A 57,671-nucleotide genomic window follows, 5' to 3' on the forward strand; every position below is an offset into this window, starting at 1 on the left:
GCGGCCGGGCGGTCAGCAGCGTGCGCAGCAGGACGTCGGAGTGCGAGGCGGGGACGGCGAGCGTGTGGGAGCCGGGGCCGGTCTCCTCCACCGAGGCGGCCGTCCGGCGCGCGTCGGCGGGCAGGACGGCGCCGGGCGGACCCTGCACCCGGACCACGACCCGCGGCCCGGCCGCCACCGGTTCCGGTGCGGTACGGCGGTGCAGGGCGCCGTCGCGCACGGTGTACACGGCGTCGGCCGTTCCGGCCAGGCGGCGCGGATCGTGGTCGACGAAGACGACGGCACCGCCGGCCGCGGTGCGTTCGGCCACCGCCCGTTCCAGCTCCCCCCGCGCGTCGGTGTCGAGCCCGGTCCAGGCCTCGTCCAGAACCAGCAACTCGGGCTCGGCGAGCAGCGCCTGCGCCACCGCCACCTTCTGGCTGCTGCCCTTGGACAGCCGGGAGAGCCGTGTGTCGGCGTACCCGGCGGCCCCCAGCCGCTCCAGCCACTGCCCGGCGGCCCGGGCCGCCGCCCGCCGGGACAGCCCGTGGACGGTGCCGAGGTGGGTGAGGTACCGGGCGGCCGTGAAGGGCAGGGCGGGCGGGAAGCGCTCGGGGACGTAGGCGGTGCGGGGGCGGCCGGTGACCCGGCCCTCGGTCGGGGCGTCGATCCCGGCGAGCAGGCGCAGCAGGGTGGACTTGCCGGTGCCGTTGGCTCCCTCGACGCGGACGAGGACGCCGGGCGGCACGCCCAGGTCGACGCCGCGCAGTACCCAGGGGCCGCGGACGCCGTAGCGGCGCCCCACGCCGTCCAGCCGTAGCTCGCGTTGCATGGGGCCATCCTCTCGCGGGCGGGCGGCTTGGCAGACTGTAGGGCGTGAGCAACGACCCGACGGCACCCGTCCCCGCGCCCGTTCCCGTCCCCGACAGTCCCTTCCGTTCCGAGCCCGGCGACCGGGACCTCGCGCCGCAGTTCGTGCTGCCGCTGGTCGTGCGCATCGAGCGGGCGGCTCCCCCGGCCCGTACCGACGCGCTGGAGACCGCGGCCCGGGCGGTGCTGGTGATGCTCGGCGACGCGCGGTCGACCGGTGACGGCGAGTGGGCGCAGGCGATGCGGGACTGGCAGGACGCCCGCATCCGCAAGGTCGTCAGGCGGGCCCGGGGCGCGGAGTGGCGGCGGGCCGAGGCGCTGCCCGGCATCACGGTCACCGGCAAGGGTGCCGAGGTTCGGGTCTTCCCGCCGGTGCCGCTGGACGGCTGGCCGAAGGACCTGGCCCGGCTCCAGGTCTCCGGCACCGACCTCGACGACCCCGAGCCGCCGGCCGACGCCGACCCCACCGCGCCGGTGCTCTGGCTCAACCCCGACCTGGACATGTCGGCGGGCAAGGCGATGGCCCAGGCGGGCCACGGTGCGCAGCTCGCCTGGTGGGAACTGTCGGACGGTGAGCGGACGGCGTGGCGGGACGCGGGCTACCCGCTGTCGGTGCGCACCGCGGATCCGGACCGCTGGGCCGATCTCACCACCGGCGGCCTGCCCGTGGTGCGCGACGCCGGCTTCACGGAGATCGCGCCGGGCTCGTGCACGGTGGTCGCGGACCATCCGGCACTGAGGCGGTAGGAACCTCAGATGTTGCTCTGAACAGTCCCCGCCCGGGGTTCGGCCCGGAGCGGGTGGGCCATACCCCCGACATGTTCGCCGGAGGGGAGGCAACCATGGAGCGCATGGATCGCATGGCGCGACTGGGCACCGGCATCGGATGGCGGCCGGAGATCGCGGACGTCGTCGAGTCGATGCCCGGCATCGAGTGGGTCGAGGCCGTGTCCGAGAACCTGTGTCCCGGGCATCTGCCCGACTCGCTGCTGCGGCTGCGCGAGCGCGGGGTGACCGTCGTGCCGCACGGGGTCTCGCTCGGGCTCGGCGGCGCGGAGCGGCCGGACGCGGGCCGGCTGGCGGCGCTGGCCGAGCGGGCTCAGGTGCTCGGGTCGCCGCTGGTCACCGAGCACATCGCCTTCGTACGGGCGGGCGGCGCGCTGACCGCCTCGCCGCGGCTCGAGGCGGGCCACCTGCTGCCCGTGCCGCGCACCCGGGACGCCCTCGACGTGCTGTGCGAGAACGTGCGCGTCGCGCAGGACGCGCTGCCCGTGCCGCTCGCCGTGGAGAACATCGCGGCGCTCGTCTCCTGGCCGGACGAGGAGCTGACGGAGGGGCAGTTCCTGTACGAGCTGGCGGACCGGACCGGGGTACGGCTGCTGATCGACGTGGCGAACCTGCACACCAACCACGTCAACCTCGGCGCGGATCCGGCCGAGGCGCTCGCCGAGCTGCCGCTGGAGGCCGTCGCCTACGTCCATGTCGCGGGCGGCTTCGAGCGGGACGGCGTCTGGCACGACAGCCACGCCCACCCCGTTCCGCGGCCGGTGCTGGACATCCTGACCGACCTGGCCTCGCGCGTCGCACCGCCGGGCGTCCTGCTGGAGCGGGACGAGAACTTCCCCGACGGCGACGAGTTGCGCGGTGAGGTGGAGGCGATACGCGTCGCCGTGGAGAAGGGGCGGGCGTCGCGTACGGCGGCCACCGTGGGCCGGGCGCCCCGGCCCTCGGGTTCCGGTTCCGCCGCCGACGACGGCGTACTGCAGCGGCTCGGGCTCGCGCAGGCCGCGCTGCTGTCCGCGCTGGTCGCGGGGACACCGGTGCCCGAGGGCTTCGACCGGGTGCGGCTGGGTGTGCAGGCACGGGCACTCGCCGGGAAGCGGGCCGACGTGGTCGGCAAGGTCGCGCCCGAGCTGCCGGTGATCCTGGGCGCGCGGTACCGGCCGGCCTTCCTCGCCTACGCGCAGGGGTGCCCGATGACCGGCGGCTACCGGCGGGACGCCCTCGACTTCGTCGCGCACCTGCTGCGGACGGCTCCGGGGGAGGACGAGGACCCGGGGGTGCGGCGAGAGTTGCGGGAGTGGTGGCTGGAGCGGTCGGGGCCGGCGCCGCGGTCGACGCGTGCGGGGGCGCGGCTGGCCCGTGCGACCAGGCGTGTTCTGCTGCGCCGCTGAGCCCGGGTGCGCCCCGGCGGGACATCACCAAACGGAACGTCACATACCCACAACACCGTGTCCCGGAATGTGAACAGGGCATGGCGCCGGCGAAAGCCTTTGGCATAGAAGTACGGCATGTTCTGGGTCCTATTCCTCCTGTCGGCCTGGGCCGTCGCCGGCCTCGCGTGTCTGCGGCTGTGTCTGGCCGCCGTGCGCGCGGCGGCCGTCGACCCGCACGCCGCCGTCCGTGAGCACACGCTGACGCTGTACGAGGCGGCGTTCCTGTCCGGCGGCCCGCGGCGGGTGGCCGACCTGACGCTGGTCTCCATGGCGCGCCAGCGGCGGCTGCTGCTCGCCCACACCGGCTGGGCGACGGTCGTGGACCCGTGCGGCCGGGACGAGATGGAGCGGTCGGTCATAGGGGCGATAGGGCCCGGGGGGCAGTCCCGGATAGCGCCGGTGCGGGCCGCCGCGGCCGCCGCCGACGCGGTACGGAGCCTGGCCGACCGGCTGGTCGGGGCGGGCCTCGCCGTGCCCGAGGGCGGTGCCGACGGCGTCGCGGCCGGTGTGCGGCAGGTGAGGGCGGCCGCGGTGGCCGTGTGCGCGCTCGGCGTGGTCGCCCTGGCACTGCCGCTGCCCGCCACCGAGCCGCGCCCGCTCATCGCCCTCTGGTTCGCGCTGCCGCTCACCCTGACGCTCGGGTGCCTCGCCATCACGCGCGTGGAGATCCACCCGTACGCCCGCTGGGCCTCCCCCGCCGGGCAGCGGCTGGTCGGCGCCCTCCTCCGGCAGGCCGACGGTACGGCGGACGACCGGACCTTCCTCACCTCGGTCGCCGTGCGGGGTGTCCATGCGGTCGGCGAACCGGACCTGCGCGCGGCCTTCGCCCACCGCGAGAAGTACGCCGGGGACCGCTGGGAGCGCCAGGCCTGACCCGCCGGGGGCGTACGGGGGCACTCGGCGCCGACACCCGCGGACGGTGCTTGCCCCGCCCGGCCGCCGCACCAAACATCCCTTGTGTCACACCGTGCACCGAAGGGATACGCGATGCGAGCTGCCGCCCTCTACTCGGCCGCCGGGTCCTTGCTGCTCACCACTCTCGCCACCGCACCGGCCCAGGCGGAGCCCGCGGCCGGACCCGGGTCCGCCGAGGCGCACGGCACCGCCGTGGCCGCCCGGCGCGCGGCGGCGGCCGGGATCGAGTTCGGGGCGTGCCCGAGGGCGGAGGAGCTGCCGGACAGCATGCGCTGCGGCACGGTCACCGTGCCCCTGGACTACGCCCACCCCGACGGGAAGCGGATCGAGCTGACCGTGAGCAGGGTGCGGGCCACCCACAAGGACCCGGACGACGGCGGGCGCGAGGTGGCCGGCCAGGGCGCCCTCCTCTACAACCCGGGCGGCCCCGGCGCCTCCGGGCTCTACTTCCCGCTCGTGGGCATGGTGCCCGAGTGGAAGCGCATCGCCGCCGCCTACGACCTCGTCGGCTACGCCCCGCGCGGCGTCGCGCCCTCGGCGCCGCTGTCCTGCCAGGACCCCGGGGACTTCTTCAAGGGGCCGCGGCCCGCCCCCACGCAGCCCTCGGACGCGGACAAGGAGCGGCGCGCCGCCGAGGCCGAGGCGTACGCGCGCGACTGCGCGAAACGGGGCGGGGAGGGGCTGCGGCACTACCACTCGCTCAACAACGCCCGGGACCTGGAGGTCGTCCGCGCCGCGCTGGGCGAGCGGCGGCTCACCTTCATGGGCGCGTCGTACGGCACCTACCTCGGGGCGCTGTACGCCGAGCTGTTCCCCTCGCACGTACGGCGGATGGTGTTCGACGCGGTGGTCGACCCGGACCCGGAGCAGATCTGGTACCGCAACAACCTCGACCAGTCGGAGGCGTTCGAGGACCGCTGGGACGACTTCAAGGAGTGGGTCGCCGAGCACGACGCCGTGTACGGGCTCGGGGACACCGCGAGGAAGGTGCAGGACAGTTACGAGGAGGCGAGCGCGCGGCTGGCGGCGGAGCCCGCGGGCGGGACGGTGGGGCCCGCGCAGTTGCAGGGCGCGATGCTGAAGGCCGGGTACTACGACGACTACTGGCCGCATCGCGCCGAGGCGCTGTCGGCGTACCTGAAGGGCGATCCGCGGCCGCTGATCGACCAGGCGGGGACGCGGACCGAGGAGGGCGCCGTCGCGGCGGAGAACTCCAACGCCGTGTACACGGCCGTCGAGTGCAACGACGCGCCCTGGCCCACCGACTTCGAGGTCTGGGACCGGGACAACACGCGGCTGGCCCGCCGGGCGCCGTTCGAGACCTGGGACAACGTGTGGACGAACCTGCCGTGCGCCTACTGGCGGGTGCCCCGGCAGCAGCCGCTCGACGTGCGCACCGCGCCGGGTGAACTGGCGCCGACGCTGATCCTGGCCGCCGAACGGGACGCGGCGACGCCGTACGAGGGTGCGCTGGAGCTGCGGCGGCGGCTGTCGGGCTCGGTGCTGGTGACCGAGCGGGACGCGGGGACCCACGGCGTCGCCGCCGGGCCGAACGAGTGCGTCAACGGCCACCTGGAGGCGTACCTGCTGGAGGGCCGCCTCCCGGCGCGGGACACGTCGTGCGCCCCGCGCCCGGAACCGGAGCCGAGGCAGGCCGCGGCACCGAGGGCCTGACTAGGCGAGCCCGGCGACCAACTCGCCGATGTCCTTGCGACGCCCGGTGAAGAACGGGATCTCCTCGCGGACGTGGCGGCGGGCCTCGGAGCCGCGCAGGTGGCGCATGAGGTCGACGATGCGGTGCAGCTCGTCGGCCTCGAAGGCGAGGATCCACTCGTAGTCGCCCAGCGAGAAGGAGGCGACCGTGTTGGCGCGCACGTCCGGGTAGCCGCGGGCCATCTTGCCGTGGTCGGCGAGCATGCGGCGGCGGTCCTCGTCGGGCAGCAGGTACCAGTCGTAGGAGCGCACGAACGGGTAGACGCTGATGTAGTTGCGCGGCGTCTCGTCGGCCAGGAAGGCCGGGATGTGCGAGCGGTTGAACTCGGCGGGGCGGTGCAGCGCCATGTTCGACCAGACCGGCTCCAGCGCACGGCCCAGCTTGGTGCGGCGGAAGAGGTTGTACGCCTCCTGGAGCTGGTCGGCGGTCTCGGCGTGCCACCAGATCATCAGGTCGGCGTCCGCGCGCAGCCCGGACAGGTCGTAGGTGCCGCGGATCGTCACGTCCTTCGCGGCGAGCTGGTCGAACAGCTCCTGGACCTCGTCGGCGTACCCGGCGCGGTCCTCGGGGAGCGTGTCCTTGAGCTTGAAGACGGACCAGAGGGTGTAGCGGATGACCTCGTTGAGGTCCTTGGCCAGCTTGCCCTTGTTCGGGATCCGCTCGGCGGCGGGGGTGGAGGCGTCGTCACTCATGGCCCTATTCTCCCGCTCCGCCGTGCAGGCTCTGCACCGGGTGGGCGGTGAGCTCCTCCACACCGCGCAGGTCGCCCCGGATCTGGTCGACGGCGGCGTACGCGCTCGCGATGCTCGCCGGGATGCCGACGCCGTCGTAGGCCGCGCCGCACACCGCGAGGCCGGGGAGTTTCGCGACGTGCTCGCGGACGCGGGCCACGCGCGCGTGGTGGCCGACGGGGTACTGCGGCAGGCCGTCCTGCCAGCGGGTGACGCGGGTGGCGACCGGCGCGGCGGTCAGGCCGGTGGCCTCGGCGAGGTCGTGCCGGGAGACGGCGACGAGGCCCGCGTCGTCGCGGCCGAGGATCTCCGTGTCGCCGTACCGGCCCACCGAGGTGCGCAGGACGATCAGGTCGGGGTCCTCGTCGGCGATCCAGCCCCACTTGCGGGAGGCGAAGGTGGACGCCTTGATGGTGTGCCCGTCGACCGGCGGTACGAGGAAGCCGCTGCCCTCGGGGAGCGCGGCGGCCTCCGAGCGGCGGTAGGCGAGGGTGATCAGGGCCATCGAGGCGTACTCCACCGCCGACAGCTCGGCCGCGGCGGCGGGGGCCTCGGCACGCAGCAGCTCGGCGGCGGGGCCGGCGGGGACGGCGACGACGACCGCGTCGGCGTGCAGCTCCCGGCCCCCGGCGACGATCCGCCAGCCGTCGGAGGCGGTGCGGCGCAGCTCCGTGACGGGCGCCTGCGTGACGATCTCGCCGCCGCGCGCGCGGACCGAGTCGGCGACGGCGGGCGGGAGGGTGCCGATGCCGCCCTCGATGCCCATGAAGACCGGGCCGCTCGGCGGTGACGTGGCCGTGCGGCCCTGGAGGGCGCGGACCGCCTCGGTGAGGGAGGTGTGGGTGCGGGCGGCCTCGAAGAGCTGGGGCACGGCCGAGCGGAGCGAGATGCGGTAGGCGTCGCCCGCGTAGACGCCGCCCAGCAGGGGCTCGACGAGACGGTCGACGACCTCGCGGCCCAGGCGCGCGGCGACGTACTCCCCCACGGCCACGTCGTCGCCGACCTCGGTGCGGGGCAGCTCGGCGTCGCGCTCGATGCGGGCGAGGCCCTCCTCGGAGAGGACGCCGGACAGGGCGGCTGCGGTGCCGGGAACGCCCATGACGTGGCCCTTGGGCATGGAGCGCAGGGCGCCGCGGGTCCACAGGGAGGCCGTCGCGGTGGACGGCGGCTGGAGGCGGTCGGCGAGTCCCACGGCGCGGGCCAGGCCGACGGCCTCGGGGCGGCGGGCCAGCATCGACTCGGCGCCGAGGTCGACGCGCACGCCGGCGATCTCGCCGGGCAGCAGCTTGCCGCCGACGCGGTCGGACGCCTCCAGGACGGTCACCTCGGCGCCGCGCTCCAGGAGGCGGTGGGCGGCGGCCAGTCCGGCGATGCCGGCTCCTACGACGACTACGTGTCCGGGTCCCTGTGCCGGGGGGAACCCACCCGCCGGTGTCTCGCGTGCGCTCATGACCCCAGCGTCTCAGACGCCGCCGGCACCGCCCGTGGCCGGACGCCCCCGGCACCGGGACCGCAGCTCCCGCCCACCCCGCCCCCCACCCGACCGCCGCCACCCACCCCGACCGGCCCCGGCACGCACCCCGCCACCCACCCGGGCACGCAGCCCCACGCCCGCCCCGAACCACGAGAAGACCGCCCACCCCCGCCACACACCCCGACATCCGCCCCACCCGGCCCCGGCACGCACCCCGCCCTCCGCACCGCCTCGTCGTCCAGCCCCGCGTCGGCCCGGGGTGCGTACCCTCACCCGGACCCAGCACGCACCCCGCCACCCACCCGGGCACGCAGCCCCACGCCCGCCCCGGACCACGAGAAGACCGCCCGCCCCCGCCACGCACCCCGACATCCGCCCCGCCCGGCCCCGGCACGCACCCCGCCCTCCGCACCGCCTCGTCGTCCAGCCCCGCGTCGGCCCGGGGTGCGTACCCTCACCCGGACCCAGCACGCACCCCGCCACCCACCCGGACATCCGCCCCGCCCGGCCCCGCCATGCGCCCCGGCGACCGCCTCGTCGTCCAGCCCCGCGTCGGCCCGGGGCGCGTACCCTCACCCGCCCCGCATCGGCCCGGCGCGCGTCGCGGCGGCCAGGCATGTGTACGTCCTCCGCCTCCGCCCCGCGAGTCCGGACCGTGATCTCTTCGGAACCGTTCCGCGCCGTCGTGTGCGCCCCTGCGCGCGTCGTAGAGGCATCAGGCCCGACACAGCCCCGGGGGGACCCACGATGCAGGCACGACGAGCGACGACACGACGAGCGGCGGCCCGGAGCGCTGCCCCACCCGCCCGTGCCCTGGCCGGCCTGCTGCTGGTCACGGCGCTCGCCCTCACCGGCTGCAGCGCCTCGGACGCCGGCTCCGACGCGGGCGGCAAGGCCGAGGCGGCCGCGCCGCAGCAGGGCTCGCAGGGCGCCGGGTCCCAGGCCGACGGCCGGGCGGGCGCCGCCGGTGAGGCCGGGGCCGAGGGCGCCGGGGCGAGCGCGCCGCCGAAGCTCGCCCCGACCCACATCATCCGCACCGTCTCGCTGAGCGTGCAGGTCGAGGACACGCCCAAGGCGCTCGACGCGGCCCGCACCGCGACGGAGAACGCGGGCGGTTACGTCGGTGACGAGAGCACCACCCGGGACTCGGAGGGCCACGAGCGGACCGAGGTGACGCTGCGCGTGCCCGTGGAGCGTTACGAGGACGTGCTGGACGAACTGGAGGGCGCCGGGAAGCTGCTCAGCCGCAAGGCGAAGGCCGAGGACGTCACCGACCAGGTGGTGGACGTGGACAGCCGCGTAAAGTCGCAGCGCGCCAGCGTGGCCCGCGTCCGCGAGCTGATGGACCGGGCGACGGAGCTGGACGACGTGGTGACCCTGGAGGGCGAGCTGAGCACGCGTCAGGCGGAGCTGGAGGCGCTGCTCGCCCGGCAGGCGGCGCTGAAGGACCGCACGAGCCTGGCCACCGTCACCCTCTCCCTGTCGGAGACGCCGGTGAGGCATGTCGAAAAGACGGAGGACGAGGACCCCGGGTTCGTGGACGCCCTGGCCGGCGGCTGGGACGCCTTCGTGACGATGCTGCGCTGGCTGGCGGTGGTGCTCGGCGCTGTGCTGCCGTTCGCGGCGGTGGCGGCGCTGCTCGCGCTGCTGTGGCTGCGGGTCGTACGCCCCCGGCTGCCGCGCCGTCCGGTGGCGGCCCCGGCCCCCGCGGCGCCGCGTGCGCAGGCGCCGCACGGTGAGGAGCCCGGCGGACAGGACTGAAATGCCCCGCCCCCGTAGCGTGTTCGCATGAGCATGGGCATGAGCGAGGGCGCCGCGGGCGGTAGCAGGGAACGACTGGTCGTCATCGGCGGCGACGCCGCGGGGATGTCCGCGGCGTCGCAGGCGCGTCGGATGAAGGGACCGGACGAGCTGGAGATCGTGGCGTTCGAGCGCGGGCACTTCAGCTCGTTCTCGGCGTGCGGCATCCCGTACTGGGTCGGCGGCGACGTGACCGACCGGGACGCGCTGATCGCGCGCACGCCCGAGGAGCACCGCGCCCGGGACATCGACCTCAGGATGCGCACCGAGGTCACGGAGATCGACGTGGCCGGCGGGCGGGTACGCGCGCGTGACGTCGATTCCGGCGCCGAGTCCTGGACGTCGTACGACAAGCTGGTGATCGGGACCGGGGCGCGCCCGATCCGGCCGGAGCTGCCGGGCGTCGACGCGCCCGGTGTGCACGGGGTGCAGACGCTGGACGACGGGCAGGCGCTGCTCGACACGCTGGCACGCACGCGTGGCCGTCGCGCGGTGGTCGTCGGTGCCGGGTACATCGGCGTGGAGATGGCCGAGGCGCTGATCAACCGCGGTTACGAGGTGACGGTCGTCAACCGCGGCCGGGAGCCGATGGCGACGCTCGACCCCGACATGGGCCGCATGGTGCACGCGGCGATGGAGGGCCTCGGCATCACCATGGTGAACGGCGCCGAGGTCACCAAGGTGCTGACCGGCGACGACGGCCGGGTCCGTGCGGTGGCCACGGAGGACGCCGAGTTCCCGGCGGACGTGGTGGTGCTCGGCATCGGGGTGCGCCCGGAGACGGGGCTCGCCCGGGCCGCGGGGCTGCCGCTCGGCGCGCACGGCGGGCTGCTGACCGACCTGGGGATGCGGGTGCGCGGCCACGAGAACATCTGGGCGGGCGGCGACTGCGTGGAGGTGCTCGACCTGGTCTCCGGGCGGGAGCGGCACATTCCGCTGGGCACGCACGCCAACAAGCACGGGCAGGTCATCGGCACCAACGTGGGCGGCGGCTACGCCACCTTCCCGGGCGTGGTCGGCACGGCGGTCAGCAAGGTGTGCGATCTGGAGATCGCGCGGACCGGTCTCAGGGAGAAGGACGCGCTGCGGGCGGGGCTGCGGTTCGTGACGGCGACCATCGAGTCCACCAGCCGTGCGGGCTACTACCCCAACGCCTCCCCCATGACGGTGAAGATGCTGGCGGAACGGCGCACCGGGCGGCTGCTGGGCGTGCAGATCGTCGGCCGTGAGGGCGCGGGCAAGCGGGTCGACATCGCCGCGGTGGCCCTCACGGCCGGGATGACGGTCGAGCAGATGACCGCCCTGGACCTGGGCTACGCGCCGCCCTTCTCCCCGGTGTGGGACCCGGTGCTGGTGGCCGCCCGCAAGGCGGTGCGGGCGGTCGAGGAGCAGCGCTGAGCGATGACGCCGAGCAGGGTGCCGGGCCCTACGCCGTGCCGTTGATGCGGTCGATGGCCTGCCGTGCCTGCTCGGCCGGGGGCCGGGACGGCAGGGAGGACACGGAGGCCGGGCCGGTCGCCGGCACGGGGGCGCTCACCGCGGGCGGCTGCTCACCGGCCGGCCTGGCGTGGGACGCGGCCCGCGCGGAGCGCAGCCGGTGGCTCACCGCCTCGTCCAGTGTCACCGGCCGCTGCGTCTGCGCGGCCAGCCGTCCCGCCTCCTGGCCGAGCCGGGCGACGTCCTCCCAGGGCAGCCGCAGCACGAGGGCGACCTCGGCCTCGCCGTCGGGCAGGGCGTGCAGCGCCGGAGCCGGTGTGACCCGTTCGTTCATCGCCTGATCCTCACGTCGTCCCCGCGCCCCGCCTTGCCCGGGCCGCGGGCGGTTGAGAGGGCATACGTACACACGGACGGGGGCGTTCAACGGGGCGGACCGATTCGCCGTCCGCGGGGCGGGCAGTAGTGACTCGTGGTCATCCCCGTCCATGACGTGAACCCGGCGCGCCGCACCCCGTGGGTGACGTACGCCCTGATCCTCGCGAACGTGCTGGTGTTCCTGTTCACCCCCGGCATGACCGGGTCGGCGACGGGCGACGGCAGCCTGGCGCAGATGTGCGACCTCCAGGCGTTCCTGGACCACTGGGCGGCGGTGCCGCAGGAGCTGCTCCAGCACCGGATGCCGCGCCTGGTGCCCACCGGCGCCGTGGGGGTCGGCCCGCGGGGTCCGGGCTGCGTGGTCGCGCCGCCGGGCTACGACAAGTCGCCGGAGCTGAGCGTCCTGACGGCGATGTTCCTGCACGGCGGCTGGCTGCACCTGCTGGGCAACATGCTGTTCCTGTGGATCTTCGGCAACAACGTCGAGGACCGGATGGGCCACGTCCCCTTTCTGCTCTTCTACGGCGTCTGCGGCTACGCGGCCACCTACGGCTTCGCCCTGCTCAACGCAGACTCGGGCGCCCCGCTGATCGGCGCGTCGGGCGCGATCGCCGGGGTGCTCGGCGCCTATCTGGTGCTGTATCCGAGGGCCCGCGTCTGGGTCCTGGTCCCCTTCCTGATCTTCCTGCCGCTGCGGTTGCCGGCCTGGCTGGTGCTGGGCTTCTGGTTCGCGCTCCAGGCGGTCTACTCCTCCGGCGGCGCCGTCTCCGACGCGGGCACCGTGGCGTACGTGGCCCACGTCGTCGGCTTCGTCGTCGGCATGCTGATCGCCTGGCCGCTCCGGCGGGGCACCCCTCCCCCGCCGGAGCCGCGCGGGCTGCTGTTCGGCAGGCGGGCGCGGCCCGGGTGGTGAGCGGCGGGCACGGCGTGCCGCGTACGGTCAGGCCGGGGCCGCCTCGCTCTGCGCGACGGGCGCCGGGGCGGTCCAGCGGATGCGGGTGCTGCACAGCGCGACGGCGCCCGCCGAGGCGGCGACGGCGCCCATGCCCCAGGCCAGGCCGCTCGCGCCGGCGATGAAGCCGATGAGGGGCGGGCCGGCCAGCAGCCCCGTGGTGCCCATGGCGGCGACCAGCGTCAGCGCGTCCGAGCCCTGCCGGGCGGCGGCGGCGTAGACGCAGGGGGTCACGGCGGCGATGCCCAGGCCCATGCAGGCGAAGCCCGCGAGGGCCGGTGCGACGCCGCCGCTGACGAGCGCGACGGCGAGTCCGGTACCGGCCACGGCGCTGCCGAGGAGAACGACCCGTCCGTCGCCCCAGCGGCTGCGCCAGCCGTCGGCGAAGAGGCGGGCGACGACCATCATCCCGGACACCACGGCGATGCCGAGCGGGGCGAGTTCCGCCGACGCCTTGGCGACGTCCTTGAGGTAGAGGGCGGACCAGTCGTTCATGGCACCCTCGGCGACCGTGCCGAAGACCATGGCACAGCACATCCACAGGGTCAGGCGGGAGGGGACGCTCCAGCGGCGCCGTTCGGGCTTCGGCTCGGCGGGAGTCTGCGCGGGGGCCGGGTCCGTCCCGTCGGGCGCGGTCTCCTCGTCGAGGAGTCCGGTGCGTGCCGTGGCGCCCAGTACGACGAGCAGGGCGACGGCGACCGCGAAGTGCGCCGTGACCGATTCGGTGGCGGCGGTCATGCCGGAGGCGAGCAGGGCCGCGAGCAGGGAGCCGGCGCTGAAGACGGCGTGCAGCCTCGCCATCGTGTTGCGTGCGTGCCGTGCCTCCAGGGCCGCTCCCTGCGCGTTCATGGCCACGTTCAGGCAGCCGACGAGGACGCCGTCGACGCACATCACCAGCAGGGCCACGGGGTAGTCGGGAGCCGCCGCCAGGGCGAGCAGCAGCAGGGCCAGGCCCAGTTGGGACAGCAGCGCGAGCCGGCGGGAACCCATGCGGCGCATCAGCCAGGCGACCGCCGGGAAGGACACCGCCGCGCCGATCCCCGCGGCCATCAGGAGCACCCCCACCTCGGCCGCGCTCAGGTCCAGGTCGGCCTTGACGGCCGGGATGCGCGCGGCCCAGGTGGCGTACTGGAAGCCGAGGGACAGGAACAGCGCGGCGATGGCCAACTGGCCGCGCAGGAGGGGGTCGTGGAGTCTGAACACGCGCAATCAGCTCACTTCGCGCAGGGTGGGTTCGGGCGGGGAGAGGGACGGGCGGGCACGGGCCCGGGGGGCGGCCGCCACCGGTTTGGACATGTAGACGGCGCCGCCTCCGTACGCGTCGCCGGGCACCACGCCCGGCTCGGGCACGAAGCCGCGCGCCGACCAGAAACGCTCGGTGCCGCCCACGGCGACCAGGGAGATCCGCTGGTCCCCGCGGGCCCGGGCGGTGCCGGTGAGGTGGTGCAGGAGGTGCCGGGCGAGTCCTTGGCGGCGCAGGCCCGGGGCGACGACGATGTCGTGCAGGTGGAGGTTGCCCGGCGGGAAGGCGGACGGCTCTCCCGGCGGTCCCTCCGGCCGCGCCAGGTCCGGGTAGCGGTGCGGCGCATACGGCAGCGCGAGCACGTAGCCGGCCGTACGGGCGCCGACGTCCACGACGAAGCAGGTGTCCGGCGACACCGCCGCCCTGGACTGCAGCGCGGCGCGGCCCTCCGACAGGCCGAGGCCGGTGTAGGCGTCCCGTTCCAGCGCCGCGACCGCGTCCCAGTCGCCGTCGGCGAGGGGGCGTACGCGTACGGGGTCAGTCATCGGCGCCGGCCCCCTCCGGGCGGTCCGCCCAGGCGTGAGGGAGCGGGGCGAAGCCGTTGAAGCCCAGGGTCGTGTAGCTGGTCGCGTAGGCGCCGCAGGACAGCACCCAGACCGGGTCGCCGGAGGCCAGCGTCGCGGGCACCGGGACCAGTCCCTCCTCGTGGGAGTAGGCGTCGTCGCTGTCGCAGGTGGGTCCGGCGACGACGGCGGGGACGTACGGGCCGTCGGGGTGGTGGCCCGGGAAGACCAGCCGGTACTGCAGGGCGTCCATCTCGTACAGGCCGTTGAACTTGCCGCAGCTCAGGTACAGCCAGTGCTGCCGTTCGCCGCCCGCCGCCCGGCGTTCGGTGAGGCGGGTGACGTGGGCGCGGATCGCGCCGTGGTCGGCGACGAGGTGGCGGCCGGGTTCGACGACGAAGTCCAGGGGGCCGCCGTGGATCCGGCGCAGCTCGTCCATGCCCTCCCGGATCACCGCGAAGATCTTGTCCAGCGGCGGGTCGAGGGGGGTGCCGCGCCGGTCGCGGTAGCCGAGGGCGGGCAGGCCGCCGCCGAGGTTGACGTGGTCGACGCGGATGCCGCGCCGGCCGAGGGCGCGCAGCACGTCGCCCAGGTCCTCGGCGGCGGCGTGCCACCCCTCCCCGGTCATCTGCTGGGAGCCGACGTGCACGGACAGGCCCGCGGGCACGAGCCCGGCGTCGCGGGCCGCCTCCAGCACCCGGACGGCGTCGCCGGGCGGGCAGCCGAACTTGTCGCTCAGCCCCCACACCGCGCCCGCGCCCCCGGTCGCCACCCGGCAGAAGACGCGGGCGCCGGGGGCGTGTTCGGCGAGGGCGGCCACGTCCTGGACGCTGTCGGTGGCGAAGGTGCGCACGCCGATCCGGTACGCCTCGGCGATGTTCCGGTCGGACTTGACGGTGTTGCCGTAGTGCACGCGGCCGACCGGTACCCCGGCCCGCAGTGCCTGTTCGACCTCGCCGGGACTGGCCGCGTCGGCACCGGCGCCCCGGCGGGCCAGGGCGGTCAGGACCTCGTCGAGCGGGCAGGCCTTCATCGCGAACCGCACCTGTACACCGGGGAGTTCGCGGCGCAGGGCGTCGTGGCGCGCCTCGATGCCGGCGAGGTCGTACACGAGCCGGTCCTCGGTGGCGGCGGCAAGGGCGGCGGCGAGGGGCGCGCTGAGGCCATCGGCCGTCGGCGCGCTCACCGCGGGTGTCCCTCGGGCAGTTCGACGGGGGTGGCTTTGGCGGCGGTCACCATGCCCTCCCACGCCTCCGTGAGCAGGGCGAAGTCCGCCATGTCGTCGCGTGCCTCGTCGAGGAGGCGTGCGCGGCGGGCGGCCAGGTGGTCGGCGACGTCGGCGTATGCGCCGCCGAGCCGTCGGTGGGCGGTGTCGAGGGCGTCGAGTCTGCGGACGTTCTCGGCGGGGTCGAGGCCGGTGCTCTCGCGGGCCAGGGCGGCGACGGCAGCGGGGCGGGCTCGGCCGTGCTCGTCCAGCAGGGTGTCGCCCGCCTCGGCCATGCGGTCGTAGACGTGGTGGAAGTAGAGCATCGACAGCAGGAACTTGGCGAAGCGGGTCTGGTAGGCCAGGAAGCCGGTTCCCGTCCGGCGTTCCCCGGTGTAGTAGTTGACGATGTTGCGGTTGTGCAGCACGCCGGGCAGCCGGGCGTCGTGCACGAGGTGGATGAGGAAGTAGTCGCTGCCGATGGTGTCCCGGGCGGGCGGCAGCGGCACGCGTTCGGTGACCGTCGCGGCGTGGAAGGCGATGTTGCACATGTCCACGCGCATCGGGTCGACCACCGTCAGCGTCGCGCGGTCGGCCGTGAAGGGTTCGGTGCCGGCGCCGGTGAACGACTCCTCGACCAGCTCGCGTTTCCGTTCGGCGGACCAGTGCTCGGGTGCCCAGAGGGAGACGACGTCGCGGTACACGTCGGGGTCGGCGTCCCGTATCCGGGCGATGTCGACGGAGAGTTCGCCCACGAAGGAGCTGCCGACCATGGCGACCCGCCGCTCCATCAGGTGCTCCGGCAGCGCCGACTCCGTGACACCGGCCACCGCGTCGGCGGCGCGTGCGCCGAGGGACAGCAGCTCGTGGTGGACGGGGAAGACCGTACGGCCGTCGACGCGCTGGTAGCGGCTGTCGGAGTCCCTGCGGTGGACGGAGTCGCAGCCGAGCGCGGCCGCGATCAGGAAGGCGCGGTTGGTGCAGGCACCGTAGGACAGCCCGTCGGGGAGCATCAGGTCGAGGAGCAGTTCGGGCTTGGTGCTGCCGGAGCGTGCCGTCACCCGGGTGAGGAAGTCGCGCTGGGCGGCCTCGTCGAGGTGGTGGGCGGTGATCCGGGGGTGGTCGGGCAGTCGCCGCAAGGCGTCGGTGTGGGCGGCGCGGTCCTCGGGCGGGCAGGAGTCGAGGACGAGCAGGTGGACATCGATGTCGAAGTGGCCGGCGGCGTAGGCGGCTTCCTCGCCGAGGGCCGTGATCGTCTCCGGGCAGTGCCGGTTGGTGGGGAGGGTCAGGCAGATACGGCGCATGCGGCGTCCCCGGTGCCCTCGTCGGTCGCCTCGTTCGTGTCGCCGCCGTTGGTCGCGGCGTCCGCGTGCCAGGACGTGAGGCCCAGCAACTTTGCGCCGAGCTCGGTCAGTTCGGCGGGGCCGTACCGCTCCGACTCGGGGCGTCGGGCGTCGCCGAGAAGGGTGGCGTTCCAGTCCGGGGTGGCGAGGGTGCGCCAGGAGTCGACACGGGAGTCGCGCAGGGTGCGGTGGGTCTCCAGGGCGGGCATCATCGACAGGTACTGGACCGCTCGGACGCCCTCGCCGGAGACGTTGGGTGCGACGCCGTGGGCCAGCAGGCCGTTCCAGATGAGCAGGTCGCCGGCCTCCAGGTCGGGCCGTACGACGGGCATGTCCTCGCGGTCGATCGCGGGCCGGATGGGGTCGCGGTCGTCGGGCTGGAGGGCCTTCCAGCGGTCGAAGCGGCGGAACAGCTCGGGGCAGCACTGGAAGCCGCCGTGGTCGGGCTTGGTGTCGTTGAGCGCGATGATGCCCTGGACGCGCTGCGGCAGGACGCCCTGGGAGGTGTCGACGTCCCAGTGCAGTTCGATGTCGAAGCCGCGGTCGGGCTTGTCGATGAGCGCGCGGTCGCGGTTGCCGACGTTGGGCGGGTTGAGGTTGAGCCGGTCCAGGGTGACCCACAGCTCCTCGCAGTCCCACACGTCGACGAAGGCGTCGTAGACGCGCTGGGTCTGGCGGCTGTCCCAGATGAGCTGGTGGTGGTAGGCCTCGACGAAGCCGTAGATGTGCAGCTCGCGGTCGAGGTCGGAGCGGTACTCGCGGTCCTGGTACCAGGTGTCGGGACGTTCGGGGTCGAGTCCCTGGAACTCCCAGGCGAAGTCGAGCAGTCGGCGCGCGGAGTCGGCGGGTATGGCCTCCTTCACCACGACGTAGCCGTACGTCTGCCAGTGGGCGAAGTCCTCCTCGGACAGCACCCGCAGCGGCCGTGTCTTGCGGAGGTCGCGCAACTGGGTGCGGGCCAGGTAGGTGTCGGCGTCCGCGCTGAAGTAGGGCAGGTCCGACGGGGCTCGGTGGAGGTAGGAATCGGGCGTCGCCATGTGGTGCTCCAGATCCTCGCCGTCGCCCCGTGCGGGCAACGGCGGTGCGTGCGACGGTGGTCGGCCGTCGCACATGAGGTCGGTGGTGGCAGCGGGAGCCCGCTCGCGGCACGGGGCGGGAGCGGGGGGACGGGGCGGCTGGGACGGGTGGTTCCCGGCCCGCGCTCCCGTCCGGAATGGTCGTCTCGTCCGGGGTGGTCGTCACGGAAGTCGTCGCCACGGCAGCGGTCTGCGCAGTCCGGCCGCGGCTGGTGTCCGGCGTGGAAACAGGAGTCACATGAGCCCCTCGCCGAACTTGCGCCTCACAATGGACTAGACCAAGGGAAGGTGTCAACACCCCTTCGGACTAGGCAAGTTGTTACTTCCGAGTTGGCTTCAGGCGCCCTTGACACGTCTGGTTAACCTGAACGCGCACCCCCTTGGTCTATACCAAGAAGCCATCCGAAAGGCGCGGCCGATGTCCTCAAGCAAGCACAGCAGCGCGTTGCGTCGGCTCGCGCTCTCCGTCCTGCAACCGGGTTTCGTGGGCACCGAGGCCCCCGACTGGATCCTGCGCGACATCGGCGACGGGCTGGCCTCCGTCGTCCTCTTCTCCCGCAACATCGTCTCCGCCGAGCAGGTGGCCCGGCTGACCGGCCGGCTCCGCGCCGAGAACCCCGACCTGATCGTCGCGATCGACGAGGAGGCCGGCGACGTCACCCGCATCGAGTCCGCCACCGGCTCGTCCCGGCCGGGCAACTTCGCCCTCGGCACCGTCGACGACGCGGAACTCACCGAGGCCGTGGCCGCCGACCTCGGCCGGCAGCTGCGCGCCGCCGGGGTGAGCCTCGACTACGCGCCGAGCGCGGACGTCAACTCCAACCCGGACAACCCGATCATCGGGGTGCGCTCCTTCGGCTCGGACCCCGACGTGGTCTCCCGCCACACCGCCGCATGGATCCGGGGGCTCCAGTCGTCCGGCGTCGCCGCCTGCGCCAAGCACTTCCCCGGCCACGGGGACGTCGCCGTCGACTCCCACCACGACCTGCCCTCCTACCCGGCCGGGCGTGAGGAGATCGCCGCCCAGGCGCTGCCCCCGTTCCGGGCCGCCGTCGCGGCCGGCGTGCGCGCGGTCATGAGCGGCCACCTGCTGGTCCCGGCCTACGACCCCGACCTCCCGGCCACGCTGAGCCGTCGGATCCTGCACGGCCTGCTGCGCGAGGAGCTGGGCTTCGACGGCCTGGTCGTCAGCGACGCCATCGAGATGGGCGCGGTCACGCGGCGCTACGGCATCGACGGTGCCACGGTGAAGGCCGTCGCCGCCGGGGTGGACGCCGTCTGCGTGGGCGGCGAGAGCGCCGAGGAGGCCACCGTCGCGCTGCTGGTCGAGGCGCTGACCACCGCGGTGACGGGCGGGGAGCTGCCCGAGGAGCGGCTGGCCGGGGCGGCGGACCGGGTACGGGAGTTCGCCCGCTGGTCGGCCGGGCTGCGGGCGGCCGGGGACGCCGGGACCGTCGGGACGACGGCCGGGGACGGCATCGGGCACGTCGCCGCGCGCCGGGCCGTGCGCCTCACCGGCGCCGCGCGGGCCGTCCTGCCGCTGACGGCCGCCCCGCATGTGGTCGAGCTGGCACCGGTGACCAACATGGCCATCGGCAAGGAGACCCCGTGGGGCGTGGCCGGCCCGCTGCGTGACCGGCTGCCCGGTACGACCTCGGTGCGGGTGCGCGGGCAGGAGCTGGAGGAGGGGACGGTGGCGCTGGAGCGCTGCGCGCTCGAACCGGCCGCGGGGCGCCCGCTGGTGATCGTCGCCCGCGACGCGGCCCGGCACGCGTGGATGAGCCGTGCCGTGACCGGCCTGACCGCCGCCCGCCCGGACGCGATCGTCGTGGAGATGGGCCTGCCGGGCACCTCCACCACGGCGGCCGCCCAGATCTTCACCCACGGCGCGAGCGCGGCCTCGGGGGCGGCCGCGGCGGAGGTCCTGACGACGACGTCGGCGGGCTGAGCGGGGGCCGCGCCCAGGAGCCGATCCGGGGCGGCCCGGCATTCCGTCGAGGCGGAGAGACCGAGGGCGAGATCACGCCCCTCGGTCGTCCGCCTCCCCCGCCGTGCTCGCGGTCACCCGTGCCGGCGCACCGCCCGCCCGCAGGCCCGGGCGCGACGCGGGCGAGCCGGCACCCGGGCGTGCGTGCGTCAGCGCGCGGTCTGCGTGTGGACGTACTCCACGAGGCGGGTCAGCGCGTCCGGGTCGGTGGTCGGCAGGACGCCGTGGCCGAGGTTGAAGACGTGGCCCTCCAGGTCCGCCGCCGCGTCCAGGATCTCGCGCGTCTTGCTCTCGACCGCCTCCCGGCCGGCGAAGAGGACGGCCGGGTCCAGGTTGCCCTGGAGCGCCTTGCCGGGGCCGACTCGGCGGGCCGCCTCGTCCAGCGGGACGCGCCAGTCGACGCCGACGACGTCCGCGCCCGCCTCGCCGAGGAGGCCGAGCAGCTCGCCGGTGCCGACACCGAAGTGGATGCGCGGCACGCCGTACCGGGAGACGGCGTCGAAGACCTTGCGGGAGGCGGGCAGCACCGAGCGGCGGTAGTCCGCCGGGGACAGGGCGCCGACCCAGGAGTCGAAGAGCTGGACCGCGCTCGCGCCCGCCTCGATCTGGACCTCGAGGAACGCGGCCGTGATGCCGGCGAGCCGGTCCAGGAGGTCGGCCCACAGCTGCGGGTCGCCGTACATCAGGGCCTTGGTGTGCTCGTGGTTGCGGGACGGGCCGCCCTCCACGAGATAGCTGGCGAGAGTGAACGGCGCGCCGGCGAAGCCGATCAGCGGGGTGGCGCCGAGCTCGCGGGTGAGCAGACCGAAGGCCTCGGTGACGTAGGTGACGTCCTCGGGGGTGAGGTCGCGCAGCCGCGCCAGGTCCGCGCGGGTGCGGATCGGGTCGGCGATGACCGGGCCGACGCCTGGCTTGATGTCGAGGTCGATGCCGATGGCCTTGAGCGGGACCACGATGTCGCTGAAGTAGATCGCCGCGTCCACGCCGTGCCGGCGCACGGGCTGGAGGGTGATCTCGGCGACCAGTTCCGGCCGCATGCAGGACTCGAGCATCGGGATGCCCTCGCGCACCTTCAGGTACTCCGGCAGCGAGCGCCCGGCCTGCCGCATGAACCACACGGGCGTGTGCGGCACCGGCTCACGCCTGCACGCCTTGAGGAACGCGGAGTCGTACGTGGCGGTCGGCGGCTGGCCCGCGGGGCTCTGGTTGGCACTCACACCGGCAAGTCTCGCACGACCCCGCAGCGGCACCGGACCACGGGTGGGGCGGCTCCCGCGCGCCCCCGCGAGGCCGCGTGATCCGGACATCGCGCCCGCACGCGGGTGTCCCTCCCTGCACCGGGCCGCCGTTCCGCTTAATGTTCCCCGCATGGCTGCGGCTCAGGGACGACTGTCGGACGGCGCTGGCGGAATGGACGACGCGAAGGGGACCGAGGAAGAGGCCCGGCACAAAGGGAATCACAACGGAAGTAACGGAAGCAGCGGGAGCAACGGAGGCACCGGTGGTGCCGTGCCCGGCGGGAGTACGGTGCCGCCCGCCTTCACGGCCGCCGTGGAGGCACTGCGGGCCGCTCGGCTGCGGCCGCAGATCGAGGTGGAGGCCACCCGCGCCCCGCAGCGGCTCGCCCCGCACGCCTACGCGCTCGAGGCCGCGGTCGTCGACGGCGACGAGGAGCTGGCGGACGGGCGGCTGGTGCTGCTGCACGAACCGGCCGGCCACGAGGCCTGGCACGGGACCTTCCGGCTGGTGACGCTGGTGCGGGCCGAGCTGGAACCGGAGATGGCGGCGGACCCGCTGCTGCCGGACGTGTGCTGGTCCTGGCTGACCGGCGCGCTCCAGGCGCGCGGGCTGACGTACGGAGAACCCAGCGGCACGGTCACGCGTGCGAGTTCCCACTACTTCGGAGGGCTCTCGGCCCGGCCGTCCGCCTCGCAGATCGAGATCCGTGCGTCCTGGACGCCGCGCGAGTCCCTGGGCGGCGTCCCGGACACCGCGGCGCACCTCTCCTCCTGGTGCGACCTGCTGGCCCAGGTCGCGGGCCTGCCGCCGGCCGCGCCGGGCGACGCCTCCGTCGTGACGCTGCCGCAGCGGCGCGGCCCGCAGTCGCGCTGATCCCGCCAGCCGTCGTTCTTGTTTCCGGGCGTGGGGTCAGCATGCCCGGAGGAGGTTCCGTCACTTTGTCGACACGACCACTTTCGGGCTCGTATCGACAAAGTGTGAAACCGTTCGATCTTCGAATGATCGACAGCGTGTCCGAATTGCTCGGATTGTTACTCACCAGATCGTGATCATTCTCTAAAGGCGGACGCCTTCGGTGCCGAAGACGACTGTGACCTTGAAAGCACGGTTCGTCCCGGCTTCCCCCATGAGCCGGCCCCGTCCCCGCACCCCAGGAGGCCTGGTGTCCGTTCTCCTCGAGCAGCCTGCAAGCCTGGTCGCCTACCGCCCGAACAAGCCGACCGCCATGGTGGTCGTGGCCGACCCGCGCGTCCGTTCCACCGTCACCCGCCACCTGTGGGCGCTCGGTGTGCGCGACGTCATCGAGGCCTCGTCCGTCGCGGAGGCTCGTCCCCGCATCGGCAACCCCCGCGACATCTGCGTCGCCGACGTCCACCTCCCCGACGGCTCCGGCCTGACCCTGCTGTCGGAGACCCGCGCCGCGGGCTGGCCCAACGGGCTCGCCCTGTCCGCCGCCGACGACATCGGCGCCGTGCGCAACGCCCTCGCCGGCGGCGTCAAGGGCTACGTCGTCACCGGCACCCGTACCAACGTCGGGCTCCCCACCCGGCCGGGCGCCGCCCCCATCGGCGCCGCCGCCGCCCGTCTGCACCGCCGTCCCCCGGGCGCCCCGAGCCACCCGGGCGGCTACCGCGAGCTCTCCGGCCGCGAGGTGGAGGTGCTGCGCCTGGTCGCCGAGGGCCAGTCGAACAAGGCGATCGGCGTCTCGATGGGCCTGTCCGCCCTCACCGTCAAGAGCCACCTGGCCCGCATCGCCCGCAAGCTCGGCACCGGCGACCGCGCCGGGATGGTCGCGGTGGCCCTGCGCACGGGGATCATCCACTGACCGCCCCGATCTCCCCGCTCCCCGCTTCCGCCCCGCTCCCCCGACGACGCCCCCGTGAAGCCGATCTTTCACTGACCTGACTGGTTTACGACCCCCCGGCGCCCGCCGACGGAACGTTCCGTCGGCGGGCGCCGTCGATCCACCGATACCCTTGACAGGTGACCGACGCCCACGAAACCGCAGCAGACCGTTCACTGCGAACCACCGGAGGCGCCCCTCCGGACGACGCCGGATCTTCTGTGAGCCGGGCGCCGATCCCCTTGCTCGAACCACGCGAGGGCATTCCGCCGGTGATCGCCGACGCGGAGACCCTCGCCGAGGTGACCGCCGCCTTCGCCGCCGGGAGCGGCCCCGTCGCCGTCGACGCCGAGCGCGCCTCCGGGTACCGCTACGGGCAGCGCGCGTACCTGGTGCAGCTGCGCCGCGAGGGCGCGGGGACGGCGCTGATCGACCCGGTGGCCTGCCCGGACCTGTCCGGCCTCGGCGCGGCGATCGCCGACGCCGAGTGGGTACTGCACGCGGCCACCCAGGACCTGCCGTGCCTGCGGGAAATAGGGATGGTGCCCACCCGCCTCTTCGACACCGAGCTGGCCGGGCGGCTGGCCGGGTTCCCGCGCGTCGGCCTGGGCGCGATGGTGGAGAACGTCCTGGGCTTCGTCCTGGAGAAGGGCCACTCGGCCGTCGACTGGTCGACGCGCCCGCTGCCCGAGCCGTGGCTGCGCTACGCCGCGCTCGACGTGGAGCTGCTGGTCGACCTGCGGGACGCGCTGGAGAAGGAGCTGGACCGGCAGGGCAAGCTGGAGTGGGCCCGGCAGGAGTTCGACGCGATCGCGTCGGCCCCGCCGCCCGAGCCGCGCAAGGATCCGTGGCGCCGTACGTCCGGCATGCACAAGGTGCGCAGGCGCCGGCAGCTCGCCGTGGTGCGGGAGCTGTGGCAGGCCCGGGACCGGATCGCGCAGCGCCGGGACGTCTCCCCCGGCAAGGTGCTCGGTGATGCGGCCATCGTCGAAGCCGCGCTCGCCCTGCCGCCCAACGCACACGCGCTGGCCGCGCTGAACGGGTTCGGGCGGGTCAACCGCCGGCAGCTGGAGCAGTGGCAGTCGTCGGTCGACCGGGCCAGGGCGCTGTCCGAGTCGCAGCTGCCGCAGCCCGGCCAGCCGGTGACGGGCCCCCCGCCGCCGCGGGCCTGGGCCGACAAGGACCCGGCGGCCGCGGCCCGGCTGACCGCGGCACGTGCGGGAGTGACGGCGCTGGCCGAGGTGCTGAACATGCCCCAGGAGAACCTGATCACGCCGGACACCGTGCGCCGGGTCTGCTGGCAGCCGCCCGCGACGATCGACGCCGAGTCGGTGAGCGCGGCCCTCGCCGGACACGGGGCCCGTCCCTGGCAGGTGGAGCAGGTGACGCCGGTCCTGGTGGCGGCGCTGAGCGGGGAGGCGTCGTAGTCGGCGCGCGACGACGGATTCCGGCCGGATCCCGGAGGGGACACCCTTCCGGCCGGATCCCGGAGGGGACACCCGGCCTGACCCCGGAGCGGACGTCCGGGCGGACCGGCCTGATCCCGGAGCGGACGTCCGGGCGGACCGGCCTGATCCCGGAGCGGACGTCCGGGCGGATCCCCGAGCGGACCCGGCCTGATCCCGGAGCGAGCGTCCGGCCGGTCGCCCGACCGGACGTGCCTGAGTGGTGCTCCGCTGGTGTGACGGACGGTGTGACCTTCGCCGCTCCCGCCGGGGGGACTGGGCAGCTACGTTACCCACAAGTAGCATGGGGCTGAGCGCGCGCTCAGTGCATGCGTGCCGCAGCAGTGCCATCCCGCACCCTGGAGGAGAGCCATCGTGCCTCGTACCGTCAGGGACGTCGTCTTCGTCGACGGCGTCCGCACCCCGTTCGGCAAGGCGGGCCCGAAGGGCATCTACCACGAGACCCGCGCCGACGACCTGGTCGTGAAGGCGATCCGGGAGCTGCTGCGCCGCAACCCCGGTCTCGACCCCAAGAAGATCGACGAGGTCGCCGTCGCCGCGACCACTCAGATCGGCGACCAGGGCCTGACCATCGGCCGCACCGCCGGCATCCTGGCGGGCCTGCCCACCTCGGTCCCGGGCTACTCCATCGACCGCATGTGCGCGGGCGCCCTGACCGCCGTCACCACGGTGGCCGGCTCGGTCGCGTTCGGGGCGTACGACGTCGCCATCGCGGGCGGTGTCGAGCACATGGGCCGCCACCCGATGGGCGAGGGCGTCGACCCGAACCCGCGGTTCGTCAGCGAGAAGCTGGTCGACGAGTCCGCCCTGTTCATGGGCATGACGGCGGAGAACCTGCACGACCGCTACCCGTCGATCACCAAGCAGCGCGCCGACGAGTACGCCGTGCGCTCGCAGGAGAAGGCCGCCAAGGCGTACGCCAACGGCCAGATCCAGGCCGACCTGGTGCCGATCTCGGTGCGCCGCACCAACGAGGAGGCCGGCGAGACGGGCTGGGGCCTGGTCACGGCCGACGAGCCGATGCGCCCCGGCACCACGCTGGAGAACCTGGCCGGCCTGAAGACGCCGTTCCGCGTGCACGGCCGGGTCACCGCGGGCAACGCGGCCGGTCTGAACGACGGCGCGACCGCCTCCCTGATCGCGAGCGAGGACTTCGCCCGCGAGAACGACCTGCCGGTCAAGATGCGCCTTGTCTCCTACGCCTTCGCGGGCGTCGAGCCGGAGGTCATGGGCTACGGCCCGATCCCGGCCACGGAGAAGGCCCTGGCCCAGGCCGGGCTGTCGATCTCCGACATCGGCCTGTTCGAGATCAACGAGGCCTTCGCCGTCCAGGTCCTCGCGTTCCTGGAGCACTACGGCATCGCCGATGACGACGCCCGCGTCAACCAGTACGGCGGCGCCATCGCCTTCGGCCACCCGCTGGCCTCCTCCGGCGTCCGCCTGATGACGCAGCTGGCCCGCCAGTTCGAGGAGCAGCCGAACGTCCGCTACGGCCTGACCACCATGTGCGTCGGCTTCGGCATGGGCGCGACGGTCATCTGGGAGAACCCGCACTTCGAGGGGGACAAGTGAGCACCACCGCAGAGCTGCTGAAGGGTGCGGCCGAGCTGTTCCCCGGCGAGGTCGTCACGAGCGCCCACGTGCGCCACTTCGACCTCCCCCTGGGAGCCGGCCGCTTCGCCCTCATCACCCTGGACAACGGCCACGACCACACCAAGCCGACCACGCTCGGCCCGCAGTCGCTGGCGAACATCGACGCCGCCCTCGACCAGGTCGAGAAGGAGGCCGCGGACGGCGACATCGTCGGCGTCGGCGTCACCGGCAAGCCGTTCATCTTCGCGGTCGGCGCCGACCTCAAGGGCGTCGAGCTGCTCAAGCGGCACGAGGACGCGCTGGCCATCGGCAAGGGCGGCCACGACGTCCTCAAGCGCCTGGCGAACCTCGCGGTGCCGTCCTTCGCGTACTACAACGGCGCCTCCATGGGCGGCGGCGTGGAGATCGGCCTGCACTGCACCTACCGCACGGTGTCGGCGGCCCTCCCGGCCTTCTCCCTCCCCGAGGTCTTCCTCGGCCTGGTCCCCGGCTGGGGCGGCTGCACCCTGCTGCCGAACCTGATCGGCGCCGACAAGGCCGTCTCGGTCATCATCGAGAACAGCCTCAACCAGAACAAGCAGCTCAAGGGCAAGCAGGTCTTCGAGCTCGGCATCGCCGACGCGATCTTCGAGGGCGCGGACTTCCTGGAGCAGTCGCTGCTGTGGACGGCGTCCGTCCTCAAGGGCGAGATCACCGTCGAGCGTCCGCTGATCGACCGCGGCGAGGCCTGGGACCAGGCCGTCGCCAGGGGCCGCTTCATCGCCGACGGCAAGGTGCACGGCGCCGCCCCGGCCGCCTACCGCGCCCTGGACATCATCGCCGCCGCCAAGAACGGCGACCTCCAGCAGGGCTACGACGCCGAGGACCAGGCCCTCGCCGACCTCATCATGGGCGGCGAACTGCGCTCCGGCATCTACGCCTTCAACCTGGTGCAGAAGCGCGGCAAGCGCCCCGCGGGCGCCCCGGACAAGTCGCTGGCCCGCCCGGTGACGAAGGTGGGCGTGGTGGGCGCCGGCCTGATGGCCAGCCAGCTCGCGCTGCTCTTCCTGCGCCGCCTGGAGGTCCCGGTCGTCCTCACGGACATCGACCAGGAGCGCGTCGACAAGGGTGTGGGCTACGTCCACGCCGAGATCGACAAGCTGCTCGGCAAGGGCCGCATCAACCAGGACAAGGCGAACCGCCTCAAGGCCCTGGTCACCGGTGTCCTGGACAAGGCCGAGGGTTTCGCGGACGCGGACTTCATCATCGAGGCCGTGTTCGAGGAGATGGGCGTCAAGCAGAAGGTGTTCGCGGAGGTCGAGGCGGTCGCCCCGGCGCACGCCATCCTCGCCACGAACACCTCCTCCCTCTCCGTCTCGGAGATGGCGTCGAAGCTGAAGCACCCCGAGCGGGTCGTCGGCTTCCACTTCTTCAACCCGGTCGCGATCCTCCCGCTGCTGGAGATCGTCCGCGGCGAGCAGACCGACGACGCCTCGCTGGCCACGGCGTTCGGCGTCGCCAAGAAGCTGAAGAAGACCGCGGTCCTGGTCAAGGACGCCCCGGCGTTCGTCGTGAACCGCATCCTGACCCGCTTCATGGGCGAGATCCAGAACGTCATCGACGAGGGCACGCCGGTCGCGGTGGCGGAGAAGGCGGTCGAGCCGCTCGGCCTGCCGATGTCCCCGCTGGTCCTCCTCGAGCTGGTCGGCCCGGCCATCGGCCTGCACGTCTCGGAGACCCTCAACCGGGCCTTCCCGGAGCGCTTCACGGTCTCCCCGAACCTGAAGGCCGTCGTCGAGGCGGGCAAGCGCGGTTTCTACGTCTACGACAGCGGCAAGCCCGAGCTGGACCCGGAGGTCGCCGCGCTGCTGAAGCAGGGCGACACCGTCCTCACCGAGGACCAGGTCCGCGACCGCGTCCTGGACGCGGTGGCCCAGGAGATCGGCCTGATGCTCGACGAGGGCGTCGTCGCCGAGGCCCAGGACATCGACCTCTGCCTGATCACCGGCGCCGGCTGGCCCTTCCACCTGGGCGGCATCACGCCGTACCTGGACCGCGAGGGCGTCGCCGAGCGGGTGAACGGGAAGCGGTTCCTGGCGCAGGGCGTGGCCAGCGTTCCGGCGTAGGCGCGCTGCTCGCAGCATGAAAGTGGCCCCCGCCCGAGGCGGGGGCCACTTTCGCCTGCCGCGCGCCGGGTTTACCCGTCCGACGCTGCGAGCTCGGCGATCGCGGCCGTTGCGCGGGCACAGTTGTTGCGGTCCTCGAAGGCGAAGAAGGCACGCGCCCGGTAGTCGTACTCCGGCTCGCGTACGCATCCGTTGCTGAGGTAGCGGATCACTTCGGTCACCACTTCCTCCACGTTGCCGCACACCGGCCCGAACCCGTCGTACGCGGCTTCGAAGTACCCCTTCCTGGCGTGCTTCGCCCAGTACTCGTCCGGGTCGAACCGGGCGTAGACCAGCGGTGTGCCGAGGTAGGCCATGTCGAAGTGGACCGAGGACCAGTCGGTGATGAACAGGTCGCACTGGCGCAGGGCCGTCTGGACACTGACTTTCGTCTGGTCCAGGCGCTGTACGCGTGGGTGGTCCGGCACCACTCCGTCGATCATGTTCCGCATCTCGTAGTGCGGAAGGAAGTCGAGCACGTAGTCGTAGTGCTCCAGCGCCTCCATCAGCTTGGGGTGGCGCAGCAGCTGCACCATGAACTCCCGGTAGGTCGACTCCCGGAAGATCTCGTCTACCGCGTCCCGGTCGGCACCGTCCTGCTGGAGGTAGGACGGGATCGTCAGGTACTTGCGCCAGGTGGGCATCAGCAGGACACGCCGACGGCCGCGGTCCGGCTGCAGGGCGTCGAAGCGCGGAAAGCCCAGCGCCTTGGCCTGGTCACCGTAGTGCATGTGCTCGGAGAAGTACTGGGCCTCCCGGTCACTGGTCGCGAACACCAGGTCCACGCCTGTCCGGTTGCGGTGCAGTGCCTTGCTGCCGTCCTCGTCGGTGACGCCGTGCTGGAGGAAGACCCGCCGGGCCCCGATACGCCAGTTGAGGTGCTTGAGGTACTTCGTGCGGTCCCAGCCGTCGGGAAGCATGTACGAGTCGATGTCGTAGGCGTTGATGAGCAGCGACGCGTGCAGCATGAGGAGCTTGTGCTTCCAGGAGCTGTGCGCCACCACGTTCCCGAGGCCCTTCAGCTTGGCCCGGTCCGCGCTGCCCTTGTCGATGACGTAGTAGGCCTTGCGGCGGCGCTCGTGCTTACGCAGATAGGTGAACAGATGCAGACTGTTGTCCTGTGCGGTGTCCTTGCGCTCGCCGATCAGCCAGATTTCCTTGTGGCGGAAGAACCTCAGTGTGGCCCGCCGGATGGCGCGGGCCCGCCAGAAGGGTGCCTTGCGCTTCTTCTGGTCACGGTCCAGCCCCTCGAGGAACTCTTCCCAGTCCTTGTCCCCGTCCCGGCCCCGCGCTTCGCGTACGACCAGGACGGCGTTGTCCTTGCCCCTGGACTGCGGAAGGACCCAGCGGTCCGCAACCTTCATGGGACGGGCGCCGCGCAACATCGCCGTGGTGGTCATGCACGGCCGCGAGACGTCACGGCCGGTGGTGCAGAACACCAGCTTCAACGGGAACTCGCCGTCCGAGAGGGCGCTGGCCGGCACGATCGCCTCGAACCCGCCCCAGGCGAGGTCGTCACGGGTGGCCAGCAGATCGCTGCGCCAGACCTGCTTCGCGGGCACCATCTGCCCGCTCTTCTCCACCCACAGTTGCAGTCGATTGCGCATGGGGCGCCCCATGGGGAGTCCGTTGAGGACAAACCGGCCGGCGACGAGGATTCCGCCGGATCCCTGGTCGGCCTGGATCCGTTCCACGTGCACGCTCGTGGAGGAGATCTTCGTCAGCGGAAGCAGCGCGCTCGGTACCGCGACATCGAGGTAGAGGTCCCCTCCCCGTCCGTATACGCCGGTGATCGCCTGCTCCGGGCGGGCGAAGAGTTCGTACCAGTTCATGTACATCGCGAGGAACGGCACCCGGTGGCGGGCGTCGTGGGTGGATCCCAGGACCGCGTCGGGTGTCACCAGCGTGTAGACCGCGCGGGCCCGCTGGAACAGCTGATACAGCTCTTCTTCGGACAGGACCTGCGGCGCGCGCAGGGCGAAGCCCTGGTAGCTGCGCACCAAGAACCGGTTGAGGACCTCCTGCCGGTGCCCCGAGAGGCGGGAGCGCAGGCTCATCAGGTACTCCTCCAGAAGGAGGTGGTCCCAGTAGTTCGCCGTGCGTTCCCAGAGCTTGTCCATCGTGGAGTCTTCGGCCGCGCGCTTGCGGTACTTGTAGACCGTGTTCGGGACCATCGCGATGCGGTCCGCGAGCAGCATGGCGGGAACCGAGAAGAAGGCGTCCTCGAAGTGCACGCCCTCGCGGAACCGGATGTTGTTGGCGCGGATGAACTCGAGGTCGAAGAGCTTGTGGCAGGCGCTTCCGCCGTGGATCATCTCCGGGATGTTCTCGATCCCGGGATGCACTTGCACCTGCTTGCCGAAGTAGCGGAGCCAGGGCCAGTTGGTCTCCTCCGGAAACGTCTCCATGCGTCCGATGGTGAGCGGCACCCGCTCCTTGACGGCGGTCCGCCACATGTTTTCCAGGGCGTCCTCGGGCAGTACGTCGTCGGAGTCGCAGAAGGTGATGTAGCGGGCGCTGACCAGATCCATGCCCGCGTTCCTGGCCCCGCCGGCCTTCCCCTCCGCGTGCACGAACGCCCATACGTTGGGGTGCCGGGCGGCGAACTCCGCGGCGATCGCGGCCGAGCTGTCGCTGCTGCCGTTGTCGACCAGTACCACCTGGCACCGGTCGAAGATCGTCTGTCGGGCCAGCGAGTCCAGGCACTCCGGGAGATATCTCTCCACGTTGAAGATAGGGACGACGACGGCGACGGCGTAGAGGGGTTCGAACACGAATGACTCCTGTTTTCTGACGAATACCCCATTTCTGGAGCGGACGCTGATCAGTGCTGGGCTGCCTCGATCACCAGTTGGGCGCTCCCGCCCTCGGAGGTGATCCGCGCGAGGCCGTGGAATCCGTTGACGGGCGGGTGCTGGCTCAGGGCCGGGGAGACGGTGCAGGGGCGCGAGACGTCCCTGCCGCGGGTGCACACCACCAGCCGCACGGGGAAGGAGCCGGCGGAGAACTGCCGCGGGTCGACGGTGACGCTGAAGACGGCCCCCGCCTGGTCCGGCCGGTCGTGGGTCTGCCCGTGGTTCACTGCCGGAAGCGTCTTGCCGCTGCGTTCGAACCAGACCTGGAGTTCCAGCTTGGCCAGCAGTTCGTCGGGGATTCCGTTGACCGAGAACCGGCCGTGGATCACCGCGGTCCCACCGTCACCCGCGGAGACTCCCTCGATCCGCGCCGGAACGGACGTGACTTTCGTCAGGGGCAGTCCCCAGGACGTCCCCGGATAGTCGATGTAGAGATCTCCCTCACGACCGAAGACCGGGCCGAGGACGGCAGCCGGACGGTAGAAGAGGTCGAAGTCCCCGAAGTGCAGAGCGAGATAGGGCAACCGGTGCCGGGTGTCGTGCGTGCTGCGGGCGAACTGCTCCGAGGTGATGCCCCAGTAGAGCGCGCGGCAGCGCTCGAAGAGCTGGCGGCAGTCGGCCTCGCCGAAGACCCGAGGCGCTCTCAGCAGGAAACCCTGCATGCTGCGGACGAGGAAGCGCTCCAGCGTTTCCTGCTCGTACGGCGTCAGCGTCTGCCGCATGGCCGCGAGGTATTCCAGCATCAGCAAGTGGTCGGCGTAGTTCTGCGGAAGGTCCCAGATGGTGTCCATGACGGAAGTGCCGTCACCGCGCCTGCGGTATTCGTAGACGGGAGCGTCGACCATCGCGATGCGTTCCGAAAGCAGCAGCGCGGGCAGCGAGACATAGGCGTCCTCGAAAGCGGTGCCCGTGCCGAACCGGATGCCCTGGGAGCGCAGCAGGTCGAGGTCGAAGATCTTGTTCCAGCAGGACGCCGAGTGGATCAGGTCCGGGATGTCGACGACGCTGCTCACGGTCTTGACGTTCTTGCCGAAGTACTTGTGCCACGGTGCCTTGACCGGCTTCGGAACGTGCTTCTCCCGGCCCACGACGACCGTGGCCCTGGTCTTGACGATGGTGTTCCGGAGCACTTCCAGGGACCGTTCGGGCACGATGTCATCCGCGTCCCAGAAGACGATGTACGGCGTCGTGGCCATGTCCATGCCCATGTTGCGTGCGTCTCCGGCCCGCCCCTCTGGCTGGGACACCAGGTCGACGTTCGGGTGGCGAGCGGCGAACTCGCTCGCGATCGCCACCGACTGGTCGCTGCTGCCGTTGTCGACGAGGATCACATGGGCACGCGCCAGGGCCGTCTGCGCGGCCACCGACTCCAGAAACGCACCCAAGTAGTTCTGCACGTCGCGGAACGGCACGACGACCGTCACGTCACGGTTGGCGTGGGACATACTTCCTCCTGGAACACCACATCAATGATTCGACCCCCGAACGAGGCGATCGATCGCTGCCGAGGCCCTCACATTGTTCTGCTGGTCCCGGTACTCGTAGAACTTCTCGACCCGCCGCAGGTACTCGGGTTCTCTCGCACAGCCTCCCGACATGTAGCGGACCACTTCGCCGACGACCTCTTCGACGGATTCACAGACCGGCCCGAAGCCGTCCCGGCGGGCATCGAAATACCCCTTCTGGTAATGCCCGTCCCAGTACTCTTCGGCGTCGAATTGCGCGTAGACCAGAGGAGTTCCCAGGTACGCGATGTCGAACGCCGTGGACGACCAGTCCGTGACGAAGAGGTCACAACTCCGCATGGCCTCCTGCACGCTGACCTTGTTCTGGTCGATGATTCGGATTCGCTCTCGTTCCGGCACCATCTCCCCGACCATCGCACGCATTTCGTAGTGCGGCAGGAATTCCAGCGTGTAGTCGTACCGGTCCAGGGCGGCCAGCAACTCCGGGTCGTTCAGGAAGCGGACCATGAATTCCCGGTAGCCGGAGGCGAGGAAGCGGTCGCGCGCGGCTTGTCGCGCTTCGCGGCCACCGCCGTCACGGCTGTACGAGGCGACGGTCAGGTAGGCGCGCCACGTCGGCATGAACAGGACCGTGCGACTGCCGCGACCGGAAGCCAGCGCGTCGAAGCGGGGAAAACCGCTGACCTCGACCTGTCCCTCGTAGCCGAGTTCCTCCGACAGGAACCGCCCCTCCTCCCGGCTCACCGCGAGGATGAGGTCGACGCCGGTGCGGTTGCGGTGCAGACCCTTGCTGACGTCCTTGTCCGTGACTCCGTGCTGCAGGAAGACCCGGCGGGCACCCACGCGCCAATTCAGGTGCTTGAGGTACCGGGTCCGGTCCCAGCCGTCGGGCAGCATGTAGGTGTCGATGTCATAGGCGTTGACCAGCGCTGAGACGTGCAGCATCAGCAGCTTGTGCTTCCAGGAACTGTGCGCCACGACGTGCCCGAGTCCCGCCAGGCGGGCTCGGTCCGGACTGCCGGCCCGGATGACGTAGTACGCTCCGCGCCGTTTCTCCGAAGTGCGCAGGTGCCGGAACAGGTGCCAACCGTTGTCCTGCGCGGTGTCACCACGTTCGCCCAACAGCCAGACGTCCCGCCCCAGGAACAGTGACTTCAGGGGCTTGGTGAGCAGCCGGATCAGGCGCTGTTTCCAGAAAGGCCGACGGCGAAGGACATGTTTCGCGTCCTTGGCGAGGAGGCCGCCCAGGACGGCCCGCCTGCCGGGCCTGCGCGCCGTGCCCAACACCATGAGAATCGCCTGATTCTTGCCCTTCCAGTGCGGCACCACTCGCATGCCGTCGTGCTCGACGACGCGGGCCCCGCGCAGGTAGCCCGCGGCGACGCGACACGGCGTGACGGCCTGCCCGCCTTCGCCGTCGATGACGAGCTCGAGGTCGTGGACGCCCGGCCGCAGGGCGTCGAGGGACAGGTCGGCCGTGAAGCCGCCCCACTCCGTGTCGGGGCGTGTGTTCCTCAAGTCCCGTCGGCGGACCTGCGCGGCGGGAACGCTGAGGCGACTGCCCCGTACGCGCAGGCTCAGGTGCCCCGCCAGGGGTCGGGTCATGGGCAGGCCGCCCACCTCGAACCGTCCGGCGACCCTCAGCGTTCCGGTACCCGGCACCTTGCGGACGTGCTCGAGGTGGGCGGTGAAGGGCGTGGCCCGTGCCAACGGGGAGAGCTGGTCCGGAAGGTCACCGAAGAGGTACGGGACGCCGTCGCGCACGGAGAGCTTGTTCAGTCTGGCCGCCCGGTCCGCGAACAGACCGAAGTCGCCCGTGAGGAAGGCGAGGTAGGCCACCCGGTGACGCGCGTCGGCGGTGGCCCTCACGACGAGCTCGGGCGCGACGTCCCAGTAGACGGCGCGGCAGCGCGAGTAGATGTCCTCCAGCTCGGTGCCCCGGAAGAGGTCGGGAGCCCGCAGCGCGAAGCCCTGGTAGCTGCGCACCAGAAAGAGGTCGAGGACGGCCCGCGAAAGGGTCGGGAGGCCCGAGCGCATGCGATGCAGATACTCCACCAGTTGGAGGTGGTCCCAGTAGTTCTGCCGCCGTGTCCAGATCGCGTCCATGGTCGAGTTGCCCGCGGCGCGCTTGCGGTACCGGTAGACGCACTCGTCGACGAGAGCGAGGCGGGTGGCGAGGACGAGCGCGGCGACTCCGACGTAGGCGTCCTCGAAGTGGACACCCTCAGCGAAGCGGATGCCGTGCGAGCGCAGGAAGGAGAGATCGAAGAGTTTGTTGCAGGCACTCGCGCTGTGCACCAGCTCGGGCATCTCCGCGACGCTGGCGAACGTCTTGTCGCCCTGCCCGAAGTACCCTTTCCAGGCCCAGTTGGTGGGCTTGGGAAACGTCTCCATCATGCCCACCACGACCTGGGCGCCGGTCCTCCTGGCGGCTTCCAGCATGCGTTCCAGTGCTGTGGGCGGCAGTACGTCGTCGGAGTCGCAGAAGGTGATGCGGCCACCGGTCGCCCGGTCCATCCCGATATTCCGGGCCGCTCCCGCGCCCCCGCCACGGCGTACCAACACCGTCACGTTGGCGTGCCGGCGGGCGAACTCGGCGCAGAGCCGGTAGGAACCGTCCGTGCTCCCGTTGTCGACGAGCAGGATCTCGCAGCGCTGGAACACCGTCTGCGCAGCGATGGACTCCAGGCACTCCTGGAGGTACTGCTCCACGTTGTACACCGGCACGACCAACGTGACGTCATAGGCACTCATATGCGGTGGGACTCGCTCGCGGGCTCGATGGCGTTCTGACGGTCCGCGACCTCATACGGACTGGGCACCGGGAAATAGGCTTCAAGGAAACGATTCAGCATGTTTCGCTGGGCTTCCGGGTCAGCCGCGTCGACCGTGTCGTTGAGACAGAAGGTGTCCATGTTCCGGTTGGCGAGGAGCGTATTGAGGCGCCGCTCGGCCAGTTCTGCCGAGAGGTCGATGTACCGGTACTGGATCTCCCCCAACGTGGCACGTGCCGAGTGGTACGCGAAATAGTGGTGCAGCGACGAGGCGATCGGCACGTCACCGGGGGAGCGGAAACGCGAATGCTGAGTGACGGCATGCTCCTCGGCGAAGGTCTCCTCGATCTCCTGGAGCACGCTTCGGCGGAGCGCATGCGGCGTGTGCTTCATCTTCTGCGAGATGGCGGTACCGAACTTCTGCGCAATGAGCCACCGACTGTTTTTCCCTGCGGCATTTACCGGGAGGTCGTCCGGGGACGGGGCACCGCCCGGTATCAAAGCGGGCGAGGTGAAGAACTTGGTGATGCCGTTCGGATGGAAGAAGTGGGCGGGCGTGACCGGACGACCGAAGAACACGTCGTCGTTCAGGTAAAGAAAGCACTCCGAGAGCCCCGGAATATGGTGCAGCTGGCTCTCGATGGCGTGGGAGTTGAACGTCGGCAGCGCGGTGGCCTCGGAGAAAATGTCCCGGTGGTCCACCACTCGGAGGTTCGCGTGATGCCTCTGCAGCCAGGACGGTGTCTGCCCGGCTGTCACGAGGTAGATGTTGCGCACCCACGGCGCGTTCTGATGGAGCGATCGCAGGGAGTAACGCAGTTCGTCGCGGCTGGTGAACCGGGAATCGTTCGCCGCCTGCTCGTGCAGCCGGTCCGCACCCAACCCCTGGCGCGCGCGATCGCGCGACGCTCGCCACACCGGGTCCGAGTCGTCCACCCAGGTGTAGACGACGTCGATGGGAAACTGGTGGTCCTCGGGGAGCGGGACGGCGAACTCAGCCAGCGTCCGGGCCTCCCCTGTGCGGTAGGCGGGAGGTATGGGGCTGAAGAGGCTCTGCGGCGCCGACTTGCGAACTGCACCCGTGGGAACCGCGTCGATGACACGGTTGGGGCGCGGGGCGTGCAACTCCCCGTCCCGCTCCGTCCACATCTCGATGTCGCAGCCGCTGGCCGCCCCGAAGACCAGTTGCTGGGTCGGGTCGCACACGTACCAGGCGACCCGCAGCACCTTGTGGTTGCGCAACTGCCGCCACGAGCGCTCCTCGTCGCCGGGTTCCATGCGGCTCTCGCTGCCCGCGGCCGGCCCCACGTAGCCCGGAGCCTCCGCGAAGGCCAACTGAAGCATTTCCTCCACCAGCGGGCGGGACGCGGCGGGAACGGCGACGGCGGGGAGTCCGCTGCTCGTACCCCGTACGCAGAAGTAGTCGATGCCCGCAGATTCCAGAACGGAGACCACGATGTGGAGATTGCGGGCGCGGGCCGCCCAGTCCGTCGCTCCTTCGACAAGGAGGGCACGCATGTGGCGCCGACCGACACGGACCACTCGCCGGGTGTGCGCCGGACTGTGCCGAGGGGCGTTGCGCTTGCCTCCCATCGCCCAGACCACCGCTGCCGAGCGCACGGAGTCCGCGGCGGTGAGCGACGACTTCACTGCCCGGCGGACCGGGTTCGGTACCCCACGGACGATGCGCCGCCTCGCGCCGGTCGGAACCGCAGACCGGTACGCCGAGATCAGCGCTCCGGCTTCAGGGTTGTCCGAGCCACCCACGAGGCATCCACCATCCGTACCCAGCAGCTCTGCCCTCCAAGGATCTCCACACCTCGATGTGTGGGCGCCTTGGACTAGAAGAAGCACGCATTTCCAGACAAGGGGGCTCGTACCCCCGATTCGACTGCGATCGCCGCACACCGGCAATCCACCAAACTTTCACATAAGAGTTTCCTAAAAGTCCAGATCAAGACAGCTGGCAGACAGCTTGTGACGCGTGACGATCACCACACGCAACAGATACAACCATTTGCGACTCTGGACTTTCAGCGCGATGTGCTGTAATGACGCGCTGTCAGCTCTCCGGCAGACGATCCCAGTCGGACAGGGTGAGCCCGGGTTCCGGCCGCTGCCTGTTCACCAGGACGGCGCCGTCCGCGCGGACCGTCGCCACGACGATCCGGCCATGCCCGTCCAGCGCCAGCGCCGGGGTGCCGACACAGGTCACCCCGGTGTCGGTCCACCACAGACCACCGGACTCCGCGCCGGTACCGCACACACCGAGCACGGCTGTTCCGGTACGTCCCTGGTGGGCCAGGACAGTGCAGTCGTAACCGTCGAAGGGGGTGCGGAGCGCGGCATGGGGCCCCTCCCCCGGAGCACCGCCCGCGGGAAATGCCCACTCGCCGGGCCGCTGCGCGTAGACACCCGTGCCGCTCCGCTCGGACCAGTAAGCGGTGAACACACCGGGAGAGGTCTCGAGGAGCGCCGTCGATCCGGGTGCGGGAGCGGGCGTCAGGTCCTGGGCCCGGCGCAGATCCGCCCCAGGTTCCGTCTGAACCCAGCGCATGACCGAGCGGTGCCCCGGCGCGAGGACCTCGACCAGGCCGGCTGAGTTCGCCGCAGCGCTCAGACCGCCGGCGACCGCGCCACCGCGCAGGTCCTTCCAGGCCTCCCAGGCGCCGCTCCTGGCTTCACGCCGCAGCATGACCCCGCCGGGGCCGCCAGAGACGAACACGTAAACCGTGCCCTGTCCGTCGACGGCAGCGGTCGGCGCGCCGACTGTCGCCGCGCCCCTCGGGTCGCGGTACGGGTTGCCGAGGGAACGCCAGTCGCCCAACGTCCGCCCCGACTGGTACTGCACGGCGTAGACCAGGTCGACCTTCGTCCCGTCCCCGCCCAGCCGCTCCCTGCGCCCGAGGAAGTGCACGTACCGGTTGGCTCCTTGGACCACGGCGAGATCGGTCAGGCCCTCGACGGGAAAGAAGTCCGGCCCACTCCAGTGGCCACTGCCGACCCCGGTCTCGGTCCAGCGGCGGACACCGCCGCCGGCAAGCGCGTAGACGCTGAGGCGGTCGTCGTTCCCACGCAGCAGCCAAGAACCCGTGGCCGCCGCCGACACGGACACGCGCTGGGGCCGCACCTCGGCAGCGACACCGGATCGGGACCCCCGGTCCACCGCCTGCGCACCTCTGCCGCGCATGTGTGCCGCCCCTTCCTACGCCGGGCCTGGTGTCCACAGATGACTCCAGAATTCGCCACATCATACGCACGCCCGAACAGGTGTCCCAGTGCTCCGGCGGCAGTGCACCAGCCTCGGACAAGGGCTCGGGCAACGCGCGCCGGAGCGGCGGAGACGCGTCGAGACCGGCCGCTCCGGCATGCGCGCGGGGGTACACAACCGGGCACATCGCTCGTACACGTACTCGACCGCATGTCTATAGTTCATTGCCAACCAAGCGTCAGCCGAGCAGCACCGACCCGGCCCCTCACGGGAGCGGCCGCTGCCCTTGCCCTCTGGGCACGAGTTGCGAGGACCCGCCGTGAGCCACGACCTGAGCACCCCTGTGCCGCCTGCCCGTCATTCACCGCCCGACGGGCGCGGGAGCCGTAGAGCCGTGAAAAAGAAGCGCCGCACAGGCCGGAACATCCTGATCGGCCTCGCCGTACTCGTCGTCGCCGCCGGTGGCACCGCCTACTGGCTCTACAGCGACCTCAACGGCAACATCAACGGCGTCGACATCGACGAGGCCATCGGCAAGGACCGCCCGGAGAAACTGCCCACCTCCGGGCAGAACATCCTGATCCTCGGCTCCGACTCACGCGCCGGCGACAACGCAGAGCTGAACACCGGCAAGGTCGCGGGGGCCCGTTCGGACACAGCGCTGGTGATGCACATCCCGGAGGGGCGCAAGGAGGCCGTCGCCGTCAGCATTCCGCGGGACACCCTGGTGACCCGGCCCGAGTGCACCAAGCCGGACGGCACCGAGGTGGGCTCTGCCGAGCGTGTGATGTTCAACTCGGTTTACTCACAGGTCGGGCCGGCCTGCGTGGTCAAGACGGTGGAGAAGATGTCCGGGGTCCGCATGGACCACTACGTGGAGATCGACTTCGCGGGCTTCAAGGACCTGGTGGACGCGATAGGCGGCGTCACCGTCACCGTCGACCAGGACATTCACGACAAGTCCAGCGGGCTCGACCTGACCGCCGGCACCCACAAGCTGAACGGGACGGATTCACTGGCCTTCGTGCGTACGCGGCACGGCGTCGGTGACGGCAGCGACCTCGGCCGAATCGGCCTCCAGCAGGAGTTCATGATCGCCCTGCTGAGCGAGATCAAGAAGCAGGACCTGCTGGGCAGCCCGACCAAGACGTACAAGATCGCCGACACGCTCACCGCGGCCCTGACCACTGACTCCGAACTCGCCTCGCTCACCGCCCTGGCGGACTTCGGCCGCAGCCTGAACGGGGTCGACCCGTCCACCATGGAGACGATCATGCTCCCGGTGGCGTACGACAAGATCGACCCGAACCGGGTGGTGGCAGCCGAGCCGCAGGCGTCCACGCTGTGGAAGGCGATCCGCAGCGACGACGAGATCCCGGAGTCGGCGAAGAAGTCCCCTGCGGGCGGCAAGACCTCCTGACGCGTCACCCCCGGGGCGCACCCCGCGGATTCTCCTCCAGGGCGCGCCGGTGCGGTCGCCTCAGACCCCCTCCCAAGCCCCCAGCGCCAACCCCGCCTCGTCCCTCCGTCGGCTCAGCAGCAGCTGTCCGCTCGACGGGGACAGGGACGCCGCCACCAGGCGGCCGTCGGCGTCCAGGGTCAGGGAGACGGTCGCGTCGGGGGGCAGGGCGGGGCCCGACTCGGTCCAGGTCGCGCCCATCTCCTCCAGTTCCGAGGGGTACGCGGCGAAGGCGACGCGGCCGCTGCCCGTCGCGCGCTGGGCGAGCAGCGTGCAGTCGTGGCCGTCTATGACGGTGCGGACGGCGGACACGGGGCCGGGGCCCGCGGCGGGTGCCAGGGGTACGGGCTTGCCGCCGGGGCGCCAGGCGCACAGCTCACCGGTGCCGGCGTCGGTGTAGAAGACCGTGGTGTGCTCCGCGGAGGTCGCCAGGGCGCGCAGGGTGCCCGGGCGGACCGCCGCGTCGATGCGCTCCCCCAGGACCGGACGCGCGCCCGGCTTGTCCTGGCGCCAGTGCAGGATGCCGCCCTCGACGGGCGCGTACGCCTCGACCAGGCCGGAGTCGGCCGTCACGGCGGTCGGCGACTCCTGGACGCCGCGGCCCTTCAGGTCCCGCCAGGGCTCCCAGCCGCCCTTCTCCTGCTGGGCCACCATGCTCAGGCCGCCGCCCCCGTTGCGGACGAAGACGTGGGCGCGGCCCTGGGCGTCGACCGCGACGGCGGGGGTCCCGGTGCGGTCGCCCTGCTTGTTGGGGTGGCCGGCGGGCTGCCAGTCCAGGGGCGCGAGCAGCGGCCGGAAGTGCGTGGTGTGCACGAGGGTGCAGCGGCCGGCGCCGGTGGAGCGCCAGGCGGCCAGGTGGGTGTAGCCGTCCGGCCCCCGGCCGACGGCGAGGCCGCCGTCCGGGCGCAGTTCCTGGTCGCCGCCGATGCGGCGCGGGGCCTCCCAGCGCCCGGCCGGGGCACGTTCGGCGCGCCACAGGGCGGCGTCGTTCGACGGGAGGTAGACACTGAGGCGGCCGTCTCGGCCGGTAAGAAGCCAGTCGCCATTCACCGGATCACTCTAAGCGGGGCCGTGGGCTCCGCGTCGGTCGGGTACGGCCGTCACCGTGCCCAGGGGGCGACGGGGCCGTGCGAACCTGGCGGGATGGAAGACGACGTGCCTGTGCTCGTGATCGTCGACGCCGCGAACGTCGTCGGCTCGGTGCCCGACGGCTGGTGGCGGGACCGGCGTGGGGCGGCGGAGCGGTTGCGGGACCGGCTGGCGGCGGACGGGGTGCCGGGGCGGGCGGGGCCGGTGGAGGTCGTGCTCGTGGTCGAGGGCGCGGCCCGCGGGGTGGAGTCCGTGCCCGGCGTACGGGTCGAGTCGGCGCCCGGCAGCGGGGACGACCACATGGTCGGGCTGGTCGCGCGGGCGGCGGGCGAGCGCGCCGTCCTGGTGGTGACCGCCGACCGTGAACTGCGCCGCCGGGTGACGGAGCTGGGGGCGGAGGTGGCGGGGCCGAGGACGGTGCGGCCCGGGTGAGGGCCGGCCGCGTACGGCGCAGGGGCCACGCACTCGCGTGAGTACGTGGCCCCGGCCCGGTGAGACGACGGGCTACGGGCCGTTCGGCGCGGACGGCTCCGCCGGGGCCTCCTCGCCGCGGCCCAGGCGGCTGTGGGTGCGGCCGTAGAGGAAGTACACGACGAATCCGATCGCCATCCAGATGCCGAACCGGACCCAGGTCTCGGCCGGCAGGTTCAGCATCAGCCACAGGGACGCGGCCACGGAGACGATGGGCAGCAGCGGGACCAGCGGGGTGCGGAAGGCGCGGGGCAGGTCGGGCCGGGTCTTGCGCAGGATGATGACGCTGATCGCGACGACCACGAAGGCGAAGAGCGTACCGATGTTCACCAGCTCGGCCAGCTCGCTGAGGCTGGTGAAGCCGGCGACGATCGCGATGACGACGCCGAGCAGGATGGTCGGCCGGTAGGGGGTGCGGAACTTCGGGTGGACGTGGGAGAAGAAGCGCGGCAGCAGTCCGTCGCGGCTCATCGCGAAGAAGACCCGGCTCTGGCCGAGGAGCAGGATCATGCAGACCGTGGTCAGGCCGACCGCGGCGCCGAAGCTGATGACGCCCGAGAAGAAGGGGTGTCCGGTGGCCTTGAACGCGTCGGCCAGCGGGGCGTCCACCGAGAGCTTGGTGTAGTGCTGCATGCCGGTGACGACGATGGAGACGCCGACGTACAGGAGGGTGCAGATGATCAGGGAGCCGAGGATGCCGCGCGGCATGTCGCGCTGCGGGTTCCTGGTCTCCTCGGCGGCGGTCGCGACGATGTCGAAGCCGATGAAGGCGAAGAAGACGACCGAGGCGGCCGTGAAGATGCCCATCACGCCGAAGTTGGACGGCGCCCATCCGAACATCAGCTGGATGAGGGGTGAGTGCAGCCCCCCGCCCGCCTCGACGGGCTGCGACTCGGGGATGAAGGGGTCGTAGTTGGCGCCCTTGATGAAGAAGGCCCCGGCGATGATCACGATGAGGACGACCGCCACCTTGATGGCGACGACGAGCGAGGTGATGCGTGCCGACAGCTTCATGCCGAGCACGAGGATGGCGGTGAGCACCAGGACCAGCGCGGCGGCGAGGATGTCGAAGCCGAAGCCCTCGGCGCCGTCCCTGCCGCCCAGCTCGGCGGGCATGTGCCAGCCCGCGTTGTCCATCAGTGAGCGGATGTAGCCCGACCAGCCGACGGCGACCACCGCCGTGCCGAGCGCGAACTCCAGGACCAGGTCCCAGCCGATGATCCAGGCGGGCAGTTCGCCCAGGGAGGCGTAGGAGAAGGTGTACGCGGAGCCGGCCACGGGGACGGTGGAGGCGAACTCGGCGTAGCACAGCGCGGCGAGCGCGCAGACGACGCCGGCGACGACGAACGCCAGAGCCGTGGCGGGGCCGGCGTTGTCCTTGGCGACGGTGCCGGTCAGCACGAAGATGCCGGTGCCGATGACGACGCCGATACCGAAGACGGTCAGGTCCAGTGCCGACAGGGATTTCTTGAGCGCGTGCTCCGGTTCCTCCGTGTCCTGGATGGACTGCTCGATCTTCTTGGTCCTGAAGAGGGTGTTGCTCACGGGGACCTCCCACGCTTGTCGTCCTCGACATGATCGAGAGGGGGCGTACTGCGTATGCCCCGGCGTGGGCGATTTCACGCGGATGGGCCGGTTGCACCACTGCAACGAGTGGTGCCACCGGCCCATCCGGAGGACTGCGCAGGCGCGTCAGTCGCGCGCGGCCTCCACCTGGTCCACTCCGGCGCCCGTGCGGTCGTACCGGCCGTCGAGCTTGGCGACCAGGCCGGTGACCTGGCGCGCGATGTCGGGCGCGGTGAGCCCGATCTCGGCCAGGACCTCGGCGCGGGAGGCGTGGTCGAGGAAGCGGGGCGGGATGCCGAAGTCGCGCAGCGGCACGTCGACGCCGGCGTCGCGCAGGGCCTGGGCGACGGCGGAGCCGACGCCGCCGACGCGGGAGTTGTCCTCGACGGTGACGACCACGCGGTGGCGCTCGGCGAGCGGTGCCATGGCCTCGTCGACGGGCTTGACCCAGCGGGGGTCGACGACGGTGGTGGAGATGCCCTGCTTGTTCAGCAGGTCGGCGACCTCCAGGCACATCGGCGCGAGGGCGCCGACGGAGACCAGGAGCACGTCGGGGGTCTCGGTGCCGGGGGCGCGCAGCACGTCCATGCCGCCGACGCGGCCGACGGCGGGTACGGCGGGGCCGACGGCGCCCTTGGAGAAGCGGACCACGGTCGGCGCGTCGTCCACCTCGACGGCCTCGCGGAGCTGGGCGCGGACCTGGTCGGCGTCGCGCGGGGCGGCCAGGCGCAGGCCGGGGACGACCTGGAGGATCGACATGTCCCACATGCCGTTGTGGGAGGCGCCGTCGGTGCCGGTGACGCCGGCCCGGTCCAGGACGAAGGTCACGCCGCACTTGTGCAGGGCGACGTCCATGAGGACCTGGTCGAAGGCGCGGTTGAGGAAGGTGGCGTAGACGGCGAAGACCGGGTGGACGCCGCCGTGGGCGAGGCCGGCCGCGGAGACGGCCCCGTGCTGCTCGGCGATGCCGACGTCGTAGACGCGGTCGGGGAAGGCCTTGGCGAACTTGTCGAGGCCGACCGGTTGGAGCATGGCGGCCGTGATGGCGACCACGTCCTCGCGCTCCTTGCCGAGCTTGAGCATCTCGTCGCCGAAGACGGACGTCCAGTCGGCGCCGGAGGTGGAGATGGGCAGGCCGGTGTCGGGGTGGATCTTGCCGACGGCGTGGAAGCGGTCGGCCTCGTCCTGGAGGGCGGGCTGGTAGCCGCGGCCCTTCTCGGTGAGGCAGTGCACGATGACCGGGCCGCCGAAGCGCTTGGCGCGGGTGAGCGCGGATTCCAGGGCCTCGAGGTCGTGGCCGTCGATCGGGCCGACGTACTTGAGGCCGAGGTCCTCGAACATGCCCTGCGGGGCGATGAAGTCCTTCAGGCCCTTCTTGGCGCCGTGCAGGGTGTCGTAGAGCGGGCGGCCGACGACCGGGGTGCGCTCCAGGACCTCCTTGGTGCGGGCCAGGAAGCGCTCGTAGCCGTCGGTGGTGCGCAGGGTCGCCAGGTGGTTGGCGAGGCCGCCGATGGTCGGGGCGTAGGAGCGCTCGTTGTCGTTGACGACGATGACCAGGGGGCGGTCCTTGGCGGCGGCGATGTTGTTCAGCGCCTCCCAGGCCATGCCGCCGGTGAGGGCACCGTCGCCGATGACGGCGACGACGTGGTCGTCGCGGTCGAGGACCTGGTTGGCCTTGGCGATGCCGTCGGCCCAGCCGAGGACGGTGGAGGCGTGGCTGTTCTCGATGACGTCGTGCTCGGACTCGGCCTGCGAGGGGTAGCCGGACAGGCCGCCCTTCATCTTGAGCCTGGAGAAGTCCTGGCGGCCGGTGAGCAGCTTGTGCACGTAGGACTGGTGGCCCGTGTCCCAGAGCACCTTGTCCTTCGGCGAGTCGAAGACCCGGTGCAGGGCGAGGGTGAGTTCCACCACGCCGAGGTTGGGGCCGAGGTGGCCGCCGGTCTTGGAGACGGCGTCGACGAGGAAGGTACGGATCTCCTCGGCCAGCTGAGTCAGCTCTTCCAGGCTGAGCCGGTCCAGATCGCGCGGTCCCGTGATGCGGGTCAGCAGCGGCACCCGTGCCTCCTTGCAGTAGAGCTGTTGCCGGGCTCGTCGAGTCTAATGTTCCGCTCCGGCGGAACGTGTCCGGGCGGTGCGTCGTACGTCACGCGTTCGGCCTTACCCAGGGGCGGGCCGTTCTACGTCTTTCCGGTCCGGGTCTTCCCCGTTTGCGTCCTCCGCGCCTTCCCCTCCGCCTCCCCGGGTCTTTCCCGGGTGCGCCGCCGATCACGTCGCCTCCGGCTTGGGGACACCTTTACCCGGGTGGTCCAGTTCCCCGGGCGCGCGGTGTCCAGGCCCGGCGACGCCCGGCCCGGCCAATTGGTCTAGTCCCATTCTGGTCCAGACCATTGCGGCCCCCGGTGCTCCGACGATATCCCCGTACCCGGCAACACCCCAGCACAGCACGGGAATCGACGTTCCACCCCACACACACCGGGACTGACATGAGACGCATGCGTTCCATCCGGGCGGCCCTCACCGCGGCCGCCACCACCGTGGCCGCGGTGGGCCTCGCGCTGACCGGCACCGGCGCGGCCCAGGCGGCGACCCCGCTGCCGGACCGGGTCTTCGCCCCGTACTTCGAGGCCTGGACCGGCGAGAGCCCGGCCGCGCTGTCCGCCCAGTCGGGTGCCAAGCACCTGACGATGGCCTTCCTCCAGACGGCGACCGCGGGCTCGTGCACGCCGTACTGGAACGGCGACACCTCGATGCCGATCGCGCAGTCGACCTTCGGCGCCGACGTCGACACCATCCAGGCGAACGGCGGGGACGTCATCCCCTCGTTCGGCGGCTACACGGCCGACACCACCGGCACCGAGATCGCCGACAGCTGCACCGACGTCCAGCAGATCGCCGCGGCCTACGAGAAGGTCATCACGACCTACGACGTCACCCGGCTCGACATGGACATCGAGATCGACTCGCTGGACAACACCGCGGGCATCGACCGCCGCAACAAGGCGATCAAGCTGGTCCAGGACTGGGCCGCGGCGAACGGCCGGGACATCGAGATCTCCTACACGCTGCCCACGACCACCCGCGGCCTCGCGAGCAACGGCGTCGCCCTGCTCGAGAACGCCGTGAAGAACGGCACCGAGGTCGACGTCGTGAACCTCATGACGTTCGACTACTACGACAACCAGCCGCACGACATGGCCAAGGACACCCAGACGGCCACCCAGGGCCTGCACGACGTGCTGGCCCGGCTCTACCCGGACAAGTCCTCGGCCGACCTGTGGCACATGATCGGCGTCATCGAGATGATCGGCGTCGACGACTTCGGACCGGCGGAGACCTTCACCCTGGACAACGCCCGCACGGTCTACGACTGGGCCGTGAAGCAGGGAATCAACACGCTGTCCTTCTGGGCGCTGCAGCGGGACAACGGCAGCTGTGCGGGCGGCGGCGCGGCCGACAACTGCTCGGGCATCCAGCAGAACACCTGGGACTTCTCGCACATCTTCGCGCCCTTCACCAGCGGCAGCACCGCCCCGGAGAACGACTTCTCCCTCTCCGCCACCCCGGCCTCGGGCACCGTGACCGCGGGGGCCTCGGCCACCACCACCGTGAAGACCGCGGTGACGTCGGGCACGGCGGAGACGGTGCAGCTCAAGGCGAGCGGGGTCCCGGCGGGCGTCACCGCGTCCTTCAGCCCCGCCTCGGTCACCGCGGGCGGCCAGTCGACGCTCACCCTCGCCAGCACCGACCGGGCGGTCTCGGGCACCTACTCCGTCACCGCCACCGGCACCAGCCCGTCGGGCAGCCACAGCACCACGTACTCCCTGACCGTCACCGGCGGTGACGGCAACCAGTGCACGGCCGCCCCGTGGGACTCGGGCGCGATCTACACCGGCGGGCAGCAGGTCTCCCACGAGGGTCACACCTGGAAGGCCAAGTGGTGGACGACCGGCGAGGAGCCCGGGACCACCGGCCAGTGGGGCGTCTGGCAGGACCTCGGCGCCTGCTGACGACGAGCAGGTCCCACCGACGCGACACAGCGGTCCGCCCGCCGGCCCAGGGCTCAGCTGGGCGGGCGGGCGGACCGTCGTCGGCCGTGCGGGACGCTATGCGCGGCCGGCCGTCTTCTGCGTCTTGCGGGTGACCGCGTCGATGACGACGGTCGCCAGCAGGACGCCACCGGTGATCATGTACTGGACCGGCGAGGCGACGCCCTCCAGGGCGAGGCCGTACTGGATCGAGACGATGACCATCACACCGAGCAGCGCGTCCCAGGTGCGGCCGCGGCCGCCGAACAGGGACGTGCCGCCGATCACGGCCGCGGCGATGACGTTCATCAGGAAGTCACCGGCTCCGGCCCCCTGGTTGGCCGAGGCGATCCGGGAGGCGACGAACAGGCCGCCGATCGCGGCGAAGGTGCCGGCGATCGCGAAGACCGAGATCCGGACCAGCTCCACGTTGATGCCGGCGCGGCGGGAGGCCTCGACGCTGCCGCCGAGCGCGTAGACCTTGCGCCCGTAGGACGTGCGGCGCAGCACGAAGTCCGTGAGCAGCAGGAACACCAGGAAGATGACCACGGCCAGCGGCAGGCCCTTGTACTGGTTGAACACGATCGCCACGACGAAGGCCAGCACGGCCAGGAGCACCGTGCGGACGACGACCTCGTTCAGCGGCCGGGAGGGCAGACCGGCGGCGGCGCGGCGACGGTTGTCGAAGTACGCGGAGAGGAAGTACCCCGCGGTGACGACGACCGCCAGGCCGTAGGCGGCGGCCACGTCGCTGAAGTAGTAGCTGGTCAGCTTGACGACCAGACCGTCGGCGGGCAGGTTGATCGTGCCGTTGCTGCCCAGGACCTGGAGCATGAAGCCCTGCCAGAACAGCAGTCCGGCAAGCGTCACGGCGAAGGCGGGGACGCCGATCCGGGCGAAGAAGAAGCCGTGGACCGCGCCGGCGACGGTGCCGGTGAGAATGGCCAGGACCAGGGCCAGGACCTCGTTCATCCCGTGGGTGACGCTCAGCACCGCGAAGGTGGCGCCCGCGACACCGCTGACCGAGCCGACCGACAGGTCGATCTCGCCGAGCAGCAGGACGAAGACGATGCCGACGGCGATCAGGCCGGTGCCGACCATGGCGACCGCCATGTTCGTGAAGTTGCCGGCCGTCAGGAAGTTGGAGTTCAGGCTGGTGAAGATGGCCCAGATGATCACCAGGCCGACGACGACCGGTATGGACCCGAGGTCACCGGCCTTCATCTTGCGCTTGAACTCGGAGAGGTAGCCCGCGAAGCCCTGCTCGCGCACCAGCAGCCGCGGGTCGACCGCGGTGGCCGCGCCGGAGGCCGCGGCGGAGTTCTCCACCGTGTGGTCCTTGGCGGGTGTGGAGGTCTTGTCGATGCTCACTTCTTGATCTCCCCATTGGTGCGCGCCGCACGACGGGTCACGGCGTTCTCCGTGGCGCCCGTGATGGCGGAGATGATCTCTTCCTGCGAGGTCGACTTGACCTCGAAGACGCCGTTGTTGCGCCCCAGGCGCAGGACGGCGACCTTGTCGGCGACCGCCTTGACGTCGGCCATGTTGTGGCTGATGAGGATCACGGCGTGGCCGCGCTCCCGCAGCCGCTCCACGAGGTCGAGCACCTGGGCGGTCTGCTCGACGCCGAGGGCGGCGGTGGGCTCGTCGAGGATGACCAGCTTGGGCTCGCCGAGCATGGACCGGGCGATCGCCACGACCTGGCGCTGACCGCCGGAGAGGGAGGCGATCGGGATGCGGACGCTCGGGATGCGGATGGACAGCGTGTCCAGCAGCTCGCGGGAGCGGCGCTCCATCTCCACCTCGTCCAGGACACCGCGCCTGCGGATCTCCCGGCCCAGGAAGAGGTTGCCGACCACGTCGATGTTGTCGCACAGCGCGAGGTCCTGGTAGACGGTCGCGATGCCCAGGTTCTGGGCGTCGTGCGGCTTGTTGATAGTGACGGCCTTGCCGTCCCACTCGATGGCGCCTTCATCGATGGGGTGCACGCCGGCGATCGTCTTGACCAGCGTGGACTTTCCGGCTCCGTTGTCGCCCACCAGGGCGACCACTTCACCGGCGTGGACCTCAAGCTCGACGTCGGTGAGCGCCTGGACGGCACCGAATCGCTTGGAGACCCCGCGCAACGCCAGCACGGGCGTAGCGGACACGTGAACCATCTCCTTCGCCGCCTGACCCGGCGGGAGGTTGTGCAGAAGTATGAGGGGGGTTGTTCCGTCCGGCGCCCCGCGTAGCTTGCGGGGCTGATGAGTGCGGGGCGCCGGAGGAAACCGGGGGCAGCCGGGCCCCGTACGCGCTCACGCGGTACGGGAAGCCGGACCGCTTACTTCAGACCGATCTTGTCGCAGGCGGCCTTGTAGTTGCCCGCGCAGATCTCGTCGAGGGTGTAGAAGCCCTCCTTGATCACGGTCTCCTTGATGTTGTCCTTGGTCAGCGAGACGACCGGGACGAGCACCGAGGGGATGCCCTTGGTGGTGGCGCTGTCGGCCTTGTCCTTCGCGATCGAGTCGAGCGACTCGCCCTTGGCGAGGGCGACGGCCATCTCACCGGCGATCGCGGCCTCCTGCGGGTAGGACTTGTAGACGCTCATGTACTGCTCGCCGGTGATGATCCGCTGCACGCCCGCGAGTTCGGCGTCCTGGCCGGTGACCGGGATGTCGGAGATGCCGGCCGCCTTGAGGGCGGTGATGATGCCGCCCGCCATGCCGTCGTTGGCGGAGTAGACGCCGATGATCTTGTCCTTGCCGATGGCGGAGATCGCGCCCTCCATGTTGGCGTTGGCGTTCTCCGGCTTCCACTCCTTGGTGTCGTACTCGCGGCCGACGTTCACCTTGCCGTCGAGGACGGAGTGGGCGCCCTCCTTGAACTGGGCGGCGTTCGGGTCGGTGGCGGAGCCGTTCATCATGACGATCTGGCCGTCCTTGGCCTTGTCGCCCAGCGCCTTCAGCAGGGCCTCGCCCTGGGTCTTGCCGACCGTGACGTTGTCGAACGAGGTGTAGGCGTCGATCGGGCCCTCGGCCAGGCGGTCGTAGGCGACGACCGGGATGTCGGCCTGCTCCGCCTTGGTGATGGAGCCGGCGATGGCCTTGGAGTCCACCGCGTCCACGATCAGCACGTCGACCTTGTTGGTGATCATCGTGTCGACCTGCTGGGCCTGCAGTGTGGCGTCCTGCTTGGCGTTGGCGTAGACGATCTCGCCCTTGCCGTTCGTCAGCTCCTTGACCTTCTTCTCGATCAAGGGCTTGTCGAACTTCTCGTAGCGAGCGGTCTGGTTCTCCGGAAGGAGGAGCCCGACCTTGATGGCGTCGCCCTTCTTGGCCGCCGAGTCCGACGAGTCGCTGCCGCCGTCGGCCTCCTTGGCGCTGCCACAGGCGGCGAGCGAGACGGCCATCGCGGTGGTGGCAACGGCAACGGCGGCACGACGCATACGCGTGTTCACTTCACAAACCTCCCTGACGAGGCCGCGTCGTTGCGGCCGAGGTGGCTGGAAGTCAACTCGGCCACACGTGCGACGTCAAGAAGTAAATCCTTAACGAGATGACAACGGTGCCATCCGTGCTCTAAGTGAAGGCAGGCGTGGCCGTCGGCAGGCCGCCGGTCGCAGATCCGTCCAAAAGGGTCGAATCGCCCATCTCGCTCAGCGCCAGGGCGAGCGCCCCGAGGACCTCCGCGCGGCCCCCGAGAGCCCCCGGAAGTACGGAGAGTTGGCGCGCCGCGCTGGGGATGGCGTAGCGCCCGACGGACTCCCTTATCGGCCCGAGCACCAGCTCGCCGGCCTCGGCGAGATCACCGCCGAGGACGACCCGGCTCGGGTTGAGCAGGTTGCAGAGGTTGGCGACTCCACTGCCGATGTGACGGCCGACGTCGGCGATCACCCGACGGCAACCGGGGTCCCCGTCCCGGGCCAGCCGCACCACGCCCTCCATCGTCAGATCGGTGCCGTGGCTGGGCTGGAGGAGCGGAAGCACATAGCGTGCTGCCGCGAAGGTCTCCAGGCAACCCCGGTTTCCGCACCGGCAGACGGGACCGGCCTCATCGAGGGTGATGTGCCCGATTTCTCCCGCCGTGCCGCCGGGGCCCCGGTAGATCTTCCCGCTGATCACCAGACCGGCGCCGACGCCGCTGGCGACCTTGATGTAGGCCAGGTCCCGCACGCCCCGGCCGCTGCCCCAGACGAGCTCGCCCAGGGCGCCGAGGTTGGCGTCGTTGTCCACGTGCACCGGCACGCCGAGCCGCCCCCGCAGCTCCTCGGCGGGCCGGGTGCCGCCCCAGCCGGGCAGGATGGCCGTCGAGCCCAGGGTCCCGGACTCCACGTCGATCGGCCCGGGTACGCCGAGGCCCACCCCGGCGACCTTGGCCCGGTCCACGCCGGTGGCCGCGATCAACCGGCTGACCAGCTGTTCCGCCCGGTCGAAGCCCTGGGCCGCGGACGCGTCGACGTCCAGGGGCTCGGACTCCTCGGCGAGCACCTGGTGGGCGAGGTTGCCGACGGCGACGCGCAGGTGGGTGTGGCCGAAGTCCACGCCGATGACGATGCCGGCGTCGCCGCTCAGCGAGACGCTGCGGGCCCGCCGGCCGCCCGCGGAGGTGGGCGTGACCTCGACCGTTCCGCCGTCCTTCAGCTCGCGGACGATGTTCGAGACCGTGGCCGCGGACAGGCCCGTCGTCCTCGCGATCTCCGCCTGCGTGAGCGAACCGGCGAGCCGTACCGCCCGTACGACGCGTTCCAGGTTGGCTCGGTGCAGCGACGACTGCGACCCGGGAGTCTCCACGACGACCTCCTGCGCGCGGGGCCGCTTCGATGAGGCCCCTTCCATGTGCAACTAGTGAACCCTAAGCAGAGCCGTTCGGGTCACCTACCGTCAAGAGGTTGAACCGTATCCAGGTATCCCATGCGGGCGGTTCCGCACATACGGGCATGCCGCCCCCTGGGTTCCGGGAGCGGCATGCGGGTGAGGTCTCGGGATTTCCGGGGCCGGGACGGGCGCTACTTCAGCGCACCCGCCGTGAGCCCCTGGACCACCTGGCGCTGGAAGACGATGTACGCGGCCAGCACCGGCAGCATCGCCATGACCAGGCCGGCGAACAGGCCCGACCAGTCGCCCTTGTACCCCTGGCTGACCGCCAGCTGCACCAGGCCCTGGGTGAGGACGTGTTTGTCCGGGTCCGTGTTCAGCACGGTCGGCAGCATGTACTGGTTCCACTGGCCCAGGAAGTTGAAGATCCCCACGCTGATCAGGCCGGGCTTGGCCATCGGCAGCATGACCTGGAAGAACGTCCGGGTGTGCGAGGCCCCGTCCACGAAGGCGGCCTCGGCCACCGAACTCGGCAGGGTTCTGAAGAACCCGGTCAGGAAGAACACCGTGAAGGGCAGCGAATAGGCGATGTAGACCAGGATCAGCCCGTGGATGGTGTTCAGCATTCCCATGTTGTCCACGACGTAGAACAACGGGACCAGGGCGAGCATGATCGGGAAACTCATGCCGGCGATGAACAAGTAATAGATGAACCGGTTGCCGGGAAAGTCGAACCGGGCCAGTACATAGGCCGCCATGGAACCCAGCACGAGCGTGCCGACGAGCGAACCGCCCACCACGAGAACGGTGTTGAGGAAGTAGTCGCTCATGTGCGCCTGGGACCAGGCCCGCGACCAGTTGTCGAAGTTCAGCTTGTCGGGCAGTGACCAGGGCGAGCCGAAGATGGAGGCGTCGTCCTTGAAGGAGGTCATCACCGCCCACACCAGCGGCATGCCGACCATGATCGCCCAGATGACGAGGACGCCGTGGGAGAAGACGTTGAGGGTGGTGCCCTCCTTCTTCCCCTCCTTGAGTCCGCCGGGGGCGGCCTGGGCCTTGATGACGGGCGTGCCGGGCTCGGCGGGCACGGGGGCGGGGGTCTCGGTCGTCTTCATTGATCAGTACTCCAGCCGCTCGCGCCGGCCCAGCCGCATCACGACGGCGGCGAAGGCCAGCGTGACGACGAGGAGGGCGACGCCGATGGTGGTGGCGTAGGCGGCCTGACCGTCACGGAACGCCTTCTGGTACACGTACAGGACCATGACGGTGGTCGAGTAGTCGGGTCCGCCGGGTCCGGTCGTCATGATCTGCACGACCGCGAACGACTCGGCGCCCAGCGCGAGGATGCCCATGTAGACCCAGCCGGACTGCACGGTGTCCCACAGCAGCGGCAGGGTCACCTTGAAGAAGGTGGTGGCGCGGTTCGCCCCGTCCAGCAGCGCGGCCTCGTACAGCTCCGCCGGGATGGAGGCCATGCCCGCGGAGAAGAGGACCACGAAGAAGCCCACCGTCGACCAGACGAGCACCGCCATCACGCACCACAGGGCGATGTCGGGGTCGCCCAGCCACAGCGGCTGGACGGAGTCCAGGCCGATCCCGCGCAGCAGGGAGTTGATCGCGCCGCTGTCGGGGTTGTAGGCGAACTGGAACAGCAGGGCGACGATCGCGATGGACAGCACCTGCGGGAAGAAGTACACGATCTTGTAGAAGCCGGAGCCGCGCACACCGGTGATCGCCGGGCCGCCGCGGCGGCGCCGTCCGCCCACGTTGATCATGAAGGCGAAGAAGAGCGCCAGGCTGAGTGTCACCAGCGGCACCAACAGCGCGAACATCACGCTGTGCTGCAACGACTTCCAGAAGATGGTGTCGTCGAGCATCCGCGAGTAGTTGTCGAAGCCGACCATCTCGAACTCGGGACTCAGCCCCGTCCAGTCCGTGAACGAGTAGTAGATGGACTGGATGAACGGCCAGATGACGAAGAGCGCGTACAGTCCCAGGGGAACCGCCAGGAACCCCACGATGAACCGGTACTTGCCGTGCTGCATTGCTACCGACCCCGATCTGCGCGCGGGTGGCGCCGCCAGGGCCCGCCCGGCGCGGTGGCGCCGGACAGGCCCTGGTGACGCGTCCTCACTGGTGCTTGTAGTGCTTGATCGACGAGTCCTTGGCGGCTTCGTCGGCGTAGCCCTGGATCTTCTTGATGGTCTCGGCCGGGGTCATCCGGCCCGCCATCATCTCGCCCAGGCAGGAGACGCCGATCTTCTCCTTCTGGAGCTGCACGTACCAGTCCTGCATGCGCGGGTTCACGACGTTGTCGCCGGCCAGTTCCAGCGCCGCGACACCGGACTTGAGGCCCGGGGTCAGCTCGATGCCGTCGGTGCCGCCGTTGTAGGCGCTCAGCGACTTCACCTTGCTGGTGAAGTTCTTGGAGGACTCCTCGCTGAGCATGATGCGCAGCTGCTCCATGCCGCCGGCGCCGTTGGCAGCCTTGGCCGGGACGATGAAGGGCTCGCCGCCGGACGCCCAGATGGTGCCGAAGGGCATCTTGTCGCTGTCGTCGATGCCGGGCGGGGCGGAGACGGCGAGGTCGAAGTCGGCGGGGATGACCTTGGCCGACTCGTTCTCCACCCAGGAGCCGTTGGGGATGAACAGGGCGTCGCCCTTGGCCCAGGCGGTCTGCGACTGGATGTGGTCCAGGCCGGGGGTGCCCTTGAGGATGTAGCCCTTCTTGTACAGCTCGTACCAGGCCTCGAAGACCGTCTTGACCGCCGGATGCTTCCATGCGTTCGGCTCGAGGTTGTCGATGGCGTTCAGCACCTCGACGCCGCCGACCTTGGCGATCATCGGGGACATCGAGAAGGGGATGTAGTACGGGTACTTGCCGGCGTAGGTCCAGCCGGCCATGCCCTTCTTCTTGGCCTTGGCGCAGACCGCGAGCATCTCGTCCCAGGTCTTGGGGTACTCCGCGTCCAGGGAGTCCAGGGCCTTCTGGGAGTACCAGTTGCCGTAGACCGTGTAGGCGTAGTACAGGATCCAGACCGGGTCGCCGTCGAACTGGCCCATCTCCACGATGCCGGGGCGCAGCGTGTCGCGGACCTTCTTGTTCGGGTCGTCGTAGGACGGCGCGTCGAGGAGCGGGGTGAGGTCGGCGAGCTGCTTCTTGCCGACCAGGACGCCCATGTCCATCTGCTCGGCGCCGGAGTTGTCGACGAGGTCGGGCGGGTTGCCGCCGTTGAAGCGCGGCTGCAGGGTCGACTGGATCTTCTGGGTGGCGGAGAACTTCACCTCGGCCTTCGGGAAGGCCTTCTCGTACAGCTTCACGGCGTCCTCGGCGTACTCCTTGCCGAAGCCACCGTCGAAGAGGACGAACTCCATCTTGGCGCTCTCGTTGACCGCCAGCGGGTTCTTGGCGGACTTCTCGCCCGCCTCGGCCTTCTTCTGGTCGTCCCCGCCGCCGCTCGCGCAGGCGGACAGGAAGCTCATCGTGGGTACGGAGATCAGGCCGAGCGCGGCGGACCGCTTGATCAGATCGCGGCGGCCGACGCCCCTACCGTTGTTCTCGGCGGAAGTGGATCCCATGCTCAAGTCCTCGCCTTCTCCAGGACTCAGGCGGTGAACCGGATCCTCCCCGGCACCGCGATCGGGTCACGCTGGGTCGTGCTGGTTCGTGCTGGGCCGTACTGGAAACGCGGTTACTGCTGTGCGGTCACGGATGCCGTCACCGCTGTTCGGGCGCTTGGGCGGTTCCTCGTCGCGGTTCCCCCCGTATCCCCCGGTGGCCGACAGGTATAGTCCACTTTCCTTCGGCGGAGCAAGATCGAATGCAAGGTTCCCGGTACGTCTTTTCCGAGTTGAGACCTCCCGGAAATATGAGTGCCCTGTGCGTCGCATGCCGTAGGAATCCCCGCCATAACCCCCGAACGCCACATCCAACACCCTTGACATCACTTGCCACTTGACCCCTACTGGTCCTTGCGCAGTTGAATTGACAACGTTGTCCCCAGCGCTGGGAGGGTGGCCAGGACATGCAGTACAGAGTTCGGCACAGATGGGGTCCGGCGGTCGTTACGGCGACCGCCTTCGCCTTGGCCGTGGGTTCTCAGGGGGCGGCGGTCGCCCTGCCCGGCGCGCCCGTAAAGGCCGACCGGGAGTTCGCGTCGTCCTTCGAGAAGGGCGACCCGGCTCCGGACTGGACCGACACCGTGGACACCGGCGCGGACGGCCGCAAGCGGGCTTCCGGCGTGGACGGCGGGTTCAGCACCGGCATACCGGGCAACGTCACGGAGAACGTCACCGGGGTGCGGGCCAGCGCCGAGAACACGGGCGGCGGGGAGGTGAAGGAGAACCTCGTCGACAACGAGCCGGGCACCAAGTGGCTGACCTTCGCCCCGACCGGCTGGCTCGAGTTCGACCTGGACTCCCCGCAGAAGATCGCCAAGTACGCGCTCACCTCGGCCAACGACCACGACGAGCGCGACCCGGTGGACTGGACGCTGAAGGGCTCGGCGGACGGCGAGAACTGGCAGACCGTGGACACCCGCTCCGGGGAGAGCTTCGGCGAGCGCTTCCAGACGAAGACGTACGAGCTGGACGGGACCGCCGAATTCCAGCACTTCCGGCTGGAGATCACCAAGAACAACGGCGCCGGCGACGCCCTCCAGCTCGCCGACGTGCAGCTCGCCACCGGCGACACCGAGGTCCCCACCCCCGAGGACATGCTCTCCTCGGTCGACGACGGCCCGGCGGGCTCGCCCACCGCGAAGGCGAACGCGGGCTTCACCGGCACGCACGCGCTGCGCTACGCGGGCCGCCACACGGCGGACGGCCGGGCCTACTCGTACAACAAGGTCTTCGACGTCGACGTCAAGGTCGACCGGCGCACCGAGCTGTCGTACAAGATCTTCCCGTCCATGGCGGACGGCGACCTCGACTACGACGCCACGAACGTCTCCGTCGACCTCGCCTTCACCGACGGCACCTACCTGAGCGACCTCAAGGCCACCGACCAGCACGGGTTCCCGCTGACGCCGCGCGGTCAGGGCGACGCCAAGATCCTCTACGTGAACCAGTGGAACAGCGTCGAGTCGGGCATCGGCACGGTCGCGGCCGGCAAGACGGTCGACCGGATCCTGGTCGCCTACGACTCCCCCAAGGGCCCGGCTAAGTTCCGGGGCTGGCTGGACGACGTGGAGATCAAGCGCGCCGAGCCCGAGCGTCCCAAGGCCCACCTGTCCGACTACGCGCTCACCACCCGCGGCACCAACTCCAGCGGCAGCTTCTCGCGCGGCAACAACTTCCCCGCGACCGCCGTGCCGCACGGCTTCAACTTCTGGACGCCGGTGACCAACGCCGGTTCGCTCAGCTGGCTCTACGAGTACGCGCGCGGCAACAACGACGCCAACCTGCCCACCCTGCAGGCGTTCGGCGCGAGCCACGAGCCGAGCCCCTGGATGGGCGACCGGCAGACCTTCCAGGTGATGCCCTCGGCCGCCTCCGGCACCCCGGACACCGGCCGCGACGCCCGCGAGCTGGCCTTCCGGCACGAGAACGAGACGGCCAGGCCCTACTACTACGGCGTACGGTTCGAGAACGGCCTCAAGGCCGAGATGACGCCGACCGACCACGCGGCGATGATGCGCTTCACCTACCCCGGTGACGACGCGAGCGTGATCTTCGACAACGTGGAGAACAGCGCCGGCCTGACCCTGGACAAGGAGAACGGCACCTTCTCCGGCTACTCGGACGTCAAGTCCGGGCTCTCCACCGGCGCCACCCGCCTCTTCGTGTACGGCGAG

Annotated in this window: 42 protein-coding genes (2 of these 42 only partly in view); 17 read left to right on the forward strand and 25 right to left on the reverse strand. The window is 71.3% G+C overall.

Annotated features, from left to right (window positions below; genetic code table 11):
- A protein-coding gene (locus NI25_RS09205) for an ABC transporter ATP-binding protein (RefSeq protein ID WP_061441985.1) crosses the window boundary here: on the reverse strand, positions 1-811 show its 5' portion. The gene continues 44 nt to the left of window position 1, outside the view; the window shows 811 of its 855 coding nt (coding positions 1-811); its start codon is at positions 809-811; its stop codon lies beyond the left edge, outside the window.
- Between the two features lie 44 nt (positions 812-855).
- On the opposite strand from NI25_RS09205, the gene NI25_RS09210 reads away from it, so the two are divergent.
- The 4 genes from NI25_RS09210 (at position 856) to NI25_RS09225 (ending at position 5,654) form a co-directional block, all read left to right on the forward strand.
- Positions 856-1,596: a peptidyl-tRNA hydrolase gene (locus NI25_RS09210; protein WP_061441986.1), complete on the forward strand. Its 741-nt coding sequence runs from the start codon at positions 856-858 to the stop codon at positions 1,594-1,596.
- Positions 1,597-1,709: 113 nt separating this feature from the next.
- Complete coding sequence (locus NI25_RS09215; RefSeq protein ID WP_061441987.1) at positions 1,710-3,023, forward strand: DUF692 domain-containing protein; 1,314 nt, start codon at positions 1,710-1,712, stop codon at positions 3,021-3,023.
- 117 nt (positions 3,024-3,140) lie between these two features.
- A complete protein-coding gene (locus NI25_RS09220) occupies positions 3,141-3,938 on the forward strand; it encodes a TIGR04222 domain-containing membrane protein (protein ID WP_061441988.1) in 798 nt (265 codons plus the stop codon).
- Between the two features lie 114 nt (positions 3,939-4,052).
- On the forward strand, positions 4,053-5,654 hold the full coding sequence (locus NI25_RS09225; protein WP_061441989.1) for an alpha/beta hydrolase: 1,602 nt from the start codon (positions 4,053-4,055) through the stop codon (positions 5,652-5,654).
- Here the strand turns inward: NI25_RS09225 and hemQ are convergent, their stop codons facing one another.
- Both hemQ and hemG read right to left on the reverse strand, forming a co-directional pair.
- A complete protein-coding gene (gene hemQ / locus NI25_RS09230; RefSeq protein ID WP_030404097.1) occupies positions 5,655-6,386 on the reverse strand; it encodes a hydrogen peroxide-dependent heme synthase in 732 nt (243 codons plus the stop codon).
- A 4-nt stretch (positions 6,387-6,390) separates the two neighbouring features.
- Entirely contained in the window at positions 6,391-7,875 is a 1,485-nt protein-coding gene (hemG, locus tag NI25_RS09235; protein ID WP_061441990.1) for a protoporphyrinogen oxidase, read from the reverse strand.
- 771 nt (positions 7,876-8,646) lie between these two features.
- On the opposite strand from hemG, the gene NI25_RS09240 reads away from it, so the two are divergent.
- Both NI25_RS09240 and NI25_RS09245 read left to right on the forward strand, forming a co-directional pair.
- A complete protein-coding gene (locus NI25_RS09240; protein ID WP_061441991.1) occupies positions 8,647-9,660 on the forward strand; it encodes a DUF4349 domain-containing protein in 1,014 nt (337 codons plus the stop codon).
- Between the two features lie 33 nt (positions 9,661-9,693).
- Complete coding sequence (locus tag NI25_RS09245) at positions 9,694-11,097, forward strand: FAD-dependent oxidoreductase (RefSeq protein ID WP_061446841.1); 1,404 nt, start codon at positions 9,694-9,696, stop codon at positions 11,095-11,097.
- A 28-nt stretch (positions 11,098-11,125) separates the two neighbouring features.
- Here NI25_RS09245 and NI25_RS09250 read toward each other — a convergent pair whose 3' ends face one another.
- Complete coding sequence (locus NI25_RS09250; RefSeq protein ID WP_061441992.1) at positions 11,126-11,470, reverse strand: hypothetical protein; 345 nt, start codon at positions 11,468-11,470, stop codon at positions 11,126-11,128.
- Positions 11,471-11,605: 135 nt separating this feature from the next.
- On the opposite strand from NI25_RS09250, the gene NI25_RS09255 reads away from it, so the two are divergent.
- Entirely contained in the window at positions 11,606-12,424 is an 819-nt protein-coding gene (locus tag NI25_RS09255) for a rhomboid family intramembrane serine protease (RefSeq protein ID WP_061441993.1), read from the forward strand.
- 27 nt (positions 12,425-12,451) lie between these two features.
- Here NI25_RS09255 and NI25_RS09260 read toward each other — a convergent pair whose 3' ends face one another.
- The 5 genes from NI25_RS09260 to NI25_RS09280 are packed head-to-tail and all read right to left on the reverse strand — an operon-like array spanning position 12,452 to position 17,853.
- On the reverse strand, positions 12,452-13,666 hold the full coding sequence (locus tag NI25_RS09260) for an MFS transporter (RefSeq protein ID WP_061441994.1): 1,215 nt from the start codon (positions 13,664-13,666) through the stop codon (positions 12,452-12,454).
- A 6-nt stretch (positions 13,667-13,672) separates the two neighbouring features.
- Complete coding sequence (locus tag NI25_RS09265) at positions 13,673-14,251, reverse strand: GNAT family N-acetyltransferase (RefSeq protein ID WP_061441995.1); 579 nt, start codon at positions 14,249-14,251, stop codon at positions 13,673-13,675.
- Entirely contained in the window at positions 14,244-15,455 is a 1,212-nt protein-coding gene (locus tag NI25_RS09270; protein ID WP_061441996.1) for a type III PLP-dependent enzyme, read from the reverse strand. The genes NI25_RS09265 and NI25_RS09270 overlap by 8 nt, the downstream gene beginning before the upstream one ends.
- Positions 15,452-16,777, reverse strand: coding sequence for a DUF6271 family protein (locus tag NI25_RS09275; protein WP_061441997.1), 1,326 nt, complete (start codon positions 16,775-16,777; stop codon positions 15,452-15,454). Before NI25_RS09275 ends, NI25_RS09270 begins: the two co-directional genes overlap by 4 nt.
- Positions 16,759-17,853 (reverse strand): phytanoyl-CoA dioxygenase family protein, encoded by a 1,095-nt coding sequence (locus NI25_RS09280; RefSeq protein WP_061441998.1) that lies wholly within the window; start codon positions 17,851-17,853, stop codon positions 16,759-16,761. The genes NI25_RS09275 and NI25_RS09280 overlap by 19 nt, the downstream gene beginning before the upstream one ends.
- A 457-nt stretch (positions 17,854-18,310) precedes the next feature.
- Here NI25_RS09280 and NI25_RS09285 point away from each other — a divergent pair, with 457 nt between their 5' ends.
- Positions 18,311-19,840, forward strand: coding sequence for a glycoside hydrolase family 3 protein (locus NI25_RS09285; RefSeq protein ID WP_061441999.1), 1,530 nt, complete (start codon positions 18,311-18,313; stop codon positions 19,838-19,840).
- 188 nt (positions 19,841-20,028) lie between these two features.
- Here the strand turns inward: NI25_RS09285 and hemE are convergent, their stop codons facing one another.
- The gene (gene hemE, locus NI25_RS09290; protein WP_061442000.1) at positions 20,029-21,096 is read right to left on the reverse strand and encodes a uroporphyrinogen decarboxylase; all 1,068 of its coding nucleotides are present in this window, start codon (positions 21,094-21,096) and stop codon (positions 20,029-20,031) included.
- Positions 21,097-21,247: 151 nt separating this feature from the next.
- Here hemE and NI25_RS09295 point away from each other — a divergent pair, with 151 nt between their 5' ends.
- The 5 genes from NI25_RS09295 to NI25_RS09315 all read left to right on the forward strand — a co-directional run bounded on the left by NI25_RS09295 (position 21,248) and on the right by NI25_RS09315 (position 28,125).
- On the forward strand, positions 21,248-21,991 hold the full coding sequence (locus tag NI25_RS09295; protein WP_061442001.1) for a DUF3000 domain-containing protein: 744 nt from the start codon (positions 21,248-21,250) through the stop codon (positions 21,989-21,991).
- A 289-nt stretch (positions 21,992-22,280) separates the two neighbouring features.
- Positions 22,281-22,943, forward strand: coding sequence for a response regulator transcription factor (locus NI25_RS09300; protein ID WP_003972894.1), 663 nt, complete (start codon positions 22,281-22,283; stop codon positions 22,941-22,943).
- Between the two features lie 158 nt (positions 22,944-23,101).
- Positions 23,102-24,388, forward strand: coding sequence for a ribonuclease D (locus tag NI25_RS09305; protein ID WP_061442002.1), 1,287 nt, complete (start codon positions 23,102-23,104; stop codon positions 24,386-24,388).
- Between the two features lie 393 nt (positions 24,389-24,781).
- Positions 24,782-25,999 (forward strand): thiolase family protein, encoded by a 1,218-nt coding sequence (locus NI25_RS09310; RefSeq protein WP_061442003.1) that lies wholly within the window; start codon positions 24,782-24,784, stop codon positions 25,997-25,999.
- On the forward strand, positions 25,996-28,125 hold the full coding sequence (locus NI25_RS09315; RefSeq protein WP_061442004.1) for a 3-hydroxyacyl-CoA dehydrogenase NAD-binding domain-containing protein: 2,130 nt from the start codon (positions 25,996-25,998) through the stop codon (positions 28,123-28,125). The genes NI25_RS09310 and NI25_RS09315 overlap by 4 nt, the downstream gene beginning before the upstream one ends.
- 71 nt (positions 28,126-28,196) lie before the next feature.
- On the opposite strand, the gene NI25_RS09320 is transcribed toward NI25_RS09315, so the two are convergent.
- From NI25_RS09320 to NI25_RS09340, 5 genes are all read right to left on the reverse strand, one after another.
- A complete protein-coding gene (locus NI25_RS09320; protein WP_061442005.1) occupies positions 28,197-30,938 on the reverse strand; it encodes a bifunctional glycosyltransferase/CDP-glycerol:glycerophosphate glycerophosphotransferase in 2,742 nt (913 codons plus the stop codon).
- Between the two features lie 50 nt (positions 30,939-30,988).
- Positions 30,989-32,464 (reverse strand): glycosyltransferase family 2 protein, encoded by a 1,476-nt coding sequence (locus NI25_RS09325; protein WP_061442006.1) that lies wholly within the window; start codon positions 32,462-32,464, stop codon positions 30,989-30,991.
- A gap of 21 nt (positions 32,465-32,485) precedes the next feature.
- Positions 32,486-35,239, reverse strand: a complete 2,754-nt coding sequence (locus NI25_RS09330) for a bifunctional glycosyltransferase/CDP-glycerol:glycerophosphate glycerophosphotransferase (RefSeq protein ID WP_061442007.1) — start codon at positions 35,237-35,239, stop codon at positions 32,486-32,488.
- Positions 35,236-37,026: a stealth family protein gene (locus NI25_RS09335; RefSeq protein ID WP_061442008.1), complete on the reverse strand. Its 1,791-nt coding sequence runs from the start codon at positions 37,024-37,026 to the stop codon at positions 35,236-35,238. Before NI25_RS09335 ends, NI25_RS09330 begins: the two co-directional genes overlap by 4 nt.
- Positions 37,027-37,321: 295 nt before the next feature.
- On the reverse strand, positions 37,322-38,449 hold the full coding sequence (locus NI25_RS09340; RefSeq protein WP_078884568.1) for a hypothetical protein: 1,128 nt from the start codon (positions 38,447-38,449) through the stop codon (positions 37,322-37,324).
- A 340-nt stretch (positions 38,450-38,789) separates the two neighbouring features.
- Between NI25_RS09340 and NI25_RS09345 the strand changes: the two genes are divergently transcribed.
- Entirely contained in the window at positions 38,790-39,890 is a 1,101-nt protein-coding gene (locus tag NI25_RS09345; RefSeq protein ID WP_061442009.1) for an LCP family protein, read from the forward strand.
- Between the two features lie 60 nt (positions 39,891-39,950).
- Here NI25_RS09345 and NI25_RS09350 read toward each other — a convergent pair whose 3' ends face one another.
- A complete protein-coding gene (locus NI25_RS09350; protein WP_061442010.1) occupies positions 39,951-40,979 on the reverse strand; it encodes a hypothetical protein in 1,029 nt (342 codons plus the stop codon).
- A gap of 93 nt (positions 40,980-41,072) precedes the next feature.
- Here NI25_RS09350 and NI25_RS09355 point away from each other — a divergent pair, with 93 nt between their 5' ends.
- Positions 41,073-41,450, forward strand: coding sequence for a hypothetical protein (locus NI25_RS09355; protein ID WP_061442011.1), 378 nt, complete (start codon positions 41,073-41,075; stop codon positions 41,448-41,450).
- Between the two features lie 72 nt (positions 41,451-41,522).
- On the opposite strand, the gene NI25_RS09360 is transcribed toward NI25_RS09355, so the two are convergent.
- Together NI25_RS09360 and dxs are read right to left on the reverse strand one after the other, a co-directional pair.
- Complete coding sequence (locus NI25_RS09360) at positions 41,523-43,034, reverse strand: amino acid permease (protein WP_061442012.1); 1,512 nt, start codon at positions 43,032-43,034, stop codon at positions 41,523-41,525.
- A gap of 147 nt (positions 43,035-43,181) precedes the next feature.
- Positions 43,182-45,110, reverse strand: a complete 1,929-nt coding sequence (dxs, locus tag NI25_RS09365) for a 1-deoxy-D-xylulose-5-phosphate synthase (protein WP_061442013.1) — start codon at positions 45,108-45,110, stop codon at positions 43,182-43,184.
- A gap of 428 nt (positions 45,111-45,538) precedes the next feature.
- Between dxs and NI25_RS09370 the strand changes: the two genes are divergently transcribed.
- Positions 45,539-47,062: a glycosyl hydrolase family 18 protein gene (locus NI25_RS09370; RefSeq protein WP_061442014.1), complete on the forward strand. Its 1,524-nt coding sequence runs from the start codon at positions 45,539-45,541 to the stop codon at positions 47,060-47,062.
- A 96-nt stretch (positions 47,063-47,158) separates the two neighbouring features.
- Here NI25_RS09370 and NI25_RS09375 read toward each other — a convergent pair whose 3' ends face one another.
- The 7 genes from NI25_RS09375 to ngcE form a co-directional block, all read right to left on the reverse strand.
- Positions 47,159-48,451, reverse strand: a complete 1,293-nt coding sequence (locus tag NI25_RS09375) for a sugar ABC transporter permease (RefSeq protein ID WP_061442015.1) — start codon at positions 48,449-48,451, stop codon at positions 47,159-47,161.
- Complete coding sequence (locus tag NI25_RS09380) at positions 48,448-49,239, reverse strand: ATP-binding cassette domain-containing protein (protein ID WP_061442016.1); 792 nt, start codon at positions 49,237-49,239, stop codon at positions 48,448-48,450. Before NI25_RS09380 ends, NI25_RS09375 begins: the two co-directional genes overlap by 4 nt.
- Positions 49,240-49,403: 164 nt before the next feature.
- Entirely contained in the window at positions 49,404-50,507 is a 1,104-nt protein-coding gene (locus NI25_RS09385; RefSeq protein WP_061442017.1) for a sugar ABC transporter substrate-binding protein, read from the reverse strand.
- Positions 50,508-50,640: 133 nt separating this feature from the next.
- Positions 50,641-51,852: an ROK family transcriptional regulator gene (locus NI25_RS09390; protein WP_061442018.1), complete on the reverse strand. Its 1,212-nt coding sequence runs from the start codon at positions 51,850-51,852 to the stop codon at positions 50,641-50,643.
- Positions 51,853-52,067: 215 nt separating this feature from the next.
- Complete coding sequence (locus NI25_RS09395) at positions 52,068-52,991, reverse strand: carbohydrate ABC transporter permease (RefSeq protein WP_061442019.1); 924 nt, start codon at positions 52,989-52,991, stop codon at positions 52,068-52,070.
- 3 nt (positions 52,992-52,994) lie between these two features.
- A complete protein-coding gene (locus NI25_RS09400) occupies positions 52,995-53,921 on the reverse strand; it encodes a carbohydrate ABC transporter permease (RefSeq protein ID WP_061442020.1) in 927 nt (308 codons plus the stop codon).
- Positions 53,922-54,006: 85 nt separating this feature from the next.
- On the reverse strand, positions 54,007-55,455 hold the full coding sequence (ngcE, locus tag NI25_RS09405) for an N-acetylglucosamine/diacetylchitobiose ABC transporter substrate-binding protein (protein ID WP_061442021.1): 1,449 nt from the start codon (positions 55,453-55,455) through the stop codon (positions 54,007-54,009).
- A 446-nt stretch (positions 55,456-55,901) separates the two neighbouring features.
- Here ngcE and NI25_RS09410 point away from each other — a divergent pair, with 446 nt between their 5' ends.
- On the forward strand, positions 55,902-57,671 hold the beginning of the coding sequence (locus tag NI25_RS09410) for a GH92 family glycosyl hydrolase (RefSeq protein ID WP_061442022.1). The gene runs 2,037 nt beyond the window's last position; the window shows 1,770 of its 3,807 coding nt (coding positions 1-1,770); it begins with the start codon at positions 55,902-55,904; the stop codon falls past the right edge of the window.

Source organism: Streptomyces sp. CCM_MD2014 (genome assembly GCF_000772045.1).
Classification (GTDB): Bacteria; Actinomycetota; Actinomycetes; order Streptomycetales; family Streptomycetaceae; genus Streptomyces; species Streptomyces salinarius.

Bases quoted from the DNA above. Each gene is read 5' to 3' on its own strand.
- NI25_RS09400 (WP_061442020.1), bottom strand. From the start codon at position 53,921: ATGCAGCACGGCAAGTACCGGTTCATCGTGGGGTTCCTGGCGGTTCCC.
- ngcE (WP_061442021.1), bottom strand. From the start codon at position 55,455: ATGGGATCCACTTCCGCCGAGAACAACGGTAGGGGCGTCGGCCGCCGC.
- hemQ (WP_030404097.1), bottom strand. From the start codon at position 6,386: ATGAGTGACGACGCCTCCACCCCCGCCGCCGAGCGGATCCCGAACAAG.
- NI25_RS09340 (WP_078884568.1), bottom strand. From the start codon at position 38,449: ATGCGCGGCAGAGGTGCGCAGGCGGTGGACCGGGGGTCCCGATCCGGT.
- NI25_RS09355 (WP_061442011.1), top strand. From the start codon at position 41,073: ATGGAAGACGACGTGCCTGTGCTCGTGATCGTCGACGCCGCGAACGTC.
- NI25_RS09220 (WP_061441988.1), top strand. From the start codon at position 3,141: ATGTTCTGGGTCCTATTCCTCCTGTCGGCCTGGGCCGTCGCCGGCCTC.
- NI25_RS09240 (WP_061441991.1), top strand. From the start codon at position 8,647: ATGCAGGCACGACGAGCGACGACACGACGAGCGGCGGCCCGGAGCGCT.
- NI25_RS09215 (WP_061441987.1), top strand. From the start codon at position 1,710: ATGGCGCGACTGGGCACCGGCATCGGATGGCGGCCGGAGATCGCGGAC.
- NI25_RS09280 (WP_061441998.1), bottom strand. From the start codon at position 17,853: ATGGCGACGCCCGATTCCTACCTCCACCGAGCCCCGTCGGACCTGCCC.
- NI25_RS09380 (WP_061442016.1), bottom strand. From the start codon at position 49,239: ATGGTTCACGTGTCCGCTACGCCCGTGCTGGCGTTGCGCGGGGTCTCC.
- NI25_RS09225 (WP_061441989.1), top strand. From the start codon at position 4,053: ATGCGAGCTGCCGCCCTCTACTCGGCCGCCGGGTCCTTGCTGCTCACC.
- NI25_RS09330 (WP_061442007.1), bottom strand. From the start codon at position 35,239: ATGAGTGCCTATGACGTCACGTTGGTCGTGCCGGTGTACAACGTGGAG.
- NI25_RS09385 (WP_061442017.1), bottom strand. From the start codon at position 50,507: ATGCGTCGTGCCGCCGTTGCCGTTGCCACCACCGCGATGGCCGTCTCG.
- NI25_RS09395 (WP_061442019.1), bottom strand. From the start codon at position 52,991: ATGAAGACGACCGAGACCCCCGCCCCCGTGCCCGCCGAGCCCGGCACG.
- hemG (WP_061441990.1), bottom strand. From the start codon at position 7,875: ATGAGCGCACGCGAGACACCGGCGGGTGGGTTCCCCCCGGCACAGGGA.
- NI25_RS09325 (WP_061442006.1), bottom strand. From the start codon at position 32,464: ATGTCCCACGCCAACCGTGACGTGACGGTCGTCGTGCCGTTCCGCGAC.
- NI25_RS09370 (WP_061442014.1), top strand. From the start codon at position 45,539: ATGAGACGCATGCGTTCCATCCGGGCGGCCCTCACCGCGGCCGCCACC.
- NI25_RS09250 (WP_061441992.1), bottom strand. From the start codon at position 11,470: ATGAACGAACGGGTCACACCGGCTCCGGCGCTGCACGCCCTGCCCGAC.
- NI25_RS09265 (WP_061441995.1), bottom strand. From the start codon at position 14,251: ATGACTGACCCCGTACGCGTACGCCCCCTCGCCGACGGCGACTGGGAC.
- NI25_RS09285 (WP_061441999.1), top strand. From the start codon at position 18,311: ATGTCCTCAAGCAAGCACAGCAGCGCGTTGCGTCGGCTCGCGCTCTCC.
- NI25_RS09275 (WP_061441997.1), bottom strand. From the start codon at position 16,777: ATGCGCCGTATCTGCCTGACCCTCCCCACCAACCGGCACTGCCCGGAG.
- NI25_RS09295 (WP_061442001.1), top strand. From the start codon at position 21,248: ATGGCTGCGGCTCAGGGACGACTGTCGGACGGCGCTGGCGGAATGGAC.
- NI25_RS09245 (WP_061446841.1), top strand. From the start codon at position 9,694: ATGGGCATGAGCGAGGGCGCCGCGGGCGGTAGCAGGGAACGACTGGTC.